The following is a 55,795-nucleotide window of genomic DNA, read 5'->3' on the forward strand; positions in this document are numbered from 1 at the left end:
CGCCGCGCTCGCCGCCGACCGGGCGCGCTGGCAGGAGCGGGCCGAGCGGGCGGACGCGGTGCTGGAAGAGCTCGAGGACCGTCTCGCGGCGGCCGAGGAGGAGCAGGCGGAGCTCGCCGAGGCGCCGGAGACCTTCGCCGAGGAGCATCGCCGGCTGCACGCCGCGACCGAGGCGGCGGCGCTCGCCCGCGCGAAGGCCGGCGGGCGCCTGGCGGCCGGCGAGACGACCCTGGCCGAGGCGGAGGCACGGGCGCGCCAGGCCCTCGACGCCTTCGCCACTGCCCGCGAGACCCGCGCCGCTGCGGCCGCCGCCCACGAGGCCCTGGAACGGCGCCTCGCCGAGGTCGTCCGGGCCATCGCCGATACCCTCGAGACCACGCCCGAAGGCCTCTACGCCCTTGCCGGCGCGACGCCCGGCGATCCCCTGCCGGAGGTGGCCGCGGTCGAGGCGAAGGCGGCAACGCTCAAGGCCGACCGCGACCGGCTCGGCGCCGTGAACCTGCGGGCCGAGGAGGAGCTGCGCGAGACGGAGGGCCGCCGCGACGAGCTGGGGCGCGAGCGCGACGAGCTGATCGAGGCGATCCGGCGCCTGCGCGGCGCGATCCTGAGCCTCAACCGCGAGGGGCGCGAGCGGCTGCTCGCCGCCTTCACGGCGGTGAACGGGCATTTCGAGCGGCTGTTCACGACATTGTTCGGCGGCGGCACCGCCGAGCTGACCCTCGTCGATTCGGACGACCCGCTGGAAGCGGGCCTCGACATCCTGGCCCGGCCGCCGGGCAAGAAGCCGCAGACGATGACGCTTCTGTCGGGCGGCGAGCAGGCCCTGACGGCGACCGCCCTGATCTTCGCGGTGTTCCTCACCAACCCGTCGCCGGTCTGCGTCCTCGACGAGGTCGACGCGCCCCTCGACGACGCCAATGTCGAGCGCTACTGCGACCTCCTGACGGCCATGGCGCGCGACACCGACACCCGGTTCATCGTCATCACCCACAACCCGATCACCATGGCCCGGATGGACCGGCTGTTCGGCGTGACCATGGCCGAGCGGGGGGTGTCGCAGCTCGTCTCGGTCGACCTCGCGACCGCCGAGCAACTGGCTGAGGCGGTTTGACGGCGGCCCCGCGGAAGTCGCGAAATTCGCCGAAAGTCCAATGACTTACTGCTGCTTCGCGGTGCCTTGACACCCAAGGTGGGCGAAACTATGGTGCGCCCGCTCGACGGGGGTAGCCGGACCGGATCTCCTCATCCTTCACGCGCGAGGTTTCGCCATGAACGGCAACGACCCGCGGGGGAAGGACGGCACCGGTGAGGGCTCCTCCCCCGACGACGACCTCTCCGCGAGGCTCAAGCGTCTCGAGATGCAGATCGACCGGAAGCGCCCCGCGGCGTCTCCCGATCCTTCGTCGCGTCAAGGGAGCGGCCAGCCCTCGTCCCTCGGCATCGCCATGCGGCTGTCCACGGAATTCGTGGCCGGCGTGCTGGCGGGCGGCCTTCTCGGCTGGGGCTGCGATCGTCTCCTGGGCACCAAGCCCTGGGGCCTGATCGTCCTGCTCGTCCTGGGCTTCGCGGCCGGAATTTACAACGTGATGCGCGTTTCTGGATTTTTTCCGAGCGTGGACACGAAGAAAGGCCCGCCAGGGCCTTGATCATCCGGTGGATGCCGTGCATCCGCCTGCACGGATTGGCAGCGCGGCGGGAGAAACCCGCGGCAGCGATACACGAGGGGGCGGGACCGGCATGGCCGTCAAGATGGATCCGATCCACCAGTTCGAGCTGAAGCCGCTGGTTTCGTTCGGGCATATCGGCCACCAGCACATCGCCTTCACCCAGTCGGCGCTGTACATGTTTCTGGCCGTGGGGCTCATCGCGCTCCTGACGATCTGGGCGACGAAGAGCCGCGCGGTGGTGCCGGGCCGGGCGCAGTCCCTGGCCGAGGTGTTCTACGAGTTCATCGGCCAGACGGTGCACCAGTCGGCCGGCCACGGCAGCGAGCGCTTCGTGCCGCTGGTCTTCTCCCTGTTCATGTTCATCCTGCTGCTGAACCTGTTCGGGATGATCCCCTACGCCTTCGCGGTGACCAGCCACATCATCGTCACCTTCATGCTGGCGCTGGTGGTGATCCTCACCGTGGTGATCTACGGCTTCATGGCCCACGGCACCCACTTCCTCGGCCTGTTCGTGCCCCCCGGCGTGCCCGGCTGGCTCAAGCCGCTGATCGTGGTGATCGAGGTCGTGTCGTTCATCTCGCGTCCGATCAGCCTCTCGGTCCGTCTCTTCGCCAACATGCTGGCGGGCCACATCGCGCTGAAGATCTTCGCGGGCTTCGTCCCGGCCCTGCTCGCCGCCGGCGTCTGGGGCATCCTCTCGCCCCTGCCCCTCGCCCTCTCGGTCGCCGTCACGGCGCTGGAGATGCTGGTCGCGGTGCTGCAGGCCTACGTCTTCGCGACGCTGACCTCGATCTACCTCAGCGACGCCCTGCATCCGGGTCACTAAGGGACCGGAGGGCCTCCCCGAGGCCCGGCCCCGCCCGCGATCAGCCAGAGCTTCCCACCCCGGTTCGCCGTGTCGCGGCCGGATACCACCCGCCAGACGACTAGACGACCTTAGGAGCATCAGATGGATCCCGTTGCTGCGAAGTACATCGGCGCCGGCCTCGCCTGCCTCGGCATGGCGGGCGCCGCCGTGGGCCTCGGCAACCTGTTCGGCCAGTTCTTCGCCGGCGCCCTGCGCAACCCCTCCGCGGCCGACAGCCAGCGCGCCAACCTGCTCCTCGGCTTCGCGCTGACCGAGGCGCTGGGCATCTTCTCGCTGCTCGTCGCGCTGCTGCTGCTGTTCGCCGTCTAATCCCGGCGAGGATTGCCACAAAGAGGTGGTCCACCCGCGCACCGGGCCTTCACACGAGGCTCCGGTGCGCGTGCCTTAGAGCGGGACCCCTCTCCCACTTCGTGCAGCCGCCGCCCCTGCTGAGGCGTGGCGGCGCGACGGCCGGCCCGGCCGAGCGCTCGGCGGGAGCGCTTCGTCTCCCCCACACCCGGACGACACCATGGCGCAGCCACATGCACCCGCTCCCAACACCGAGGGGATGATTCACGTGCCGGCCTCCGAGCATGGCGGCGGCTTCCCGCCGTTCGAGAGCAGCACCTTCGTCGCGCAGATCCTCTGGCTCGCGCTCGCCTTCGGCCTGCTCTACTACCTGATGTCGAAGATCGCGCTGCCGCAGATCGCCGGCATCCTGCACGACCGGCAGGCCCGCCTGTCCGGCGACCTCGACCAGGCCGCCAGCGCCAAGGCCGAGGCCGACAGCGCCCGCGACACCTACGAGCGCGCCCTGAAGGACGCCCAGAACAACGCCAAGGGCATCGCCCAGACCACTCGCGAGCAGCTCGCGGCCGAGGCCGAGACCCGTCGCAAGACCCTCGAGGCCGACCTGGCGACCAAGATGGCCGAGGCCGAGGCCCAGATCCGCACCCGCACCGCGACCGCGATGAGCAGCGTGCGCGAGGTGGCCACCGACGCCGCGACCGCGATCGTCGAGCGCCTCACCGGCCAGGCGCCGGAGCGCAGCGCCGTCGAGGCGGCCTACGACCGCGCGGCCGCAGGCGGCCGTACCAGCGTCGTCCACTGAGCCCGCAGGAGATCACCATCATGCTGTTCGATGCGGAGTTCTGGGTCGCGGTCGCCTTCGTGGTGTTCTGCGGCATCGCCTGGAAGATGGGTCTGTTCGACCAGATCATCGGCGGGCTCGACAAGCGCGGCGCGCGCGTGCGCAAGGAGCTGGACGAGGCCCGTCGCCTGCGCGAGGAGGCCCAGGCCGTCCTGGCGGATTACAAGCGCCGCCGCGCCGAGGCCGAGCGTGAGGCCGCCGAGATCGTCGCCAATGCCCGCGCCGAGGCCGAGGCCGCCGCGGCCGAGGGCCATGCCCGACTGAACGAGTTCGTCGCCCGCCGCACCAAGGCGGCGGAGACCAAGATCGCCCAGGCCGAGGCGCAGGCCGCCGCCGAGGTGCGGGCCGCCGCAGCGGAAGCCGCCGTGCGCGTCTCCGAGACGATCCTGCGGGAGAAGGTCAGCGGCGACGCCGCCCAGGATCTTGTCCGCCGCAGCCTCGGCGAGGTCAGGACCCGCCTGCGGGCCTGACGCATCCCACCACTTTCGTAGACCTTGAGAGCCGCCTTCGGGCGGCTTTCTTATTTGGCGTGAGCGAAACCGGAACTCGAAAACGACGCAAAGTTTTCGCGCGCGATCTCAGGAATTATTTCAAGTTCTAACTACATGCGGGCCATCGCGGCACCTGCAAAGATGCATGCGGTTTACTGGTTTAGCGAGACGAGGTTCGCCCTCGACCGGTTTCTGTGTCATAGATCATGGCGAATCACCGCCGGGCCCGTGATGACCGTCTACTATTTCCACTTCCAGTCGGGGCGCCGCCTGATCCTCGATCCCGAGGGGGTCGAATTGCCGAGTCCCGCCGACGCCCTGGAGGTGGCGGCGAAGCTGGCGGCCGGCCTGCTCGACGATCGTGAGGTCGCCTGCGACTGGACGCACAGCGCCTTCCGGGTCGAGGACCAGCACCAGCGCCGGGTCTTCCGCCTGCCGATCGCCTCGGTGCGGGCGCGGGACAACCGCAGCCGGGCGCTGCTGAACTAGGGCGGCGGGTCTTCGGGCCACGACGACTTCCGCGCCGCCCGGATCGAGACCACTGGAGCATGGGCCTCCCCCGCCGGGCGATGGGGGGACTGCCCGGCATCACGGCCAGATGCGGGAGACGGCTCCGGACGTCGCGACGATCATCCCGCGGCCGGCACGACGGTGACGAGCCCCAGGATCCTCGCACCGTCACGCGGGATCTTCGATCCCGAGGCCTTCTCCCACACCGAGGAGGGGCGAAGCGCCATGCCTCATCCCCGAGCGGCCAGAGGGCGGCCGCCTCAGGCCCTGTCCGTCCAGTTCGCCTTGAACCAGTCGTAGACCCCGCGGATGCCGTCCTCCAGCGGGATCCGCGGCGTCCAGCCCATACCCCGCAGCTTGTCGGCGCTCATCAGCTTGCGCGGCGTGCCGTCCGGCTTGGCGACGTCCCGGGCGATCCGCCCGCGGAAGCCGACCACCCCGGCGACCATCTCGGCGAGATCGTAGATCGCGATATCGCTGCCGGAGCCGACATTGACGTGGGCGTCGCCGGAATAGGTCTTGAGCAGGAACACCAGCGCGTCGGCGCAGTCGTCGACGTGGAGAAATTCCCGTCGCGGCGAGCCGGTGCCCCAGATCACCAGCGCGTCGTCGCCCCGCAGCTTGGCCTCGTGGGCCTTGCGGATCAGGGCCGGCAGGACGTGGCTGCCGGCGAGGTCGAAATTGTCTTCCGGCCCGTAGAGGTTGGTCGGCATCGCCGCGATGAAGTCGCAGCCGTGCTGGCGGCGATAGGCCTGGGCGAGCTTGATCCCGGCGATCTTGGCGACGGCGTACCACTCGTTCGTCGGCTCGAGCGGCCCGGTCAGCAGAGCGTCCTCGGCGATCGGCTGGGGCGCGAATTTCGGGTAGATGCAGCTCGATCCGAGGAAGAGCAGCTTCTCCACCCCGGTGCGGCGGGCCGCCTCGACGACGTTCGCCTCGATCATCAGGTTGTCGTACAGGAAATCGGCCGGGTAGGTGTCGTTGGCGAGGATCCCGCCGACCTTGGCGGCGGCCAGCACCACGGCGTCGGGCCGGGCCTGCGCCAGCCACGCCTCGGTCTCGGCCTGGCGCGTCAGGTCGACGGTGCGGCGGTCGGCGGTGACGACCTCGCATTCCTCACGCGCCAGCCGGCGCACGACCGCGCTCCCAACCATGCCGCGATGACCGGCGACCCAGACGCGCTTGCCCGCCAGCGGGTAGAGGACCTGGCTCGATAGCGTGTCACTCGGCATGCGCGCGCTGCTCCCGGGCGATCGTCGCGAGGTCGTGGCGCACCATCTCGGCGCAGAGCTCGCGCCACGTCGTCTCGTGGCTCCAGCCGAGCTTCTCCCGCGCCTTGGTCGGATCGCCGATCAGCAGGTCGACTTCGGTCGGCCGGAAGTAGCGCGGATCGACCTCGACCAGAACCCGGCCGGTCCGGGCGCACCGCGCCCGCTCCTCGACGCCGTGGCCCGACCAGTCGAGGGCGATGTCGGCCTCCGCGAAGGCGGCGGTGACGAAGTCGCGCACCAGGGTCGTCTCGCCGGTCGCCAGCACGTAATCGTCGGGGGTCTCCTGCTGCAGCATCATCCACATGCCGCGGGCGTATTCCCGGGCGTGGCCCCAGTCGCGGCGGGCATCGAGGTTGCCGAGATAGAGCGTGTCCTGGAGCCCGTGCCGGATCGCCGCCACCGCGCGGGTGATCTTGCGGGTCACGAAGGTCTCGCCGCGCAGCGGGCTCTCGTGGTTGAACAGGATGCCGTTGGAGGCGTGCATGCCGTAGGCCTCGCGGTAGTTCACCACGATCCAGTAGGCGTAGAGCTTGGCGGCGGCATAGGGGCTGCGGGGATAGAACGGCGTCGTCTCGCTCTGCGGCACCTGCTGGACGAGGCCGTAGAGCTCGGAGGTCGAGGCCTGGTAGAATCGCGTCTTCTGGCTCAGACCCAGGATGCGGATCGCCTCCAGGATCCGCAACGTGCCGAGGCCATCGGCATTGGCGGTGTATTCCGGGGTCTCGAAGCTGACCTGGACGTGGCTCTGCGCCGCGAGATTGTAGATCTCGTCCGGCTGGACCTGCTGGATCACGCGGATCAGGTTCGTCGAATCGGTCATGTCGCCGTAATGGAGCACGAAGCGCTGATCGAGGACGTGCGGGTCCTGGTACAGGTGCTCGATCCGCCCGGTGTTGAACGACGAGGACCGGCGCTTGATGCCGTGGACGACGTAGCCCTTCCGCAGCAGGATCTCCGACAGATAGGCTCCGTCCTGCCCTGTCACGCCGGTGATCAAGGCGACTTTCTTTGATCGATCGATTGTCATCGGCCGTCCGTGAGAATTACGTACGTATTTCCACAATTATACCGGACGAACGACTTCAGTGGCAATCCGATACGAGCGTAAATCACGTGCACGACGTCTCGATGCGCCGTCACCGTCAACGATCGGAAAAGTTCAAGCCCGCATTCTTTGGTATCGGTATTCTGTGCGAATGCGGCACCGGGCCGCGCCGTGGCGCCGCGCGAGCAGATCAACGCCTGCTCCGGCCTCTCCAGCCGCCGGGCCACCCGCGAAGTCTTCCTCCAAGCCGCCCCGGGCCCCGCCGCACGGCCCCGAGACGACGAGGGAGGGCGTCACCGATCGCGCGGAGCGAGCAGGATCCTCGCGGCCGGTCGCGGAGTGGGTCCGGAGGCGCCCGCATGCCGGGCGTTCCCGCCCTGCGCCCCCGACGTGAGCGGGCCCCATCCTCAGAGGCGGTAGCGGATCTGGTCGGTCCAGAAGCGCTCGAGGCGGGCGAGGGCCTGGTTGAGGCGGCCGAAATCGTCCTCGGAGATGCCGCCGATCGGCTGGATCGTCTTGGCGTGCTTCTCGTAGAGGCCGCGGACGATCTCGTGCACCTCGTGGCCCTTGTCGGTGAGGCTGATGCGGACCGAGCGGCGGTCGGTCTTCGAGCGGGCGTGGTGCAGGTAGCCGGTCTCGACCAGCTTCTTGACGTTGTACGAGACGTTCGAGCCGAGATAGTAGCCGCGGGTGCGCAGCTCGCTGGCGGTCAGCTCCTTGTCGCCGATGTTGTAGAGCAGCAGCGCCTGGACGCTGTTGACGTCCTCGCGGCCGCGGCGCTCGAACTCGTCCTTGATCACGTCGAGGAGCCGGCGGTGCAGGCGCTCGACCAGGTGGAGGGCCTCGAGGTAGTGGGGGCGCACCGCGGTCTCGGTCTCGGGAGCGGAGATCGTCTGCGCCACCTTCGTCGCCTGGGTCTTCATCGGAACGCTCTCACTCTGTACGGGGGTGCTCGGCGGTGTCTCCCGCTCCGCTTATGAGTTCAAATTAGGCGCGCCCCGTGAATGTGAGTTTAAACGACAGGATAAATTCTCGATTTACCTCTGTCGGTAAACCGAAGATGAACCAGATGATTCACTTTCGAGAAAGGTTGAGGATCAGCGTAGTTCGCGCGAGGCCAACCAGGAGACGGTGAAGTAGACCACGATGATCATGCCGTCGAAGGCAAGGCTCGGAATCGACATCGGCAGGAGCTGCGGGGTGAGCAGCGCGAGCACGATCGCCGAGGTGGCGGCGAGCAGCCAGACCACCCCGCCCCAGGCGGTGGCGAGCCACAGGCCCACCGCCGCCAACAGGTTGATGACGCCGAAATAGACGATCACCGCCTGCCGGCCGATCGGCGCGGTCTCGAACGGCGCGGCGTTGGGGCGGGCGCCCAGGATCTCGGCCCAGGCGCTCAGGCCCTTGACCATCCAGACCACGGCGACGACCCGCATCAGCCAGACCAGGACCACGTCCCAGCGCGTCTCCGGCCGCGGCGCCCGGCGCTCGATGCGGTCGGCCGTCTCGTCGGGGCCCGCCCGCCGGGGGCCGCCCCGGACCTTGCTCAAGCTGCGCATGGTCAGGTGAAGCTCGGCTCGCCGGCCATCGGGGCGAAGTGGGCCTCGATGGCCTCGGGCTTCACCGCCTCCAGGGTGGCGGGCTGCCAGTCCGGCTTGCCGTCGCGGTCGATCAGCACCGAGCGTACACCCTCGTAGAAGTCGTGCCCGCGCAGGATCCGGCACAGGATGCGGTATTCGAGCCGCATCGCCTCCGGGAAGGACAGGGCGGCACCGCGGCGCATCTGGGCCAGCGCCAGGACGAGGCTGGTGGGCGAGCGGGTGCGGATCGTCGCGGCGGTCTTCGTCGCGAAGTCGGAGCCGTCGGCATCGAGGCGCGCCAGCACCTCCGGCACGCTGTCGGCCGAGAAGCAGGCCTCGATCACCGCCCGCTCGGCGTGAAGCGGGCCGGGGGCCGCCTCGCCCGCACCGATCGCCGCGTCGACCGGTCCGCCCTCGGCGAGCGCGTCGCGGATCGCCGGGAAGCGCGACACGGGGGCCGCATGGGTGGCGAGGCCGAAGGCGAGGACGTCGCCCTGCCCCATCCGTTCGCCGGTGAGCGCCAGATAGGTGCCGGCGAAGCCCGGCAGCCGCGGCAGGGCGTAGGTGGCGCCGACATCGGGGAAGAAGCCGATGCCGGTCTCCGGCATGGCGAAGGTCGTGCGCTCCGCCACGACCCGGTGCGAGCCGTGCAGCGACACCCCGACGCCGCCGCCCATCACGATGCCGTCGATCAGCGCGATGTAGGGCTTGGGGTAGCGCTGGATCAGCGCGTTGAGCTCGTATTCCTCGCGGAAGAAGGTCTCGGCCTGCTCGTACAGCCCCGCCCTCCCCTCCTCGTGGATGCGGCGGATGTCGCCACCGGCGCAGAAGGCGCGCTCGCCGGCGCCCTGCACCACCACCCGGGTCACCGCCGGATCGGCCGCCCAGTCGTCGAGGGCCCGGCGGAGCGCCCGCACCATCTCGAGGTTGAGCGCGTTGAGCGCCTTCGGCCGGTTGAGGGTGACGAGCCCGGCCGCACCCCGCCGCTCGCACAGAACCGTGCCGTCCGCCGTCACGCTCGCGTCGCTCATGATGCCGCCTCCCGGTTAAGGGCGGTTAACCGGGCGCAACCCGTCGCGTCAACGGCGGGAGACCGGCGAGGGCCTCCATCCGACCGCGTCCGGGCTCCCCGCGACCCTGCCATGCACCTCTGCCCGGGTTCTGGCGCCGGCCGGAACGTGCTACCTGCGGACTGGACGAATTCGACGTGAACCAGGCCCGGCGCGGAGCGGGCCGCCAGGAGGCCCGACCCCGGATGTCGCAGATCCAGCCGATGCCCCGGCCCCTCGCCCGGGAAGCCGCCCGGGCCGAGCCGGCCTCCCTCGGCCTGACCCAGCGCCCGCGGCGCAACCGCAAGGCCGAGTGGTCGCGCCGGCTGGTGCGCGAGACGACGCTGACCGTCGACGACCTGATCTGGCCGATCTTCCTGATCGAGGGCGAGGGCCGGCGCGAGCCGGTCGCCTCGATGCCGGGCGTCGAGCGCCTGTCGATCGACGAGGCGGTGCGGGCGGCCGAGCGCGCGGCCTCGCTGCGGATCCCGGCCCTGTCGTTCTTCCCCTTCGTCGAGCCGTCCTTGCGGGACGCGACCGGCTCCGAGGCGCTCAACCGCAACAACCTGGTCTGCCGTGCCGTGCGGGCGGTGAAGAAGGCGGTGCCGGAGATCGGCGTCATCACCGACGTCGCCCTCGACCCCTATACCAGCCACGGCCATGACGGCCTCCTGGAGGACGGGGTCATCGTCAACGACGAGACGGTGGCGCTGCTCGTCGAGCAGAGCCTGATCCAGGCCGAGGCCGGCACCGACGTGATCGCGCCCTCCGACATGATGGACGGGCGGGTCGGCGCGATCCGGGCCGGGCTCGACCGGGCCGGGCACCGCGACGTGCAGATCATGACCTACGCGGCGAAGTATGCCAGCGCCTTCTACGGCCCGTTCCGCGACGCGATCGGCACCAACGCCACGCTGGTCGGCGACAAGCGCACCTACCAGATGGATGCCGGCAACACCGACGAGGCGCTGCGCGAGGTCGCCCTCGACCTCGACGAGGGCGCCGATTCGGTGATGGTGAAGCCCGGGATGCCGTATCTCGACGTGATCCGTCGGGTGAAGGAGACGTTTTCCGTCCCGACCTTCGCCTATCAGGTCTCGGGCGAGTACGCGATGATCGCGGCCGCGGCCCAGAACGGCTGGCTCGACGGCGAGCGCGCCATGCTGGAGAGCCTGGCCGCCTTCAAGCGCGCCGGCGCCGACGGCATCTTCACCTACTTCGCCCCGCGGGTCGCCGAGCGGCTGCGGCAGGGGTGACCCGGGGATCGAGGGTGAGGCGGGGAGCCGGGCCGGGCCTCGGGCTCGTGGCGCTGGCGGTTCTCGGCGCCTGCTCCGGCACTCCCGATCCCGAGCAGGCCCGCACCTGCCGCCGCGCCCTGCCGACCCTGGTGCCGGCGGGCGCCCGCATCACGGTCCTGCGCACCGCGCAGGGCCCCCAGGAGCGCAGCATCCGCATCGACTTCGCGCAGGACCGCGACGGCCGCACCGCGCTGCCACGCTACGCGGTCTGCGAGTTCTCAGGCCTCAGCCGCACCGACCTGTCGGGCCTGACGAGCGACCGCGGCGCGGTCGGCGGCGCGGCGCTCTACCTCCTCAAGCACTATTATCTCGACACGCCGGACGCGGCGCTCGCCGAGCCGGGAGCGGGCTGACGCAGGGCGTTGCAGGCGCGCAGCAGCGCCGCATGGTGAAACCTGCCTACATCATTGGTCTCGCATCATCCGCCGGCCCGGTGACCATTGCGGCGAATGATGCTGAGAGTGCCGCAAGCCCCGGAGGTCCCGCGCGTGAGCCAGCCCTACGCCATCACCCCGGACGACGTGGTCCGGGCCTCGCACACGATCCGCGGCCACGTGCTGCGCACGCCTCTGGTGCCGGCGCCGCGCCTGTCGGAGCTGACCGGGGCGCGGGTGCTGGTCAAGCACGAGAACATGCAGGCGACCGGCGCCTTCAAGGAGCGCGGCGCCGTCAACCGCCTGAACGCGCTCTCGGAGAGCGAGCGCCGCCGTGGCGTCGTCGCGATGTCGGCCGGCAACCACGCGCAAGCCGTGGCCTACCACGCCAAGCGCCTCGGCATCCCGGCCACCATCGTGATGCCGGCGACGACCCCGCTGGTGAAGGTCGAGAACACCCGGGCCCACGGCGCCACCGTGGTGCTGGAGGGCGAGACCCTGGTCGACTCGGCGGCCTGCGTCGACCGGCTGGTCGAGGCGCACGGCTTCGTGCTGGTCCACCCCTACGACGACCCCCTGGTGATGGCCGGCCAGGGCACCATCGCCCTCGAGATGCTGGAGGACGCCCCCGACCTCGATTGCCTGGTGGTGCCGATCGGCGGCGGCGGGCTGATGAGCGGCATCGCGGTGGGCGCGAGCCTGCGGCCGCGGGTCGAGCTCTACGGCGTCGAGGCCGCGCTCTACCCCGCCTTCCTCAACGCGATCGACGGGCAGGACAGGCCGATCGGCGGGCCGACCCTCGCCGAGGGCATCGCCGTCAAGACCATCGGCCGCTTGGCCCTGCCGATCATCCGCGACCTCGTGCGCGAGATCATCCTCGTCGACGAGCCGCAGATCGAGCGGGCGGTGCACGATTATGCCACGCTCCAGCGCAGCCTCGCCGAGGGGGCCGGCGCCGCCGGCCTCGCCGCGCTGCTCGCCCGGCCCGATCTCTTCGCCGGCCGCACGGTCGGCCTCGTGCTCTGCGGCGGCAACATCGACGCCCGGCTGCTCGCCTCGGTGATGGTGCGCGAATTGGAGCGCGAGGACCGCATCATCTCGTTCCGGATGACCGCGAGCGACCGGCCCGGCGTGCTCGGCCGGGTGGCCGGGCGCCTCGGCGAACTCGGGGCCAACATCCTGGAGGTGTCGCATGGCCGCCTGCACCTCGACGTGCCGGCGAAAAGCGTCTCGATCGACGTGACGATCGAGACCCGCGGCCCCGGCCACACCGCCGAGATCCTGAACACCCTGCGCGACGAGGGGCTGGAGCCGCGCCGCATCGGGCCGCACGGCAACGCGGCGACGGGGGGCTGACCCCGCCGCCGGACGCGGTCAGCGCGACTGCTCCCGCGTCACCAGGGTGCGGCCGGGCGCCGCCTCCTGCTTGTCCTGGTAGAGCGGGATCACGGCCCTGAGCCAGGCCCGGGTATCGAGGCCGCCGTAATTGCGTTCGATCACGTCGCGGGTGACGAAGGCCTGGAGGTTCACCGGGCCGAAATTGTACCCGACCAGCCCCCCGACCGCGACCTGCCCCTGCGAGCGGTAGCCGGCGACACCGGTCGGCAGATCCGTGGAGGCGAAGGCGACCGCGCCGACCTGCCACTTGCCGAACTTCTTCGTCGCGGTGAAGTCGAGGTTCATGTAGTCGGGATAGGTCGCGACACCCGGCGGCGGCCGGTCGCCGAGGAAGTGGCCGTAGAACAGGTGGCCGGTCACGTTCCAGTCGTTGCCGACGTAGCTCAGCGCGAAGCGGTGGGTCAGCGACGGGACTTGCGTCGTGAAGCCGGTCCGGCTCGGGAGATAGCCGCCGAGCAGGTAGCTGAAGCCGACATCGCCGCCGAGGTCCCAGGCAAGCTGGCCGGCGAGCAACGGCTGGCCGAACCCGCTCTGCCACTCCCTGTTCTGCGGGCCGACCGCCGAGTACGGAACACCGGCGAAGAGCTGCACCCGTGCGCCGAGCAGATCCCAGGGCGTCGACCAGGCCAGCGTCGCGGTGTTGACGTTGAGGGGCAGCACGCCGGCGGCGGTGTCGCGGACGCCGAAATTCGAGGCGGTGATGAGATAGAGGCCGTGCGGGATCTGCGCGCCGACCGGAAGGCCGACGGACTGCCCGGGCTGCGCGGCGGATCCCGCGCGGGCCGGGGAGGCGCCGGGAACAGATGCCGCTGCGGCGAGACAGGCCGCCGCGAGGCTGCGCCAACGGCCCTCGTAGCGGGCGCCGGCCCCGTGACGCGGTCCGGCAAGCACGACGCTCCGCCATGCCTGGCGACCCCGTCGCCGGGCCTTCCTGTGTGGCATCCCCATGCCATCCCCCCCGTTCTTGTTGGTGTCGTCTGGCGTGTTCGCCGCCGATCGTTGGTCGTCGGTACTGGGTTGTCTTTCGTGCTGGATTTTGATCGTCGTCACGGCTCCGTTCCCGCAAATGGATCCGGGCTCATGCCGAACCGTCGACGTTGATCTTTTTGCGCGGTACGGATGAAGATCGACGGTACGACTTAAGATGTGGCGCGATTCCGCCTGCTCCATCGCGCGTGGCAGAGCGCGATCCCTCTCGGGCGGGCCCAGGTGTTATGTACGGCGAGGACAGGCCAGGACCGGCGCCTGTCCGCTCGAGGGCGCGAAGACATCCGGGAGACGCGCGGAGACGGATTTTCCCTGCTCCCCGCGGGACATCGGGCTCGCCCGATCTCACCCGTCGCTTGCGGGTCCCAGACACGCCCGGACCGGGGCGCTCCCCGTCAGCGGCGGCCCGGCTGCGCCGCCCAGGTCGGTACGCCGGCCCCGCGCGGCAGAAGCCGCGTCGCCGGATCGGTCATCATCGGCGCACCGAGCAGTTGTCCCGAGCCGCGCCGCTGCGAGTGAGCCGAGCGCGGGTCGTGATACGGGTCGCTGACATAGCTGCTCATATGTCCGCCGCCGGCCGGCATGCGTCCCTCGCCGCCGCCATCGGCCCGGGCGGCGCCCGCCGCGAGCACGGGCAGCGCCAGGGCGGCGGCGGCGATCGAAGTCAGAGAGCGCGTCATCATGGGTTTGTCCTCGATCTGCGGCGGGGATCCCGTACGGCGGGCCCCGGCGATTTCCTTGGCGCGACCATGAGGAAGAGCAGATCATTTCGATGTGCGCTGCCGCACCCATAGTATATTACATTTTAATCCAAGGATATTCTCCGCAATGTGCGTTGGGGCACCGGGCGCATCGTAGTGTCGATGGATGCGGGATGACGCAGATGCGAGACGGCGACGCGCCGCGGCAACACTCCGCCCGACTGCCCGAGCGCCGATGCCGAGCGGCACGGTCACGCACCGCCTCACCACGAAAACCTCGTGTGCCCCCCGGCACCCTTGAGACGGCCGAGCCCCACGCCCACCTTATCGGCTGGGTGACGTGGCGGAGACGAGACGATGGCGAATTCCTGGCAAGGCGGGCCCTATGGCGGCTCCTATGGCGGTCCTCCGCCGGGCAATCCCTACCAGCAGGGCTTCGCGCCCGCGCCGGGCTGGGGCGGGCCGCCGGTGCTGGTGGCGCACGGCTCGCTGAGCCGGCGCTTCATCGCCTACCTGCTCGACATCGTGTTCATCTTCGGCTTCAGCTGCCTGCTGTGGCTGGCGATCTCGCTCCTGGGCGTCATCACCTTCGGGGTCGGCTGGGTTCTGTATGCGATCCTGCCGGCGAGCGGGATCCTCTACAGCGCGATCACGGTCGGCGGGCCGCGCCAGAGCACGATCGGGATGCGGATGCTGGGTCTGCGGGCGGTGCGGGCGACGACCGGCGGGCCGGTGGACTGGATTACCGCCGGCGTGCACGCGCTGCTGTTCTATCTCGCGCTCTCGACCTTCCTGCTCTGGCTCCTCGACATCGGCATCGGCGTGCTGCGATCCGACCGGCGGATGGGTCACGACCTCGTCATCGACCTTGCGGTGGTGCGCGACGCGTGAGGCTGCAACCTTCGGCGCCCTGCCGCGCTTAAAACGGCAGGAAATCGCACCGGCGCGGCGCTCCCCTGTTGAGGCGCGCCGCGCCGGTGCTATCCTGCCCTCACCGGCGCCTCGCGCCGGCCCTTTGCCTGCGAGCACGACGAAGCGTGACCAGCCATCCGCGGGATGCACCGCAGTTCTACCTCACGGCGCCCTCGCCCTGCCCCTACCTGCCGGGACAGCAGGAGCGGAAGGTCTTCACCCACCTCGTCGGCCGGCGCGCCCGCGACCTCAACGAGATCCTGACGCAGGGCGGTTTCCGGCGCTCGCAGACCATCGCCTACCGGCCGGCCTGCGAGACCTGCCGCGCCTGCATCTCGGTGCGGGTCGTGGTGGGCGATTTCGCGCCGAGCGACAGCCAGCGCCGGGTGCTGAAACGCAACCGCGACCTCGTCGGCCAGGCCCAGGCCAACCGCCCGGCCTCGGAGCAATACGCCCTGTTCCGCCGCTACCTCGACGCCCGCCACGGCGACGGCGGCATGGTCGACATGACGGTGCTCGACTACGCCATGATGGTCGAGGACAGCCACGTCGAGACCCATCTGGTGGTCTACCGGAGGCGCGGGCCCGACACCGCGATCAACGGCCGCGGCACCGGCGCCCCGGTCGCCGTCTGCCTCACCGACGTGCTCTCCGACGGGCTGTCGATGGTCTACTCGTTCTACGACCCGGCGGAGGCCGACCGGTCGCTCGGCACCTTCATGATCCTCGATCACATCGAGCGCGCCCGCAGCCTCGGCCTGCCCTACCTCTACCTTGGCTACTGGGTCGAGGGGTCGCGCAAGATGCAGTACAAGGCGAAGTTCACCCCCCAGGAACGTCTGATGCCGAACGGTTGGGCACGGGTGGAGGAGGACTGAGAGACCGCACGCGGCTGTCGCCGTCCGGCGACAGAGCCGGTCTCTCACCTTTTCGCGTCTGTCACGCAGACCCGCGAGCCTTGCCGGCGGCATCCGGCCCTGCCCGAAAAGCGGCCGCGCAACGCCGCCGGCGCGGGGGGAGACGCGGAGATGGCCAGGGATTTCAGGCGCCAGCTTCGGACGGGCGCGGCGGCACGATCCTGGCGGCCGCGCAGGGCGTGACGAGGCTCACGGTCTATCGGTGACGTCAGTTCGCCCCTGCTGCTCGGCCTGACCCAGAGGGTCGCGACCGTGCTGCGGTTCTGGCGATACCGGCATCGGCCGCCACGGTCTCCAGGTATATGGTGGCCGCGCCAGATCCCGAAGCCACTTCGATCGTCACGCATCGATCGAGGTGGCCGCGTCTGATCGTGAGCTATATGAATATCCTGAATGCCATCGCGAGCAGCATATACGCCGCCCAGACGATAAATTCGAAGATTTTTTGGCTCGGCACGGATTGGAAGAGCACTGGCCTTGCCGCGGATTGTTTTACCTCAATCAAAATGTCTTTGAGCACTTTCTCCAATGTCGCGCTCGGGTCCGAATAATCACGGAGTATTGCGGCTTCGGCCTCGCCTTGCAGTGAGGAACTCCTGATCGTATGGTACAGCAGCACAATCCAAAACATCCACGCCAGCAGAATGAACGTCGAGAACACTCCGACGACGTGGGACGGATCGATGGACCATATGACGACCGAATACACCAAAGCGATGACCGCCATGCCCGCAGACGATGCGTAATTGAGCGCGGTCCATGCCCGTCCATAATTGTCAATTCTATCTAGGATGATTTTTTCGACAGTCGATGCGGAGTATATTTTATCGTAACCGCCCTCCGATAATTGATCTTGATCTAATTTTTGTCTAATAGGGTCATCATTGCTAGTCATTGATCGCACCCCCTTGGCTAAGGCATTGAAACATGAATTCCAAGGCGAGCAGATGCTCGGAATCTTCGCCGGACGGAAGTTTTTTCCCTTTCAAAAGCGCCGTGCGAAATACATCAATGTTTGTTTCACCAACACCCAGTTTCGGATGGAGCGCAACAAAGTAAGGCAGTATACTATTTTTAAAGTATTTGACCTTTGATTCCATGGTCGCGGCATCGATTTTATCGCATTTGTTGAGCAGTATCGCAACACCGCAGAGCTTGCTTTTTGCAGTGGAGGCGTGAGGTATTATTTCTTCGATTCTCACGCCCAGCATGCGCGACCATCGCGCGGTATCCCCATATTTATCCAAGGCGTTTTCGTCGAACAGTCCCGCAGAGATCTGGGGCTCTTCGACAATTCGCCTGATATCGAAGACGAAATACAGAAAGGCGGGCTTCTGATCCTTGATATCCTTGGCGATCGGTTTTGCGTCAAAAAACCCGCGGCTATCTCTGATCCAAAATGTTATATTGCTAAACAGCTTGGTGCCGTTATGAAAAGAAATACTGGCCAGCCTGCTGCTGAAATCCTGCGTTTCCTCCATCTGCCTGGCGTGGGGCGGCAGCAAGCCCGTCAAAAGGTAATCGCGAAAGGAGGTCTTGCCGGACGAGTTTTGGCCCGCAATCAATATCGTGTGCGAAAAATATCTTTTTATCCATCTGATGCCGAACGATATCGACGTCGACGTTATCTTCATTGCCTCCCCTACGCCCGATTTCATCAAGGTTGCACTCAAGGCATCAGCCATCGCAGACACACACCTTTGCTTGCTATCTCCCGCAACTTAGGAGATGTCGTTACTTGATATGTTTCTACATTGATATATTTTTAAGACAAGATTCAAAAATGGAAATCTATTTTCCAACCCAGCCCCGTCAGGATTGATGGCGACCGCGGGCGTCGAGAGATAAGTTTTATCTCAGCAAGACTATGGCCGGAAAACCATATCATCGTGAGGCCGATGAGTGTGGGCTGCGCTCCGGCTCTCCCCAGTCGTTGCAGGAGACCCGGCGGCTGTCATTCGCCTCTGCTCCCTTCCTTGCCTTCTGGCCCCGCATCCCATAGCCGTCGCGGCATCCCAACCCCGCCCACCGCTCAGGAGCCCCGACGATGATCCCCCGCTACAGCCGGCCCGAGATGACGGCGATCTGGTCGCCGGAAGCGCGTTTCCGGATCTGGTTCGAGATCGAGGCCCATGCCACGACCGCGCTCGCCGAGCTCGGCGTGGTGCCGAAGGAGGCCGCCGCCAAGGTGTGGGAGAAGGGCCGCGACGCGGTGTTCGACGTCGCACGCATCGACGAGATCGAGCGCGTCACCAAGCACGACGTGATCGCGTTCCTGACCCACCTCGCCGAGATCGTCGGGCCCGAGGCGCGCTTCGTCCACCAGGGCATGACCTCGTCGGACGTGCTCGACACCTGCCTCAACGTGCAGCTCGCCCGCGCCGCCGACCTGCTCATCGCCGACATCGACGGGCTGCTCGCCGCGCTCAAGCGCCGGGCCTTCGAGCACAAGCTCACCCCGACCATCGGCCGCTCGCACGGCATCCATGCCGAGCCGGTCACCTTCGGGCTCAAGCTCGCCCAGGCCTATGCCGAGTTCGAGCGCAATCGCGCCCGCCTCGTCGCCGCCAAGGCCGAGATCGCGACCTGCGCCATCTCGGGGGCGGTCGGCACCTTCGCCAACATCGACCCGCGGGTCGAGGAATACGTCGCCGCGCAGATGGGCCTGACCCCGGAGCCGGTCTCGACCCAGGTCATCCCGCGCGACCGCCACGCGATGTTCTTCGCGGTGCTCGGCGTCGTCGCCTCGTCGATCGAGCGGCTGGCGATCGAGGTACGCCACCTGCAGCGCACCGAGGTGCTGGAGGCGGAGGAATACTTCTCCGAGGGCCAGAAGGGCTCCTCGGCGATGCCGCACAAGCGCAACCCGGTGCTGACCGAGAACCTGACGGGCCTCGCCCGCATGGTCCGCGCCTACGCGCTGCCGGCGATGGAGAACGTGGCGCTCTGGCACGAGCGCGACATCTCGCATTCCTCGGTCGAGCGGATGATCGGGCCGGACGCGACCGTCACCCTCGACTTCGCGCTCGCCCGCCTCACCGGCGTGATCGACAAGCTGCTGGTCTACCCCGAGCAGATGCAGCGCAACCTCGACCGGCTCGGCGGCCTCGTCCACTCGCAGCGGGTGCTGCTGGCGCTGACCCAGGCCGGCGTGTCGCGCGAGGACGCCTATCGGCTGGTCCAGCGCAACGCGATGCCGGTCTGGCGCGGCGAGGGCGATTTCCTCACCCTGCTCCAGGCCGACACGGAGGTCACCGCGGCGCTCAAGCCCGAGGCGATCGCCGAGTGCTTCGACCTCGGCTACCACCTGAAGCACGTCGACACGATCTTCCGGCGGGTGTTCGGCGCCGCCGAGTGAGCAGGAGACCCGGGCGCCGCGCGGCGCCCGGGATGACAGGAAGGATTAGAGGCCCGTCCCTCAGGCCCGGCCGCCGCGCGACATCACACCCGCGCCCGCGGATCGTGCCGGCCCAGGCGCTCCAGCAGGAAGTCCACCTCGGCCTTCGCCGTCGCCGACAAGCCGGCCCCGGGTTTGCGCTTCGCGTCCGACGCCAGGATGCCGAGCACGGTGAGGCCGGTCGCGCCGATCTCGCCGTAGAAATCGGTCATCCGGTCGACCGATGCCTCGTCGATGCGGCCGTCCGGGTGGAACGGGGTCGGGGCGATGGGGAAGACGCCCTTCGCGTCGGGGGTGAGCCGCATGTCGTGCCCTCTCGCGGGCCGCCGGACGATAGGGCGTGAAACGTGCAGAGCCTAACCGCCGCGGGCGCCGGGTCCCTGCGGGACACGTGCATGATTCGGTGCAGGGCGGGGCATCCGGAATCGCGCTTGCGGCCGGGCTGCGGCTGGTGCTTCAAGGGCGACGTGTTCGTGACCGGCCGCCGCGCGGCCCCGCGAGAGGAAGACCCGCATGTCCCGCATCGTCTACGTCAACGGCCGCTTCGTGCCCTTCGAGGAGGCGACGATCCCGATCATGGACCGCGGGTTCCTGTTCGCCGACGGCATCTACGAGGTGAGCGCGGTGCTGGACGGGCGGCTCGTCGACAACGAGGCCCATCTCGCCCGCCTCGACCGCTCGCTCGGAGAGATCGGCATCCGCAATCCCCACACCATCGCCGAGTGGACGCGGCTCGAGGAGGAGCTGGTCACCCGCAACAACCTCCGGGAGGGCCTCGTCTACATGGAGGTGACCCGCGGCGTCGCCGAGCGCGACTTCGCGTTCCCGCCCGAGGGCACGCCGCCGACCGTGGTGATGTTCACCCAGGCCAAGACCGTCTCGGCGAACCCGCTCGCCGAGCGCGGCGCCAAGGTCATCTCCGTCGAGGACCTGCGCTGGAAGCGCCGGGACATCAAGTCGGTGGCGCTGCTGGCCCAGGTGCTGGCCAAGCAGCAGGCCGCCGCCGCTGGCGTCGCGGAAGCGTGGATGCACGAGGACGGCTTCGTCACCGAGGGCGGCTCCTCGACCGCCTTCATCATCACCGAGGACGGCCGCATCGTCACCCGCCCGCTCTCGACGGCGTTGCTCCCCGGCATCACCCGCCGGGCGGTGATGCGGCTTGCCGAGGAGAACGGCCTGACGGTCGAGGAGCGCGCCTTCACGATCGAGGAGGCGCTGGCCGCCGCCGAGGCGTTCTTCACCTCGGCCTCGGCCTTCGTGATGCCGGTGGTCGAGATCGACGGCAACCGGGTCGGCGGCGGCCAGCCCGGCCCGATGACCCGGCGCCTGCGCGACCTCTACCTCGACATGGCGAAGGCCGGCTGAGCCGATCTCGCAAAGGCGGTGACGGCTTTTGCGACAGAGATCGGCGGCCAGCCGAGATCCGGAACGGACGACGCGTTGGCCTGCCGGCGCGGGCCTGCCGAGAGCGGCGCCCGATCGCGTTGCCACCGGACGCTGATCTGGAGCTTGGTCCGACGATGCGGGATGCCGCTTCGTCGGACGAGGCGCCGGCATCGGAGCATCGGACGCCCGCCCCGGCCTCGACCTGCGTTCCGCCCGCCGGGTCTTCTACGTCGCGACGCCGCGAAAATGCAAAATCGATGGAATATGACGATAATAACATTATAATAATAGCCGTAGATCGTATTTGATTTGATTGGCGCGGCGGGCCATGGAATATTTCGTCGTGCGTGTGCCTGGTCGGCCAGGAGAGTCTCGCACCGGGCACGGCGACGTCATCGAGCCGGATCAGCCCGGCTCGAAAGATCATGGTCATCGACAGGGCCGGCCTTCGTCCGGGGGTCGGATCTGGCGACGGCACGACGTTCGACGGAGGCATGATCCGTCGTCACGCCTCGTGCGGGCATTTTGGGCGGGCGAGGCCCGGGCGATCGATCGGCAGAGCCACGCCCTGCGCGCCGAGGCAGGCCGCTGCTCGTCTCCGCCTCCCGCGGCGAGATCCAGGCCGTCGGCGAGCGCGCGTCCCTGTTCCGGCGCATCGCGGCCGGCGGGCGGGTCGCCCATGTGAGGGGCCTGCTCTCCCGCGGATGACGCCTCGGCCGCGCGCCGCCTGCGGTCGCGCGCGTCGAACCAAGACCTCCCACGGCATGCCTTCACCGGACAAGACGTCAGCGGACAAGACTTCGGGGTTCTCGCGGCCATGATCCATCCGAGACGGCGCATCGTGGCTGTGGCGACGCTCGTCGCGGCCCTGTCGGGTCCCGCCACGGCCGGGGACCGACGGGTGGCCGCCCTCTATCCGCAGGATGGCCGCCGGGCGATGAGCGGTGCGGATTACGCCCGGTATCCCGGTGCGGGGATCCTGTTCTGCCGCGACGCCTCGGGCGTGCCGAAGCGGGCCGCCGCCGCCTGGCTGATCGCCGGGCCGCGGACCGTCATGCTCAACGCCCACAATTTCCGCAGCAAGCGGCTCGCCGTCACCCGCGCGGTCGCGGACTGCTTCTTCCAGATCGCCGGCCGCAACTACGATTTCGAGCCGGAGAGCCTGCAGCTCGGCGTCCGGCCCGGCGCGGAGGCGCTGCACATCACCGACGACTGGGCGCTGCTCCACCTCACGGAGCCCGTCACGGCAGCGGCGGCCCAGCCGGCCCCCGAGGCGCCGCTGGGGCTTCCCACCGGAAGCGAGGCCGTCGCGGTGACGATGGTCTCGCCGGCCGGCCACGAGAATTTCGGCAGCGCGACCAGCCTCGAAGCCTGCACCATCCGGCAGATCGACCCGCCGGGCGAGGACGGCATCCGGCAGGCCCGGCACGATTGCAACAACGGCTATGGCGGATCGGGCTCCGGGCTGTTCGATGCCGCAGGCCGCCTGATCGCGATGCAGAGCGCGTCCCTGTCGATGAATTCCCGCCGCCCCTACGACGGCGAGTTCCATTACGGCTCGGCCCTGCTGCTCGAGGGCGCCCTTGCCGAGGCCCTGCGCGCGGCGGTCCGCCGGCCCCGGTGACCTTTCAGCCGATCGGTCGGCGAGGATCGGTCGGCCGAGACCGGTCAGCCCGGCCCGATCAGGCCGGGCACCACCGTTCCGCCCGGGCCGAAGCGCTCCTGCGCCCGGCGGCAGCTCGCCTCCGGGTCCTTCTGGTAGGCCTGGGTGTAGGCGGCCGAGCGGATCAGCGCCTCGCCGTGGGACAGGGCCGCGAGATCGGTGCCGAGCCGTTCCACGACCTCGCGGAGCCGGGCGTAATCCGGCTTGGTGCCGGGACAGGATTCGGCCACGAACCGGACCAGGCCGGCGAGCTTGACGGCATCGTTGCTGATGGCGGCCGTGTCGACCGGGCCGGGAGCCTCGGCGGCCCCGGCCGCGGTGAGCGTGAGGGCGAGGAGCGGCAGGACGTGACGGATCAAAGACAGGCTCCTTCTCTGCATCATTCGCCGAAGCGGTCACCGGTTCGGCGGCGAAATCGAAGCAACACCGGAAAGCTCCGCGGCATCACCCGTGCGCCTCCGCTCAGGGGAGGGCGGTCGCGGCGTCGTCGCCCTGCGCGCCGTAGCGCTCCCGGAGACGGTCGAGGGCGGCGCGATGGTCGGCTCCGCCGGCCCGCAGGGTGACGTAGTGCTGGCACAGGCTGCCGTAGAGCTGCCGGCGCCCGGTCGGCGCCGCGACCGCGATCAGCCCGGAGATCAGCGCCTCGGGGACCGGCGCGTCGGCCATCATGCCGGCCACCTGCGCGGTACGGTTGGCGATCATGCGCGGATCCTCGATGAACAGCGGCCGGGCCCGCGCCAACGCCGCCCGCAAGGTCGTCACGGCGGCCTCGTCCGCCGCCACCGGCCGTCCGGCGGCGCGGGCGGCGAGCCAGCGGGCGGGATCGGTGCGGTCGTCCGGCGTCAGCCAGCCGGACCGGGCGCCGTCGTCGCGGCGGGCGACGATGGCGGCAGGGGCCTCGTCCCGGACCTCGCCCCGGGCCTCCTCGCGGGCCGGGCCGTCGCCGCAGGCGACGAGCAGCGCGAGGACCAGGGGGGCGGCCGGTCCCGGCCTCACCGGAGGGAGGCCGCGAGGCCGCGGGGGCCGTCGGCCAGGGGCAGCCGCGCCAGTTCCCGGCGCGACCGGGGGTCGACGAGGGAGAGATCGCCGGAGAACCAGTTGGCGACGGCCACCCGGCCATCCTCCAGCGCCAGCACGCCCTCGGGATAGCGGCCGACCGGGATCTCGCCGTCCGGTGCCAGGCGCTCGGCCGACAGCAGGGCGACGCTGCCGGCATGCTGGCGGCTCACCACGACCGTGCGCCCGTCCGCCGTCACGGCGACGCCGTAGGGCATCGCCCCTACCGGCACGGTGGCGACCGGGGCGAGCGTCCGGGCATCGATCACCGTGAGGTCGTTGCTGCGCACGTTCGCCACGTAGAGCCGGCCCCCGTCGGGGCCGAGCGCCAGGGCGAAGGGGCCGTCGCCGGTCGGCGCGGTGCCGGTCACCCGCATCCCGGCGGTGTCGATCGCGACGATCCGGCGATGCTCGCGGTCGGCGACGTAGAGGCGCGCGCCCGTCCGGTCCAGGGCGAGGCCCGCGGGTTCGGGGACCGGCACGGCCGGGCCGCTGGCCTCGCCGGTGCGGGGATCGCGCCGCACCACCTCGCCCCGGCGCCAATCGCCGACATAGAGCGCCGACCCGTCGGGCGCGGCGGCGATGCCGAAGGGCGAGCCCGGATGGTCCAGGCGGGCGATCACCCGTCCGGCGGGCCCGTCGATCACCGAGATCGCCCTGTGGTCGGGATGGGTGACGTAGATCCGTCCCCCCGGCCCCGTCGCGAGCCCCGCCGGGCCGGGCCCGACCGGGATGGCGGCGATCACCCGGGGGGACGCAGGATCGATGCGCGACACCACCCCGCCATCCTGGCTCGCGACGTAGATCTCGGCCGCGACTGCAGCGGGGGCCCAGGCCGGGGCGGCGACCAGGGCGGCAAGGAGCGCCCGCCTCACCGGCCGCCCTCGACCTTGGCCCTCAGCCCGGCGAGACCCGCCTCGATATACGCCTTCATGGCGGCCCGGCCGGCCTCGTCGCTCAAGTCCTCCGGCGGCTCGTTGCCGGTATCGCCGCGGTAGAACCGCCCGAACCAGGCGACCTTGCTGCCCGTTCCCTCCGGCGTCACCGTGAGGGTGGCCGAGTAGGACGAGACCGGCAGAGCCTTCAGGTCGGGATCGTCGAGGCGGTACGAGTAGCTGCGCCGGGCCGCGTCGTACTCGTCGAGGCTCTCGTGCAGGACGCCGCCGTTCCGGAGCGTCAGGGTCCGGGTGTCGCCGTTCCTGGTGCCGTCGCCTTTGCCCGTGCCGCGCGCGACGAGCGGGTGCCAACCGGCGATGTCCGCGAAATGGCCGGCGACGGCCCAGACCTTGTCGGGCGGGGCCGCGAGGGTGACGGTAGCCTCGATCTTCTGCGGGGTCGGCCCGTGGGCGAGGACGGTCGTTGCGACGCCGAGCGCCGCCGCGCCGACGAGGCCGCCGAACAGGGAATCGTGGAACCGGCGCATGCTTACGCTCCGTGACGAAGGCGGGAGACGGTCTCGCGCAGGCGGATGTGCCAGGGCAGGAGACCGAACAGGACGAGGAGGGCGGCGAGCGCCGCGGCGCCGAGGACCGGGCGCAGGTCGAGCCGGACCGGGCGCGACCGCGTCGTCGCCGCCGCCGTGAGGGCCTCCGCGAGGCCGCCCGGCGCATCGAGGGGCGCGTAGGCGAGGCCGGTCTCGGCCGCGAGCCCGCGCAGGTAGGCGTCGCGCACCGAGGACAGGTGCTCCTGGCCGGGCGCGGCATGGGACCCGAAGGGGGCGTTGCGCGGGTTGTAGCCCTCGCGGTGCTCGGCCTCCGGTGGCGGCGGGCCGAAGCGGTTCTCGTGCGGCACGTCCTCCGCCCCATAGAAGCCGATCTCGCGGCCGCGATCGTCGTAGCGGGGGATCGGCACCGGGCTGTGCCCGCCGGCTCCGACGATCAGCCCGCGCACCGCCCCCGGCTTGCCCTCGAAGGCGGGACCGCCGCGGGCCGGCAGGGGCGGCGCCTCGTGGCCGTCGGTGACGAAGACGAGGTCGCTGCCGAGATCCCCCGCCAGCGCGATCGCCCGGAACAGGCCCGCGGCGATCCGGCTGTCCCCCTCCCAGCCCATGCGCCAGTCGAGGCCCGCGAGGGCGCCGTCGAGGGCGCCGAAATCGGCGCAGGTCTCGATCGGCTCGAACAGCAGGAAGGCGCGCCGCTCCGCGAACAGCCCGAGGCCGAGGCGCGAGCCGCAGGGCAAGGCCGCCGCGAGGCCCCGCAAGGTCGCCTTGGCCTTGTCGAGCCGGCTCGCCGGCTTGCCGTCGAGGCGCTCGTCGCGGGTGTTCATGCTGCCGGTGATGTCGATCACCACCACGGCCTCGACGCGCGGCCCGGTGACGGGCAGGGACGGCACCAGACCTGTGAGCGCCGTGAGGGCGAGCGCGCCGGCCAGCAGCTGCCCGCGTGCGTGGCCGAGGAGCCGCGCGAGAGGTGGCGGGCTCACGGCAGCCCCCGCGGCTGGCCCGGAATGTCGGTCCAGATCGTCTTCGGATCGGCTTGCATCTCCTCGCCCTGCTCGCGCCCGCGCTCGGGGAAGTCGCGCACGAGGCGCGAAGCGACGTCGAGGTTGAACTTGGCGTCCCAGGCCTCCGGCCGGAGCGTCAGGGCGCGGCGATAGGCTTGGCGGGCGAGCCCGACGAGCGGCGTGGCCCGCTCGAGGTCGCCCGCCTCCAGCCTGGCGAAGGCCTGCCGCAGCCGTGCATTGCCGAGGGCGATCTGCGCCAGCGCGCGCAGGGCCGGCGCGCCGCCGCCGTCGAGGGCGGCGGTCAGGGGCTCGGCCTCGTCGAGCCTGTCGCGGGCGGCGAGGAAGCGGATGCGGGCGAGCAGCAGTTCCGGGACGGCGTCGGCGGCCACCGGGCGGTCCTGGCCGGCCTCGAGCGCCGCGATGGCGCGGTTGGCGTTCCCGTCGCGCCAGGCGAGGCCGGCGCAGGCGAGCGCCTCCGCGGCAGCGGCGAGCGGCAGGCCGACGAGCAGGACCGGCCGCACGGGCCCCCAGGCCCGGCGCAGGACGCGCGCGAGGGTGAATCGGGTCGTGGTCATGCGGCGCGCCTGGTCTCGCGGGATGCCGCCGGGCGGGAAGCGGGGCGGCGGGTCGCCAGGTCGGTCTCGATGAGCGTGCCGGCGAGGAGCAGGCCCATCGCCAGGGCGGCGAGGCCGTAGGCGAGCCCGGTGAGATCGCGCTGCGGACGCCGCTCGGCGTAGGAGATCGGCTTGCGTTCCTGGCGGTCGATCTCGCGGATCGCCGCTTCCACCGCCTGGGCGCTCTCGGCCTCGAAGGCGCGGTAGGGCACGCCGAGGCTCTTGAAGAACAGGTCGAGGTGGCGCTCGGGCGCCGCCTGCGGCGTGTCCTCGCCCGCCGGGCGGTCGGCGAGGCCCGGGGAACCGGCGGTGCGCAGGAACAGCCAGTACAGGGTCGGGCGGATCTTGGCGAAGTCCTCCCGCAGGGTGGGCTGGACGCGCCGGTCGATGACCGCGGCGCCGTCCGAGACCAGGAGCAGCACGCGCGAGGCCTGCGGCGCGCCGGTGCCGAACTGCGCCAGCGCCAGGCCGAGGCCGCGGGCGACGTTGGTCGCCTCGAGGCCGGGCCGGTCGATCGCCCGGATCGCCGCCCGTACGGCGTCGTGGCGGTCGGTCATCGGCAGCACCGCCATCGGCGAGGTCGAGAAGGCCGAGACCGCGACGAGATCGTGCGCCCGGCGGCCGACGAACCCGTCGAGGATCCGCCGCGAGGCAGCGGCCTTCGATTCCTCCGCGCCCGAGGGCTGCCTGCCGGCGAAGGTCTCGTTCATGCTGCCGCTGCGGTCGACGAGGAGCGAGATCTGGGCCCCCTCCCCCGTGCGCGCCAGGCTCTCGCCGGCCAGGTGCGGTCCGGAGAGGGCGATGACCAGGAACCCGATCCCCGCCATGCCGGCCAGCGTCAGCACCGCATCGACGAGCCGCGACAGCCCGTCGGCCGGCACCATCGCCAGCGATGGGATCGGGACGCGCCGCTGGGCCGAGGCGGCGAGCGGCAGGAGCGCCAGCGGCAGCAGCCACAGCCAGGCCGGCGCCGTCACCCCGAAGCGGGCGAGGACGGTCATGCCGCACCTCCCCCCCTCGCCGCCCGCTCCGCCGCGGCGAGGCGGCGGGCGGTCGCAACGAGGTCGGGAAACGGGCAGGTCCGCTGCGCCGCCGACGGATCGCGTCCGAAGAAGGCGTCTCGCGAGGCCGCGAAGAACCGGTCGAGCGGCTGCGCCAGGGCCCCGTAGGCGGGATGGCGGGCCAGGAATCCCGCCAGGTCCTCGCCCATCACCCGCCGTCCGTCGGTGCGGTCGAGGCCGCGATGGAGCGCCAGCAGCGCCTCGCGATAGGCGGCCTCGGCGTCGCGGCGGGCCGCGAGGCGGCGCACCTGCCGCCAGGCCGCCGCGAAGGCCCGGGCCGGCCGGTGCCGGAACGGCCACCACGCCCGGTCACGGGCAAGCAGCGCGAGCCCGGCGAGGGCCGAAGCCGCGAAGCCCCCGGCGAGGGTGCGCGGCACGGCCGGATCCCGGCGCGGGCTCGCGCCCTCGGGGCGCATGTACTCGACCGGGTCGGCGACCGGCGGCGGCTGGATCTCGCGCAGGGGCGAGACGCTGATCGGCCAGCCCGGCACCTCGGCGACGGCGCTCGTCGTCGCCCGCGGCGCCTCGCTGGCGAAGGTCACGGCGAAGGCCGGCACGTCGAGGCGGCGCACGTCGAGGGCGGCGTAGAACGTCTGGTAGGTGAGCGACAGCCGCCAGAGCCGGTTCCCGTCCCGCACCGGCCCGGGCGCGACCGCGACCCGGGTGAGGTCGAGCCAGGCGGTCAGCGGTCCCGGCTTCGGCAGCGAGGCGGCCTGCGGCGCGAACCCCTCCGCGGCCTCGATCTCGACCGTGGCGGCGAAGCGGTCGCCGACGAAGAGCCCGAACGGCCGCGGACTGCGCACCACCACCGTCCCGATCTGCGCCTCGGCCGGCGACGGCAGGCCTGCCGACAGGAGAGCGGCGAGCCAGAGGGCCCGGAGCGGGCGCCGGTGCCGCGGCGTCGTGATCGCACGCCCGCTCATGCGGCGGTCCCGAGCAGGTGGCGCGAGAAGTCGTCGCCGTCGAAGCGGTCGGCGAGGCGGTAGGGCGGCCGGCCGTGCCGGAGGGCGAGGCGGCGGAGGAAGTCCCGCCGCTCGGCCTCGCGGGCGAGCCAGCGCGCGCGGAGCGAGGGACGCATCAGCACCCGCCGGCGCCCGCCGCCTTCCAGGTCCTCCAGCTCGATCAGCCCGAAGGCCGGCAGGCCCTCGCCAAGGGCGCCGTCCTCGATCGCGACCGGCACGACGTCGTGGCCCTGGAGCCGCTCGAACACCGCACCGGTCAGCGCCTCCGGCAGGCGGAAATCCGAGACCACCACCACGAGCTTGCGCCGTCCGGCGAGGGAGGTGGCCGCCGCAAGGAGCCCGTCGGCGCTCGCCCCCCCGGGCGCCATTGCCCGGAGCCTGGCCGCCACCGCGTCGGCGGTGCCGCGGCGGCGCGAGGCCGGCAGCACCAGCTCGGGCCCGGCCCCGCAGCCGATCAGCCCGAAGGCGTCGCCGATCCGGGTCGCCGAGCGGGCGAGCGCGATGCAGAGCTCGGTCACCAGGTCCCAGGTCGCGCCCGCGCCGCGAAAGCGCATCGAGGCCGAGAGGTCGACGAGCGCCCAGACTTCGAGGGCCCGGCTCTGCTCGAACCGGCGCACCACCGTTCCCTCGAACGGGTCGCGCAGGGTCGCCCGGAGATCGATGCGGCGGGCGTCGGGGTGGCGCCAGAACGGCACGTGATCGCGGAACACGCCGATCCCGCCGGTGTCGCGCGACCGGTGGGCGCCGGCGCCCGAGCCGGCGGCGGGACCGCGCAGGCGGTAGAGGATGTCCCCGGTCACGGCGCCGGCACCGTGTCCAGCACCGCCCGGCACAGGGCCGGCACGATCCGCTCCCGCCGCATCTCGTAGACCGGTTCCAGGAAGATCCGGTGCGCCATCGTCTCGGCGAAGACGGCGCGCAGGTCCTCCGGCAGCAGCATGTCGCGGCCCTCCAGCCAGGCCCGGACCCGGGCGGCGCGGATCAGGAAGGCGACGCCGCGCGGGCTCGCGCCGCCCTGGACCAGGGCCTCCATGGCGACGTCCGGCAGGGCGATGCCGGCCTGCGCCGGCTCCCGGATCGCCGCCCACAGCCGGACGACGTACTCCTCCAGCGCCGGGCTCGCATGGATGCCGTGCTGGAGCGCCGCCGCGATGCCGGCGACCGAGGCCTGGTCGATCACGTCCGGGGCGATCCCGGCGACCAGCGCGTCGGTGTCGTGGAACAGCGGGTCGAAGGCGAGGCGCCGGCGCAACCCCGGATCGGTCGGCGCCTCCAGGCCGATCTCCATCAGGAACCGGTCGCGGGCCGCCGCCGGCAATTCGAAGGTCTCCTCGCGCTCGACGCGGTTGCGGTCGGCGAAGACCTGGAGATGGGGGAACCGGTACTCGCGGTTGAAGGCCTGCACGCTGCGCTCGGCCATCAGCCGCAGCATCAGGGAATGGACCTGGGGCCGCGCCCGGTTGATCTCGTTGAAGAAGAACACCGAGAGATCCTCGGAGCGGCGCAGGACCGGGCCGGGCTCGATCCGCGGCCTGCCGTCCTCGGCGAGGTAGGTGTGGGTGATCAGGTCGGAGGGCATCATGTCGACCGTGCCCTCGACCCGCTCGTAGGCGCCGCCGAGCGCCCGGGCCACCGCCCGCAGCAGGGTGGTCTTGCCGACCCCGACATCGCCTTCGAGCAGCACATGGCCGCGGGCGAAGATCGCGATGGTGACGAGCCGGATCGCCCGCTCCTGGCCGATCACCGCCTTGGCGATCTCCGCCTCGAAGCGCAGGGCGGCCTGGCGCCAGTCGGTCAGGGCCGTGTCGGTCGGCCGGATCTGGTTCATGCGGATCGACGACTCCCGGACATGTCGCAGGGCGAGGACGGTGCGCGGCGCGGGACGGCGCCGCGCGAAGGACATCTACTGCGCCGCGATCTTGTTGACGTCGTATTCCCACTTGCCGGTCTTCTTGAAGGCCTCGACGCGCTTCCGGTTGCGCTCCTCCATCGCCTTGATCGACTCGGATTGCTTGTTCAGCTCCTTGGGGTCGTGCTTGGGATCGTACTTGGTCCCGGCGATCCTGTCGGGGAAGCCGGGCTTGGGCTCCCAGCAATCGCCGGCCGCCTTGCACTTGGTGCCGTCATAGGCGAGCGCGGGAAGGGCCGAGCCGGCGACGAGGGCGAGGGTCGCGGCGGCGAGGGTCAGGCGCATGGTGTTCCTCCTGTCGTGGTCGTGGTCGAGGCCGGGCCGGGGCGCGGGTCCGGCGGTGGCATCCCGGGCCGCGCGTCGGCCCGGGATCGGTCGCCGTCAGGACTTGCCGCTCTTGGCGCACATCCCGGGCGGATCATCGGGGAAGGTCTCGCCGAGCTTGTAGGGCGTGTATGTCTTCTTCTGCCCGTCGTTCAGCCACTCGGCGTCACCGACCGGCCCGGTATAGAGGTGGCGGACCCAGGCGGTGACCTGGAGCATGTCGTCGAGGGTCAGGCTCTGGTTGTGCGGCCCCATCTGGCCGTTGGCGCCGCCGAAGATCGTCGAGAACAGTCCGACATCGGTCGTGTTCTGCGGGTAGGTCCAGTAGTTGTCGTTGAGGCCGGGGCCGATCTTGCCCTCGCCGATATGGCCGTGGCAGCCGGAGCAGGCGGCGAGGAAGGTCTGCTCGCCCTGCTTCAGGCAGCTCGCATCGGTGATGTAGGGGTTGTGCCCGGTGGAGAGGAACTGCTTCACCCCGGGCGTGTCCTTGCCCTCCGGCAGCACGTCGCCGAGGTCGAGCGTCTCGCCGGTGACGACGTTGCGCAGGTCGACGGCGCTGCTCTGTGCCGTGGTGGCGCGCGGCAGGGCGCCGAGGCCGGCCACGAGGATGACGAGCCCGAGGCTGGCGCCGAGGGCGGTCCTACGGTGGATCATGAACGCTCGCTTCAGGTCGAGGGACCGCGCCCGGCGGTCCGGGAAGGAGGAGGGCGGGGCAAGGGGGGATCGGGGACGGGGTCAGGAGCCGGTCGGCACCGTCGGCACGCCCTCGTCCTCCAGGATCGCCTCGATCGCCGGGCGGGCCTTGACGAGGGCCCGGTCGAGGGCGGAGATCAACGCCTCGTCGCCGCGGCGCACGCCCATCGACTGGTCGAAGCGCATCGCCACCTTCTGGCCGTCGCCGCGGGCGGCGTCGTCCGCCACCAGGGTCATGCGCAGCGGCACGCTCGAGGCCTTGACGAAGCGGGCGACGTCCGGCGCGAAGGGTGCGGCGACGTCGGCCTTGCCGCTCGCCACCTCGCCGACGAGGCGGGCCGGATCGATCTGGGTGTACTGGTTGCGCGGCGAGCGGAAGTTCACCAGCGAGTAGAGGTAGGCCATGTCCTCCTCGTAGCGCCCGATGGTCTTCAGCATCGCCTCGCTCGGCGAGCCGAACGGCACCGCGACGTGGTTCACGTGCCGGAGGCGCGGGTCGGACCAGGATGCGAGGTCGAGCCCGTCCTGCACCCGGGTCACGAAGACGTAGCCGCTGCGGTAATAGGGCTTCGTCGTCAGAACCCGCGGGTCGCCGGTATCGAGCCCGGCGACGACGTCGCAGAGGCGTCTGTCGAGGAAGTCGCGCACGAGGTAGATCGCCGGCTTGTCCGACCAGACGAACTGGACCTTGCGCCCCATCGCCTCGGCGACCGCACCGGCGATGCGGTTCTCGAGGCCGGTGCCGTCCTTGAGCGACAGCGGCGGCTGGGACGCGGCGGCGCAGACCCGCAGGACGGTGTCGTCGGGGCGCGCCGGAGCCGGGGCGGGCGTGGCCGGGGCGGGCGGGGACTGGGCGATGGTCTGCGCGGGGGCGGGGGCGGCCAGGCCGGCCAGGCCGGCTAGGCCGAGCGTCGCGCCGAGGAGCGGCCAGCGCAGGTGTCCGAGCGATCTCACCATGATCGGATCCGTTGTCACGAGAGGCGGCGGGGGGCTCCTCCCCGGAGGCGGGGAGGAGCGGATGTCGGCGGATCAGTTCGCCGCGTACTCGCCGACATTCGGGTCGTCGTAGGGGCCTTTGCCGTCGAGGGAGAACACCGTCACCCCGCCGCCCATCTGGGTGTAGTTGGCGAGCTTCTTGAAGGCGCCGACCGCACCGAGGCCGGCGGTCGGGTCCTGGAGGTCGAAGACCAGGCCGACGCCCGGCCAGCCGCCGACGCCGTAATAGATCGCCACGTATTGCGTGCCCTTGTGGCTGTAGGTCACCGGATAGCCGATGGCGCCCGACGGCAGCTTCGACTTCCAGAGCAGCTCACCGGTGTCGGAGTTGCGTGCCTTGATGTAGCCGTCCAGCGTTCCGTAGAAGACCAGGTTGCCGGCGGTCGCCATGGTGCCGCCCCAGACGGCGAAGCGCTCCATCTTCTCCCATTTGAACTTGCCGGTGATGGCGTCGTAGGCCTTGATCTGGCCCAGGCCCTCGGCGTTCTGCCGGTCGCCCTTCGGCCCCGGATACATGTTCAGCGTCGCACCGACGAAGAACTGGCCGGCCCGGTAGGGCAGCATGAAGGGCTCCCAATCCATGCAGATGTGGTTGATGCCCATGAAGAAGAGCTTGCGGTTCGGATCGTAGGAATCGTGGCCCTGGTTGTGGTAGCCCATCGCCGAGGGGCAGATGTCCTTGGCGAGGTGGTCCATCCGGGTGCCGTATTCCGGATCGCGCACCGGCAGGCCGGACTTCAGGTCGACGGTCTTGAAGACGTTGACGGTGTCGTCGATCTTGTGCGCCGAGACGAGGTCGCCGTTGGTGCGGTCGAGCGTGTAGACGATGCCGTTGCGGTCCGGATGGGTCAGGAGCTTGCGCTCCTTGCCGGCGAGGTCCTTCTGGGTCGACAGCATCATCACGTTGACGCCGGCATAGTCCCACTCGTCGTGCGGCGTCTTCTGGTAGCCGAACTTGGCCTCGCCGGTATCGGCGTCGCGGCCGAAGATCGTCATCGTCCACTTGTTGTCGCCCGGCCGCATCGTCTCGTTCCACGGCGCCGGGTTGCCGGTGCCGAAGTAGATCAGGTTGGTGCCGGGGTCGTAGGCGTACCAGCCCCAGTTGGTGCCGCCGCCGATCTTCCAGGCGTCGCCCTCCCAGGTCGCGGTGCCGAGGCCCTTCTGGCCGTAATGGGCATTGTGGATGTTGAAGTCCTTGGCCAGCAGCAGGTCGGAATCCGGGCCCGTCGCGTAGGCGCGCCACTTCTGCTCGCCGGTCTTGACGTCGTAGGCGGTGAGGTAGCCGCGCACGCCGAGTTCGGCGCCGGACGAGCCGATGATCACCTTGTCCTTGACGACGTAGGGAGCGATCGTGAGCGTCGATCCCATCTTGATGTCGGAATTCTCGATCTTCCACACCGTCTCACCGGTCTGGGCGTTGAGCGCCGCGACGTGGCCGTCGAGCAGCGTCTTGAGGATCAGGGGCGGGGTCTTGCCGTCGCCCGGCCAGTAGGCGAGGCCGCGGTTGACGAGGTCGCAGCACGCCACCGAGCGCGCGGCCGGGTTCTGCTTCGGCTTGTCCTGCCACAGGATCTTGCCCGGATCGTCGAGCCCGAGCGCGAAGGTGTTGTTCGGGAACGAGGTGTGGACGAACATCTTGCCGTCGACGACGAGCGGCGCGCCCTCGTGCCCGTTGAGCAGGCCGGTCGAGAACTGCCAGGACACCTTCAGGTTCTTGACGTTCTTGTCGTTGATCTGCGTCAGCTTGCTGTAGTTGTCCGAGTCGTAGTTCTTGCCCGGCATCACCCAGTTCTCGTCGCTCTTCGACAGCGCGTCGAGCGTCTCGTTGGCGAGCGCGGCGTGAGGCAGCGCGAGCGGCGCCAGCGCCAGCAGCGCGGCGACCGAAACGGGATTCACGAATTTGGCCATGTGAAGAGTGGCCGTGCCTAAGGTGCCCATGCTCTGCGTCTCCGGTCAGCGTTGCACGTCCCGGCGGCGATCGCGCCGCGAGGCCGAACGTGTTCGCGCGATGAGGAACGTTAAGCCGGTGAATGCTCAGCCAAGAATGGCCGAATTTATCTTATAAATTTCTCACGCGGCCTTCTTATAATCTACTTATTACGCTCTCTCATCGCCATCATATTAGCACCGTCAGATATAGATGTCTTCCATATCCTTCAGCATTACCATAGGATGATGTGGCAATACGATTGGATGTCATGCCCATCGAGGAGCCCTTGCATCCGGGAATGATTTCGGGTTATAAATCCCTTATTAGTTGGTCAAGCCATTGCAGATCCAAAGAATTTCGGAGGCAGAGCCAGGTTTTCGCGGCATCGCGCGAGGCACGGTGCCGGCATCCCGACGGCGATCGTCGTATGGTCGAGCCCGCGCAGACTTGAAGGCTATTGACACCTGCCGCAAACGGTGGAGTTCTGGACGGTCGCGAACGGCCCAACGCAGTCCAGGATCTCGGAATCCTGGACCGCGGGACCGCCGGGGATGAGCGGCCCGCGGCCCCGCCGTCACACCATCTGCGGCCCGAGGATCGCGGCGACGTCGCGCAGGACGGGCAGGACGCTCTCCAGCATGCGCTCCACCGTGACCCGGTCGACATTCGCCCCGGCATTGAGGGCGCAGACGATCCGCCCGTCGTAGCGTCTCACCGGCACCGCGAGGGAGCGGTAGCCGACCTCGGCCTCCTGATCGACGAGCGAGTACCCGCGCTCCCGGTCGCGGCGGATGGCCCCCGCGAGTGCGGCGCGGTCGACCAGGGTGTGCGGCGTCAGCGGCTCGGGCCGGATGCGCGCCAGGAACGACACGAGGTCCCCGTCGTCGAGAGCGCCGAGAAGCACCCGTCCCATCGAACTGCAATAGGCCGGGATCCGATAGCCGACATCCACGCCGACGCCGAGCAGGCGCGTCGGCCCGGCACGGGCGATGAACACGATGTCGTCCCCGTCGAGGATCGCGGCGGAGCAGGCCTCGTTGAGCTGCGCGGCGACCCGCTCGACGGCCTGCTGAAGCGTCGCCGACAGGCTGTTCGACGCCAGATACGCGGTCGCGAGGGACAGGACCTTGGGCGTGAGCTGGAACATCCGCCCGTCCGACCGCACGTAGCCGAGGCGATCGAGGGTGTAGAGCGCCCGCCGGACCGTGGCCCGCGGCAGGTCCACCGCCCGGGCGACGTCGGCCAGGGTCATCGCGCGGCGTTCGGCGCCGAAGGCCGCGATCACCCGCATTCCCCGCGCCAGGGCCTCGGAGAAGTCCGGACCGTGCTCGTCGACAAGGCGCTGATCGGTCTCGGAACGTCTGACGCGCGGCATGGGAGATCTCTGGCGGCGCCCGGAAGGCGGCGAGGCGACCCCGTGTGCGCGGCCCCGTACGGCCTGGCAAGATCCGCGTCCACCTGCCGGCGAACGACACCGCGATGGGCAGAGCGTGCTCACCGATCGTGCTTGCGCCACCTCCGGGCTGGCTTACAATCGAACATATGTTCGTTGAACGAACAAGTCGATGGGCCCGGGTTGCGGGCAGACACTCGACGGGGGATCGCCGCCATGATGAGCCGGGAGCAGAACGACCACATCACCCGCAGCGGCCCGGGAACGCCGCTGGGCATCCTGATGCGCCGGTACTGGCAGCCGGCTGCCCTCGTCGACGAACTCCAGGGCGAGCGCCCGGTGGTGCCGGTGCGGCTGCTCGGCGAGAACTTCGTGCTGTTCCGCGACGAGGCCGGGCGTTACGGGCTCCTCGACCGCGACTGCCCGCATCGCGGCGCCGACCTCGCCTTCGGCCGGCTCGAGCATGGCGGCTTGCGCTGCGCCTTCCACGGCTGGCTGTTCGACGTCGAGGGGCGCTGCCTCGAGACGCCCGCCGAGCCGGTGGGCAGCAAGCTCTGCCAGAACATCCGGCAGCGCGCCTACCCGGTCGTCGCGCGCAACGGCATCCTGTTCGCCTATCTCGGCGAGGGCGAGCCGCCGGCCTTCCCCGAGATCGACTGCTTCCTGGCGCCGGACGCCTATACCTTCGCCTTCAAGGGCCTGTTCGAGTGCAACTGGCTGCAGGCGCTCGAGGTCGGGATCGACCCGGCCCATGCCTCGTTCCTGCACCGCTTCTTCGAGGACGAGGACACCGCCGCCTCCTACGGCAAGCAGTTCCGCGCCGCCTCGGCCGGCAGCGACCTGCCGATGACGAAGATCCTGCGCGAGTACGACCGGCCGATCATCAACGTCGAGCGCACCGAATACGGCATGCGGCTGATCGCACTGCGCGAGATCGACGAGGAGCGCACCCATGTGCGCGTGACGAACCAAGTCTTCCCGCACGCCTTCGTCATCCCGATGTCGGCCGACATGACGATCACGCAGTGGCATGTGCCCGTCGATGACGAGCATTGCTACTGGTACGCGATCTTCACGAGCTACGGCGCGCCGGTCGACAAGAAGAGGATGCGCGACCAGCGTCTGGAGCTCTACGCGCTGCCGGAGTACCGCTCGCGGAAGAACAGGACCAACGATTACGGCTTCGACCCGCACGAGCAGGCCCATTCCACCTATACGGGGATGGGACTCGACATCAACGTCCACGACCAGTGGGCGGTCGAATCGATGGGGGCGATCCAGGACCGGACGCGCGAGCATCTCGGCCAGTCGGACAAGGCCATCATCCTCTACCGCCGGATCCTGCGCGAGCAGATCGACAAGGCCGCGACCGGCGACGCCCCGCTGATGGTGCTCGACGCGCGGCACGCGCGAAGCATCCAGGGCCCGGCGACGATGGACGGGATCGGCCCGTCGAAGGGATGGGAGACCTACTGGATGGACGTGGACGTGCGCCGCCGCCGCGGCGCCCCGTGGATGCCCGCCCTTCCCTCCGACGTCGCCCCAGAGGTCGCCCCGGAGGTCGCCCCCGAGGCGGGCCGCCGGGACGCGGCCGAGTAGAGCCGCGCCTCGATCGCACGCTGAGCCGGAGACCCACGGCGGTGACATTCGTACAGGACCACGGATTGTGGAGCGCCGCGCAGGACGACGCGGCGCGCGAGGTGCGCGAGCGCTGCGGCCCGGAGCGGATCGACACCGTCCGCCTGTCCTTCCCGGACCAGCACGGGATCCTGCGCGGCAAGACCCTGGTCGCCGCCGAGGCGGTCAAGGCGCTCGACGCCGGGTGCCCGATCACCACGACGATGCTCGCCAAGGACACCTCCCACCGCACCGTCTTCCCGGTCTTCAGCGCCGGCGGCGGCTTCGGGATGCGGGAGATGGAGGGCGCCGCCGACGTGGTGATGGTGCCGGACCCGACGACGTTCCGCGTGCTGCCCTGGGCGCCGCGGACCGGGTGGCTGCTCTGCGACCTCCACTTCCGGGACGGACGGCCCGTCCCCTTCGCCACGCGGGGCCTCTACCGCTCGGTGCTGGAAACGCTGTCCGCGCGGTCGCTCGACTACGTCGCGGGGCTCGAGGTCGAGTTCCACGTCTTCAAGCTCGACGATCCCCGCATGGCGCCCACCGACGCCGGGCAGCCTGGGACGCCGCCCGCCGTGAGCCTGATCTCGCACGGCTACCAGTACCTGACGGAGCAGCGCTACGACCAGGTCGAGCCGGTCCTGGAGATCCTGCGCCGGGACATCGTCGCCCTCGGCCTGCCGCTGCGCTCGATCGAGGTCGAGTACGGGCCGAGCCAGTGCGAGTTCACCTTCCAGCCCACCGTCGGGACGGTGCCGGCCGACCTGATGGTGCTGTTTCGCAGCGCCGTGAAGCAGATCTGCCGGCGCCACGGCTACCACGCCACCTTCATGTGCCGGCCGCGCATCCCGAACGTGGTCTCGTCGGGCTGGCACCTGCACCAGTCCTTGCGCGACGCGCGGACGGGGACGAACGCCTTCGTTCCGACGGACGGAGCCGGGCCGCTCTCGGCCCTCGGCACGGGGTTCCTCGGCGGGCTGCTCGCCCATGCGCGGGCTTCGAGCGTGTTCACCACGCCGACCATCAACGGCTACAAGCGCTACCGCTCCTACTCGCTCGCGCCCGACCGCGCGGTCTGGGGGTGCGACAACCGCGGGGTGATGATCCGGGTGCTCGGCGGGCCGGGGGATCCGGCGACGCGGCTGGAGAACCGGGTCGGCGAGCCGGCGGCGAACCCCTACCTGTACATGGCGTCGCAGATCCTCGCCGGCCTCGACGGCGCCGACCGCGGCCTCGATCCCGGCCCGAGCGCCGACACGCCCTACGAGACCGAGGCGCCGCTGCTGCCGACGTCGCTGCGGGAGGCGGTCTCGGTCTTGCATGAGGATCCGTTCTTTCGCGGCGCCCTCGGCGAGGCGTTCATCGACTACTACGCGCGCATCAAGACCGCCGAGATCGATCGCTTCCAGGCGGAGGTCACCGAATGGGAGCAGCGCGAGTACTTCGAGATCTTCTGACTCAGCTTGGCGCGGAGCCGCACGAGATGAAACCTGGTCGCCGTTTCCGGTTCGCCGTTTCCCTGGCGCTCGCCTGCGCCGGACTGCCCGATCCGGGCCGGGCGCTCGATCAGCCGGTCCGCATCGGGGTCCTGAGCGATATGAGCGGGCCGTTCTCCGACCAGGTCGGCGCCGGCTCCGTCGCCGCCGCGCGCCTGGCGCTCGAGGATTTCGCGCGCGAGAGCGGCGGCATGAAGGTCGAGCTTCTCTCCGCCGACCACCAGAACAAGCCGGATATCGGCCTCGGCATCGCCCGGCGCTGGCTCGACCAGGAGAACGTTTCGGCGATCGTCGACCTGCCGAATTCCGGCGTCGCCCTCGCGGTCGCCAACCTCCTGCGCGAGCGCAACCGCGTGGCGCTGGCCTCGAGCGCGATGACCTCCGACCTGACCGGGAAGTTCTGCGCGCCCACGACGGTGCAGTGGGTGTCGGATACCTGGGCGCAGGGCTCGGCCACCGCGCGGGCGCTGGCCGAGCGCGGCGCCAAGCAATGGTACTTCCTCACGGTCGACTACGCCCTCGGCCACGCCCTCGAACGCGACGCCACGCGGGCGCTCGGCGAGACCGGCGGCCGGTCGACCGGCGGGTCGCGGCTGCCCCTCGGCACCGGCGATTTCTCCTCGGCTCTGCTCACGGCGCAAAGCTCGGGCGCGCAGGTCCTGGCGCTGGCCAATACCGGCGCCGACATGATCAACGCGATCAAGCAGGCCGGCGAGTTCGGGCTGACGCCGAAGATGAAGGTCGCCGCGCTGTTCATCCAGCTCTCCGACACCCATTCCCTCGGCCTCGCCACCGCGCAGGGCCTGCAACTGGTCTCTGCCTTCTACTGGGACCGCGACGCGCGCACGCGGGCCTTCGGCGAGCGCTTCGCGGCCGTGATGAACGGCCGGCGGCCGACGGAGGACCATGCCGGGGTGTACTCGGCGACGCTCGCCTACTTGCGCGCCGTACGCGCCGCCGGCACGGTCGAGGGCGACCGGGTCGTGGCGACGATGCGCAAGGCTCCGATCGAGGATCCCCTGTTCGGCACGGTGACGATCCGCCCGGACGGCCGCGCCGTCCACGACATGTACCTCTACGAGGTGAAGGCGCCCGCGGAGAGCCAGCGCCCCTACGACTATTACAGGCACGTGACGACCATCGCCGGCGATCAGGCCTTTCGCCCGATGAAGGACGGCGACTGCCCGATGAAGGATCAGGCCAAGTAGGGTCTTCCCGAGGCGTCGCTCGCCGTCGCCGACCGGGGGGCGCCCTGCCCGAGCGCCCCCGCCCCGGCCCCCTGTCCGGCAGGCTGCGGCGGCCCGGTCGGGCGCACGGAGACGATATTCCTCCGCCGCCGCCCCCTCTTGGCATGGCGGTTGCTGACACGCCGGGCAAGGGACGAGAGCCCGGCCCGACGAAGCCGGCCGGACGGAGGGACGCGCGAACGGGGTCCGTCGCAGCGCCGGCCGAGGTCACCGCATGAAGAAGCGCGAATTTCTCAAGCTCGGCGCCGCCGCCGGCCTCTCGCTCGGCCTCGGTCCGGTCGGCGAGGCGCGTGCCCAGGCACGGCCCGGGCTCTTGCGGGTCGCGATGACGGCCGGCGACATCCCGCTCACCACCGGCCAGCCGAACCAGGGGGCCGAGGGCGTCCGCTTCATGGGCATCACGCTCTATGACGGCCTGACCCGCTGGGACCTGTCCCGCAGCGACCGCGCCGCCTCCATCGTGCCGGGCCTCGCCGAGAGCTGGAGCGTCGATCCCCAGGACAAGCGGGTCTGGACGTTCAAGCTCCGCCCCGGCGTGCGCTTCCACGACGGCTCCGCCTTCACCGCCGACGCGGTGGTGTGGAACCTCGAGAAGCTCCTCGACCGGTCGGCCCCGCAATTCGACCTGACGCAGGCACAGCAGGGCAGCCTCTATGCCGGTGGCATCGCGCGCTGGCGCAAGATCGACGAGGGCACCGTCGAGATCACCACCAAGGTCGTCGACGCCGTCCTGCCCTATTCGCTGGCGAGCGTGTTCATGTCGAGCCCGGCGCGCTGGGAGGAGATGGGCCGCGACTGGAACAAGGTGGCGCAGAGGCCCTCCGGCACCGGGCCGTGGCGGCTCGACAGCGTCCGGGCACGGGAGCGGGCCGAGCTCGTGCGCAATCCCGACCACTGGGACAGGACCCGGATCCCGAAATCCGAGCGCCTGGTGCTGATCCCGATGCCCGACGTCAATGCACGCGTCGCGGCCCTCCTGTCGGGCCAGGTCGACTTCGTCGAGGCGCCGCCGCCCGACGCGATCCCGCGGCTGCGCCAGTCGAAGATGACAATCGTCACCAACGTCTACCCGCATATCTGGCCCTACATGCTCAGCTTCGAGGAGGGCTCGCCCTTCCTGGACGTTCGGGTGCGCCGGGCGGCCAACATGGCGATCGACCGCGACGGGCTGGTGAGCCTGCTCGGCGGGCTCGCGGCGCCGGCCCGCGGCATGATCGATCCGGGCCATCCCTGGTTCGGCAAGCCGGCCTTGGACCTCAGCTACAATCCGGACCGCGCCAGGGCGCTGCTGGCCGAGGCGGGGTTCGGCAAGGACAAGCCGGTCAAGGCGCGGATCATCATCTCGCCGTCCGGGTCGGGGCAGATGCAGCCGCTGCCGATGAACGAGTTCATCAAGGAGAACCTGCAGGATGTCGGCATCGCCGTCGAGTTCGAGGTGATGGATTGGGAGACCCTGCGCACCCGCCGCCGCCTCGGTGCCGGCGCCCCCGAGAACAAGGGCCGTCACGGCATCAACAACTCCTTCGCCTATTGGGACCCGGATATCGGCCTGATCGGACCGGCGAGCCGGTTCATGAAGGATTCGGGCTTCAACTGGGGCGGCTATTACAGCCCCAGGGCCGAGGAGCTGGCCAAGGCGGCCAAGCAGGAATTCGATCCCGTGGCGCAGAACGCGCTCTTGGGCCAGCTCCACGAGGTGGTGGTGGAGGACGCGATGTGGATCTTCGTCGTCCACGACCTCAATCCGCGGGCGCTGGCGCCGAACGTCACGGGCTTCGTCCAGGCCCAGAGCTGGCTCCAGGACCTGACGCCCGTGGTGGTCGCGTGAGCGGCCCCCTCCCCTCCTCCCGGCAGGCCGCATCATGACCGACGAGACCCTGTGGCGCCTCACCGTCGCCGAGGCCTCGCGGCGCATCGGCCTCGGCGCGCTCTCGCCGGTCGACCTCGTCGAGGCCTTCCTCGCCCGGATCGCGGCGGTCGACGCGCGGATGCCGAGCTACGTCCACGTCGATGCCGAGGGCGCCCGCGCAGCGGCCCGGATCGCGGCCGCGGAGCTGGCGGCGGGGCGACGGCGCGGGCCGCTGCACGGCCTGCCCTTCGCCGTGAAGGACAATTACGACGTCGCCGGCCTGCCGACGATCGTCAATTCGCGCCTGCGCCTCGGCCACGTCGCGACCCGCGACGCCACCCTGGTGGCGCGGCTGAAGGCGGCCGGCGCGATCTGCCTCGGCAAGCTCTCGACCTGGGAATACGGCACCGGCAATGGCGGCGAGTACGGCGACACCGTCTTCCCCACCACCCGCAACCCCTGGGACCTGACGCGCTTCGCCGGCGGGTCCTCGACGGGCGTGGGGGCGGCGATCGCCGCCGGGACCGCGATGTTCGCCCTCGGCTCGGACACGACCGGCTCGGTGCGCCTGCCGGCGGCGGCCTGCGGGGTCGTCGGCGTCAAGGCGACGCCGGGGCGGGTCAGCCGCCACGGCCTCCTGCCGAATTGCTGGTCGCTCGACATCCCCGGCCCGTTCACCTGGACTGTGGAGGATGCCGCGATCGTGCTCGGCGCGATCGCCGGCTACGACCCGGCCGACCCGGTGACCGAGGACGTGGCCGTGCCGGACTATCCCCGCCACCTCGCCGGCGGCGTCGCCGGGCTGCGCATCGCCGCCGTGACCGATTCCGGCCCCGGCTTCCCGCCGCCGGACGATGCGATGGCGGCGGCGTTGCGGGCCGGCCTCGACACGCTGCGGTCCTTGGGCGCGACGATCGTCGCGACGCGGCTGCCGGTGCCGGCGGAGGATTGCTTTGCGCTCTCGCGCTTCATCGGCCCGCCGGAATCGGCCTCGATCCACGAGGCCGAGTACCGCACTGATGCCGCCCTGATGGGCACGGCCCTGCGCGACAAGATGCATGGCGGCACGCTGCAGCGGGCGGCGGACTACATCGCCGCCCAGCGCCGGCGCCGGGCCGTGGCGGAGGGGATCGACGGTCTTCTCTCCGGCTTCGACGCGCTGGTGACCTTCGGCACCTTTCGGGTCGCGCCGCGGCTCGACCGGCAGGACGAGATGGTCGCCTTCACGGTCGAGACCGCGATGACGCCGTTCAACCTCTCGGGCCATCCGAGCCTCGTCCAGTGCACCGGCTTCACCCCCGCCGGCCTGCCGCTGTCCTGGCAGGTGGTCGGGCATCGGTTCGACGAGGCGACGATCCTGCGGGTCGCCGCCGCCTACGAGGCGGCGACGCCGTGGCGCGAGAACAGGGCACCGGTCCGATGAGCGAACTCCACACCCTCTCGGTCGCCGAGGCCGGGCGGCTGATCGGCGCCCGCAGGCTCTCGCCGGTCGCGCTCGTCGCCGCGATGCTCGACCGGATCGAGGCCGTCGACGGCCGCCTCCACAGCTATATCGCGGTCCTGGCCGACCGCGCCCGGGCGGCGGCGCGGGACGCCGAGGCCGAGATCATGGCCGGCGGCTGGCGCGGGCCGCTGCACGGCATCCCGTTCGGCATCAAGGACAATTACCACGTCGCCGGCCTGCCGACGACCGGCGGCTCGCGCCTGATGCAGGCTGCGCCGCCCGAACCGGAGACCGCCACGGTCGTGGCGCGGCTCGAATGGGCGGGCGCCATCCTGCTGGGGAAGCTCAACACCTGGGAGTACGGCACCGGCGACGGGCAGGTCTATCACGACCTGCCCGACCCGGTGGCGCGCAACCCCTGGGACCTCGCACGCTTCACCGGCGGCTCCTCGACCGGGGCCGGCGCCGCCGTGGCCGCCGGCACGGCGTTGTTCGCGCTCGGCTCCGATACCGGTGGGTCGATCCGGCTTCCGGCCGCCGCCTGCGGGTTGCAGGGGCTGAAACCGACCTTCGGGCGCACCAGCCGCGCGGCCTGCCTGCCGAATTGCTGGTCGCTCGATCATACCGGCGCCCTGACCTGGACGGTGGAGGACCAGGCGATCGTGCTCGGGGCCATGGCCGGGTACGATGCCCGCGACCCGTCGAGCGCGACCGCCCCCGTCCCCGACTACCGGCAGGGCCTGCATGCCGGCGTGCGCGGCCTGGTGATCGGGATCGTGCGCGACCTCGGCGACGGGGTCGACCCGGCGAACCGCGACGCGATCGAGGACGCCGCCGCGCGGCTGACCGCGTCCGGGGCGATCCTGCGCGAGGTCTCCCTGCCGGCCGGCCTCTCGACCTACCAGGCGGTCGCCCGGATCATCAACTGGGCCGAGTCGTTCTCGATCCACGAGGAGGATTTCGTCGCCCGGCGCCACCTCATGGGCCGGGCCCTGCGGACCAAGATGAGTGCCGGCTTCTGCGTCCGGGCGGTCGACTACCTCGCGGCCCTGCGCGAGCGGCGGCGGCTCGCGCGCGCCACCGACGCGCTGATGCGCACGGTCGACGCCCTGATCCTGCCCGGCGCCTTCCACGTCGCACCGAGCCTGCGCGAGCCCGAGACCGTGCCGGCCTTCACCCACGACACCGCCTGTTCGGTGTTCAACGTCACCGGCCACCCGGCCCTCTCGCTCTGCACCGGCTTCGACGCGGGCGGCCTGCCGCTCAACGCCCAGATCGCCGGCCGCTACTTCGACGAGGCGACGGTGCTCCGCGTGGCGCAGGCCTACGAGGCGGCGACGCCCTGGCGCGCCCGCAAGGCCGACCCCGCCCCGCACGCCCCGGAGCCGATCATGCCCGACACGACACCCAACCAAGTCCCGCCCGAGCGGCTCGCCGAGGCGGAACGCTACGCGACGCGCTACGGCCTCACGGCCCTCGCGCCGGCGGAGGTGGCGGAACTCGCCCTCCTCCTCGACCGGACGGCGGCGGCCGGCCTCGCGATCCCGCGCCAGCCGTCGAAGGAGGACGAGCCGGCGCACGTCTTCCGCGTGCCCCTACGATGAGCCAGACCCCGCGTCCTCGTGGGCACGGCCGCGGCCCGCGCGGGTCGCGCCATGGGATCCGCCACCATGGCCACGCCGTGCCGGAGCAACCTCGGCGTGCCGCCAGGCCGGGTTTCGCCGTCGGGGGGTGAAGCCCCGCGTCGGGCCACGGGCACCGGATCCTCAGCCAAGCGCGGCCGGAACCCTCGGGTGCCGGCCCGGTTTCCCTCGGGAGACCCCTTCTGGGAGATACCCGATGTCCAAGCTGATGCGCGGCGGGCTCGCGATGCTGGCGATCGTCGCCGGCGCCACCACCGCCCTCGCCCAGTCGCCCGAGGTGCCCTTGCAGGGCCGCACCCGCGACCCGAACCTGCCACCCCTGAACCAGACCATCCCCGAGAAGGTCCGGCCCGGCGACGCGACCTCGAACGCCGACAAGTCCGACACCACCGGCTCGACGCTGAGCGACAAGCTCCAGCAATCGGACGGCGTGATCAAGCCGCCGGCCACCGGCGCCCCGGACATGGCGGTGCGGCCGCCGGACCCGACCCCGAACTCGACCCCGGTGATCAAGCCGGGCGAGCTGCCGGGCCAGGGCCCGAACACCCAGGCCAAATAGCCGCCGCGCGGCGTATCCACCGACCGTCGCTTGATTTCCCGGCCGGGATCGCCGAAGAGCGCACACGCGTGACACCATCCGCAGCCGATCAGCCCCGCGCCTTCCTCGCGCCGGGGCTTTTCGCGCGGCGGCCAGGGACGGGTATGTGGATATGGCGAACGTCGTCGTGGTGGGCGCCCAGTGGGGCGACGAGGGCAAGGGCAAGATCGTCGACTGGCTCTCCGAGCAGGCCGACGTCGTGGTGCGCTTCCAGGGCGGGCACAATGCCGGCCACACCCTCGTCATCGACGGCGTGACCTACAAGCTGTCGCTGCTGCCCTCCGGCGTGGTGCGCGGCGGCACGCTCTCGGTCATCGGCAACGGCGTGGTGGTCGATCCCTGGCACCTCATCGAGGAGATCGCCAAGATCGGCCAGCAGGGCGTGGCGATCACGCCGGAGAACCTGCGCATCGCCGACAACGCGACGCTGATCCTGCCGCTGCACCGCGAGCTCGACCATTTCCGCGAGACCTCGAACGCGGTGCTCAAGATCGGCACCACCAAGCGCGGCATCGGCCCGGCCTACGAGGACAAGGTCGGCCGCCGGGCGATCCGCGTGGTCGACCTCGCCGATGCCGAGATGCTCGACGCCAAGATCGGCCGGCTGCTCGCCCACCACAACGCCCTGCGCCGGGGCCTCGGCATCGACGAGATCGACGGCGCGGCGCTGAAGGCCGAGCTTCTCGCCATCGCGCCGAAGATCCTGCCCTTCGCCGACACGGTGTGGTCGCTGCTCGACGATGCCCGCCGCTCCGGCAAGCGCATCCTGTTCGAGGGCGCGCAGGGCGCCCTCCTCGATGTCGACCACGGCACCTATCCCTACGTGACGTCCTCGAACATCGTCGCGGCGCAGGCGGCGACCGGCTCGGGCCTCGGCCCGGGGGCGATCGGCTACGTGCTCGGGATCGTCAAGGCCTACACCACCCGGGTCGGCGAGGGACCGTTCCCGACGGAACTCACCGACGCGATCGGCGAGCGGATCGGCGAGCGCGGCCGCGAGTTCGGCGTCGTCACCGGCCGCAAGCGCCGCTGCGGCTGGTTCGACGCCGCCCTGGTGCGCCAGACCGTGCGGACCTCCGGCATCCACGGCATCGCGCTGACCAAGCTCGACATCCTGGACGGCTTCGACACGATCCAGATCTGCACCGGCTACCGCCTCGACGGTCGCGAGATCGACCACCTGCCGGCGAGCCAGGCCGACCAGGCCCGGGTCGAGCCGATCTACGAGGCCTTCGAGGGCTGGAGCGAGACCACCGCGGGCGGCCGCTCCTGGGCCGACCTGCCGGCCCAGGCGATCAAGTACGTGCGCCGGATCGAGGAGCTGATCGGCGCGCCGGTCGCGCTGCTCTCGACCTCGCCGGAGCGCGACGACACCATCCTGGTCCACAACCCCTTCGAGGATTGAGCGGAATCCAGCGCGTACGAAGGCGGGCGAAGCTTGACGCCCGCCGCCCCGCACGACAAGGCATGCGGCGACCATGGCCGATTATTATCCCCTGCTCGCCCGCGCCCTCGAGGCCCTGCCCGAACGTTCGCCCGATCTGCGGCACACGGTCTACGAGCGCGCCCGCGCGGCGCTGATCGGCCAGCTCCGCTCCCTCGACCCGCCGCTGTCGGAGGCCGACATCGAGGCGGAGCGCGTCTCCCTCGACCGGGCGATCGCCCGGCTCGAGATCGAGCATGGCGGCCTGCCCGAGCCGGAGCCCGCCCCCCTCGAGCCGCCCCGCGCGGCGGAGCCGCCGCCGGAACCCGCAAGGCCGCTGGAGCCGGCACCGCCGGTGGGTCTGCCCCGCGCGGTCGCTCCCGCGCCTGAGATCAAGTCCCCTCCCGACCAGCCACCTCCCGCCGGACCGTCCCCCGCCGAGCTGCCGGCGCCGCACCACACCGACGCCCTGCCGGAGGCCGGTCCCCCGGTCGAGCTGAAGCTGCCGCCGGCGCGGCCGCGCAACCCGGAGCCGGCCGAGGAGCCGGCGGGCCCGGATGCCGGCCTCGCCGCGCCGCAGCGCCCCCGTCTCGACGTGGTGGCGCCGAAGCGCGACCGCTCGCGCCTGGTGCGCAACGGGATCGTGGCGGCGGTGCTGGCGGGGGTAGTCGGCGCCATCGCGGTCACCGCCTGGTCGCTGCGCGACAACCCCGCCGCCCTGCCGACGGGCTTCGCCGAGAACGGGCCCAACCGTCCGGCCGAGAGCCAGGATTCGAAGTTCGCCGACCGGGTCGGCGGCGAGCGGGCACCCCAGGCCCCTGCCCCCGCACCGGCTCCCGCCCCCGCGAGCCAGGGCAGCGCCCCGCGGCCGTCGCCGACGCCCGACATCGCGGTGGCGCAGCGCGGCACCCTCTACGAGGAGAACGGCCCGCAGGGCTCGGCCCCGAAGGCGACGCAGGCCCGGGTGGTCTGGCGCCTGGACGCCGTCAATGCCGGCCAGGGCCAACCGCTCCAGACCGTGGTGCGCGCCACGATCGACGTGCCCGATGCAGGCCTGAGCCTCGCCATGGTCCTGCGCCGCAACACCGACGCGACCTTGCCGGCCTCGCACATCGTCGAGCTGACCTTCACCGCGACCGACCCGAGCCGCACGGTGCGCGACGTCGGCCTGATCCAGTTCAAGGACGAGGAATCCGGCCGCGGCTCACCGGTCTCCGGCCTGCCGGTGCCGGTGCGCGACAACCTGTTCCTGATCGGCCTCTCGAACCTCAAGGCCGATATCGATCGCAACACCGACCTGCTGCTCAAGCGCAACTGGATCGACCTGCCGATCCGCTACGCCAACGGCAACCGCGCGATCCTGACCTTCGAGAAGGGCAATGCCGGCGAGAAGGTGCTGCGGGAGGCGTTCGAGCAGTGGCAGCCGTGATCGTCTGATCGCGATCCCCGGACCGACGGCCGGCCAGAGATCGCGCGAAGCCGCTACCGCTCACGCCGCCCGGACGGTCGCGAGGAACCTGACGACCTCGGCCGAGAGATGCTCGGACTGACGCGACAGCTCGGACGCGGAAGCCAGGACCTGATGCGCGGCCGCGCCGGTCTGCTCGGAGGCGCGCGCGACGCTGGCGACGTTGCCGGTCACCTCGGACGTGCCGCTCGCGGCCTGCGCCACGTTGCGGACGATCTCCTGCGTCGCCGCGCCCTGCTGCTCCACCGCGGAGGCGATGGAGGCCGCGACGCCATTGATCTCCTGGATCCGCCCCGCGATGCCCCCGATCGCGCCGACGGCCTGTCCGGTCACACCCTGGACCTGGCCGATGCGCTGGCCGATCTCGTCGGTCGCCCGGGCCGTCTGCGTGGCGAGCTCCTTCACCTCGGCCGCCACGACGGCGAAGCCGCGGCCCGCCGTGCCGGCCCGCGCGGCCTCGATCGTCGCGTTGAGGGCGAGCAGGTTGGTCTGGCCGGCGATGGTGGAGATCATCCCGACCATCGCCCCGATCTGCTCGGCGGCGTGGCTGAGCTCCTGCACGAGGCGCAAGGTCTGGTCGGCCTCGGCGACGGCGGCCTGGGCCATCCCGGCCGAGCCGGCGACCTGCCGGCCGATCTCCTGCACGGTGGTCCCCAGCTCCTCGGCGGCGGCGGCCACCGTGCTGACATGGGCGGCCGCCTCCTCCGCCGCGGCCGCGACCGTGATCGATTGCGACGCGGTCCCGGCCGCCGTCGCGGTCATCTGCTCGGCCGTCGCCTGCAGTTCGGTGGCGGACGACGAGACGATGCCGACGATGCCGCCGACCGCCCGCTCGAACCCGTCGGCGAGCTCCATCATCGTGCGCTTGCGCTCCCGCGCGGCAGCCGCGTCGGCGACGCGCCGGATTTCGGCCTCCTCGGCGGCCTTGCGCGCCACCATCGCCTTGATGCCCTCGACCGCGCGGGCGACGACGCCGACCTCGTCGCCGCGCGCCGCCTCCCTAATCTCCGCCTCGGTCTCACCGGCGGCCATGCGCTGCAGCACCGCGACGAGGCGGCCGAGCGGGCGCGTGATGCCGAAGACTGCGATCAGGAAGACCGCGGCCAGCCCGGCCAGCATGCCGGCGGCACTGGCGCCGATCAGGGCATGGCGGATGGCGTTGGTCTGGTCGGTCAGGTCGTCCGAGCCCTTCTCCATGTAGGTGCGGATATCGTCGGCGAGCTTGTTTCCGTCGTCGACCAGGACCTTGAAGACCGGGTCGATGCGGTAGTGCACGACGGCGAGAGCCTCGGCATTGTGATTGGAGATGCCGAAACGGCGGGCATCGCTGGCCGCCCGAACGAAGCGGTTGATGCGGGCCGATTGCTCATCGATGCGGGTCGTGAAGGTCGGGGCTTCGTCGCGCAGCTCAGCGAGCGTCTGCTTGAGTTCGGGCACGCCCGCTTCGAACGCCGCATCGGCCGCCTGCACCTGCTCCGGCTCGGTCTCGGCGATGATGCGGTAGATGTAGTAGTTGAGTTCGACGAGGTGGCGAGTCACGCGCCGTGCCGTCGAGACGGCGCGGGCCTCCCGCACAATGAAGAGGCTGTAGGCGTCATCGATCGTCGTCATGCGCGCCTGCGCGTAGCAGATGCAGCCGCCGACGATCAGGCCGATCAGCGCGATGATGCTGGAGATCTTGTGCAGGATCTTGATGTCGGACAATCGTGGCATATCTTCATTCCCTTATTTGCCGCAGCGTACAATTCGGGACCTAACAGCCATTTAATCGATGGAATCAAATCCAATACGGTGCTTTTTTGAACAACGATGCTTCAAAATTCGACACGATCTCTCAGGAATCATCCACGGCACCGGCGCAAATTTGCCACGAATACAACGATACGTTACAAACTGGCGAGACCATGCCTACCCTGCCCTGCACGCGCCGCAACGGACCCAGCAGAATGCCGTCCGCGAGCCGTGCCGGCGCCCCCGAGACCTCGGGGTCACGGCGTCGCATCCGGACCGCCGTGACGAGAAGGCCCCGGGAATTCCCCTGGCCCCCCCGACGCGGGCTCCGCATGCATGGCCGACCGCCTCAGGAGAGAGTGGGAGCGCCCGCCCCGGCGCGCTAAGCTGAACCGTCGCATCGGTCCCGTGATCCGGTCGCCGATGCCACTTCGCCTCCGAAGGCCCTCCCACCGAAGGCAACCCCGCCTTGGCCCATACCCCATGACCGGCGCCGTCCTGCTGGCCCTTTTGCCGGTCGTGATCCTGACGGCCCTCGGGCTGACCTTGCGCCGACTCCGGTTCCTGGCCGAATCCTTCTGGCCGCAGGCCGAGCGGCTCGGCTACTTCGTGCTGCTGCCGAGCCTGTTCTTCCACAGCCTCGCCACCGCGCGGATCGAGGGGGTGCCCGTGGGGGCGCTCGCCCTGACGCTGATCCTCTCGACCCTCATCGTGGCAGGCCTCGCCCTCGCGGTGCGGCCATGGCTCCGGGTCGACGGGCCGGCCTTCACCTCGGTGTTCCAGGGCAGCGTGCGGTTCAACAACTATGTCGGGGTGACGCTGGCCGCCGGGCTGTTCGGCGCGCAAGGGGTCGCGCTCGCGGCGATCTGCAACGCGGCGATCGTGCCGACGGTCAACATCCTGTGCGTGCTGGTCTTCGCCCGTCACGGCGCGGCGCGGCTGACGGCGCGCGGGGTGGTGCGCCAGCTCGTCACCAATCCGCTGATCGTGTCGTCGCTGGCCGGGATGGCGGTCCAGCTCCTCGGCTGGGGCCTGCCCCCGGGACTGGAGCCGGCCCTGCGGACGCTGGGGGCCGCCTCGCTGCCGATCGGCCTGCTCTGCGTCGGCGCAGCGCTCGAATTCGGCGGTGCGCGGGCGTGGCTGCGGCCGGTGGCGTCGGCCTCGGCGATGAAGTTCGGGGCGATGCCAGCGGCGACCCTTCTGGTCGCCTCGTGCCTCGGCCTGCACGGGCCGGCGCTCACCACGGCCCTGCTGTTCCAGGTCCTGCCGACCGCCTCCTCGGCCTACATCCTGGCGCGCCAGCTCGGCGGCGATGCGCCGCTGATGGCCGGCATCAGGGCGGTGCAGACCGTGCTCGCGCTGGTGGCGATGCCGGTGGTGCTGATCGGCCTGTCGGCCCTGGTGGCGATGGGGTGAGAGGGCCGGCTTAAGCCGGCACCCCCGCCCGCGGCGCCTCGCGGGTGGCAAGGTTGCGCTTGACCGCGTCCTGCACCTTCTCGAAGGCCCGCACCTCGATCTGCCGCACCCGCTCACGGGAGACGCCGAACTCGCTCGAGAGGTCCTCCAGCGTGATCGGGTCGTCGGCGAGGCGGCGGGCCTCGAAGATCCGGCGCTCGCGCGGGTTGAGCACGCCGAGCGCGTCCTTGAGGGCAGCGAGGCGATTCTGCCCCTCCTCCTCGCGGGCGAGCACGGTCTCCTGGGTCGGGCTGTCGTCGACGAGCCAGTCCTGCCACTCGCCCTCGCCCTCCTCGCGCAAGGGCGCGTTGAGCGACGCGTCGCCGCCGAGGCGGCGGTTCATGTCGATCACGTCCTGCTCGGGCACGCCGAGGCGGGTGGCGATCTGCTTGACCTGATCGGGGCGCAGATCGCCCTCGTCGAGAGCGGAGATACGGCCCTTCGCCTTGCGCAGGTTGAAGAACAGCTTCTTCTGGTTCGCGGTGGTGCCCATCTTCACGAGCGACCACGAGCGCAGGATGTATTCTTGAATCGCTGCCTTGATCCACCACATGGCATAGGTGGCGAGGCGGAAGCCCTTGTCGGGGTCGAAGCGCTTGACGGCCTGCATCAGGCCGACATTGCCCTCGGACACCACCTCGCCGATCGGCAAGCCGTAGCCGCGATAGCCCATGGCGATCTTGGCCACGAGCCGCAGGTGGGAGGTCACGAGCTTGTGGGCGGCGTCGCGGTCGCCATGTTCACGCCAGCTCTTGGCGAGCATGTATTCCTCCGTCGGCTCCAGCATCGGGAACCGGCGAATCTCGTCGAGGTAGCGCGACAGGCCCCCTTCGTTGGCGAGCACAGGAAGTGCAGCAGCCATTCCAACCTCCTCAAAGCTCCCCGCAAGACTGGGCGAGCGCGAACGACCTCCCGTTGGCCGGCCGTTCGATCTGCCACCATAGCAGAGAGCGGTCCGGCCGGGTAGCGACGGGTGTCGCGACTAACGCGTGAGGCGCCATTTGGTGCTGCCGTGGCCGTTTGCCGCGTGCGGTGCCGCACTGACGCAAGGAGAGCCCGAGTCGCCTCTTTCGTCAATGAGACGTGCGAGGGAGGTCGTTTCGTCCCGGTCAGGGCGTCAGCGCGGCGATCAGCCGGGCCATGTCGGGCGGCGGCGGGCTCTCGAAGCGCATCGACGCGCCGCTGCGCGGGTGCCGGAAGCCGAGGAGCGCCGCATGCAGGGCCTGCCGGCCAAGGGCGTCGAGCGCCTGGCGCGCCTCCGGCTCGAGGCGATTCGCCTTGGTGCGGAACGCCGCGCCGTAGACCGCATCCCCCAGGAGCGGGTGGCCGCGATGCGCCAGGTGCACGCGGATCTGGTGGGTACGCCCGGTCTCGAGGCGGCAACGCACCAACCCGACCGGCTCCTGGCGCCCGAGCACGTCCTCGGTGCGGTAATGGGTGATGGCGTGGCGGCCGCGGCCCTCGCGCACCACCGCGATCTTCTCGCGGTTGCGCTCCGAGCGGGCGAGCGCCGCGTCGATCGTGCCGGCAGCCGGATCCGGCACGCCCCAGACGAGGGCCAGGTAGGCGCGCTCCAGCGGTCCGGTGCGGCCGTGATCGGCGAATTGCGCCGAGAGGTCCTGGTGGGCGAGGTCGGTCTTGGCCACCACCATCAGGCCGGTCGTGTCCTTGTCGAGGCGGTGGACGATGCCGGGGCGGGCGACGCCGCCGATGCCCGACAGGCTCGCCCCGCAATGGGCGAGCAGCGCGTTGACCAGCGTGCCGCTGTCGTTGCCCGCCCCCGGATGCACCACCAGCCCCGCCGGCTTGTCGATCACGATCAGGTCGTCGTCCTCGTAGACCACGGCGAGGTCGCGCTCCTCCGGCTCCGGCTCGGCCGGGCGCGGCGCCGGCACCGTCACGGCGACGCGCTGGCCGCCGACGACCTTGGCGGAGGGATCGCCCGCGGGGGCTCCGTCCAGGGTCACCTGGCCCTCGCGCATCAGCGCCTGCAGGCGGCTGCGCGACAGGTCCGGCCACAGCCGCGCCAGCGCCCGGTCCAGCCGCTCGCTCCCCTCCCCCGGCGGGATCGCTCCCTCCCGCACCTCAGCCTCGCTCAACCCGTCTCTCCCGCGCCATCGCCCGAAAACGCAGCCGGGATACGATTTCGGGCTTGTGCCCGTCCAGGCCCCTGGCTATACAGCCGCCATCCCGCCGGGCCAGCTCCCATCGTCTAGCGGTCTAGGACGTCGCCCTCTCACGGCGAAAACAGGGGTTCGAGTCCCCTTGGGAGCGCCACCGGCCGGAGATCTCATCGAAGCTTGGTTCTGTACGTACCGTTTGCCTCCGGCACGTGGTGTCTTGCTTCGATCGACTGTCTCTGCGTCTTGCGATTGCTCCACCTTGGTCGATCGGCGCCGCCTCAGGCGCCCGGCTCGGGGCGACGCCCATAGGTGAGCGCCCGCCACAGCCCTTCCAGCGGACCGAAGCGGTGATGCGCGAGCCACCACCGGCTCGCGACGGCCTGTGCGCCGTAGACCGCCAGAACGAGGGCGAGCCCGGTCGCGAGGTCGAGCCGGCCGAACAACCCGAGTCCGTAACCGTAGAAAATGAAGCCGAGCACGAGCGACTGCACGATGTAGTTGGTGAAGGCCATGCGCCCGACCGGCTCCGCCCAGGCGAGCCCGCGCCGCCCCGCCCTCGTGGTCCCGACCGCCAGGATGGCGAGGGCGTAGCCCAGGGCGAGGACGATCGTGCCGAGCGGCGCGGCGACGATCTCCGCCCGCCCGAGCGACGGCCAGCCGGAATAATGCCGCGTCGCCGTGGCGAGCGTCAGCGCCGTACCGGTGCCCATCGCGAGGCACGCCGCCCACCCTAGCGCCCACGCATGGTGCCCGGCCCGCCAGACCAGGCCGCTCCGCCACGCCACCACGCCGAGCAGGAACAGCCCCAGCGTGCGCGGCAGGACGAAAGCGTGCAGGGGCAGGAATCCGGCGATCTCCTCGATCCGGAACCGCAGGATCTCCGGGAAGCTCCCTGTGGCGTAGACCCGGTCGGCCGCCGCCACCTGATGCAGCAGCCAGGCCCGGCTCGGGAACGCGACGAGCGGTGGCAGGAGAGGCTGGACGAGGGACAATCCCAGGAACACGGCGCTTCCGAGAGCCGGCAGCCAGGTCGGCCCGAACAGGAACGGCAGCACGATCAGGCCGGCGAGGGCGTATTCCGTCAGGATGTCGCCGTTCCAGATCAGCACGAGATGGATCAGCCCGAAGCCGAGGAGGACGAGCAGGCGCCGCATCAGGAGCATAGCCCGTCGGGCCGGCGCCATGCGCTCGAACTGGATCGCGAGGCCGACCCCGAACAGCAGCGAGAACAGTGCGAAGGCCTTCATGTCGACGAAGGTCGACAGGATTGCGTCGATCCCGCGGTCGATCGCCCGCTCCGGCGGCCCCGACACGAATTGCCGGAAGATCGAGACCCGGAACTCGAATTCCAGGTTGATGGCGAGGACGCCGAGGAGCGCCAGCCCGCGCAGGGCGTCGAGGATCCCGAGGCGGGCAGTGGGTTCGACCGGGGCGGCAGGGCTTCCAGGTGCGGAAGCGCGGTCGGCGGCGAGCATGGGGCACCCGTTCGGGCCTGTGCCCGCTTTCGGCCCCGGTCGTCAGGATCGATGGATCCGACTGGCGGCCTGGAACTGCGCATCTTCCCCTTGCGCCTGTCCCACGGTCAAGCCGGCCGGTCCGTGACAGGACGCTCGCCGATGTGGCATCGGCCGATGGGCGGCCTGCGATTTGCGCCCCGCCCGTGATCGGGACCGCT

General features: G+C 70.7%; 53 protein-coding genes, 1 tRNA gene and 1 pseudogene. 26 read left to right on the forward strand and 29 right to left on the reverse strand.

Annotated features, from left to right (window positions below):
• The 7 genes from FF100_RS07350 to FF100_RS07380 all read left to right on the forward strand — a co-directional run.
• Positions 1-1,111, forward strand: a 1,111-nt coding sequence (locus tag FF100_RS07350; RefSeq protein ID WP_484205685.1) for a coiled-coil domain-containing protein, incomplete at its 5' end; no start/stop codon positions are given.
• A 157-nt stretch (positions 1,112-1,268) separates the two neighbouring features.
• Positions 1,269-1,646 (forward strand): AtpZ/AtpI family protein, encoded by a 378-nt coding sequence (locus tag FF100_RS07355; RefSeq protein WP_139034925.1) that lies wholly within the window; start codon positions 1,269-1,271, stop codon positions 1,644-1,646.
• Between the two features lie 91 nt (positions 1,647-1,737).
• Positions 1,738-2,493, forward strand: a complete 756-nt coding sequence (locus FF100_RS07360; RefSeq protein WP_048448032.1) for a F0F1 ATP synthase subunit A — start codon at positions 1,738-1,740, stop codon at positions 2,491-2,493.
• A 123-nt stretch (positions 2,494-2,616) separates the two neighbouring features.
• The gene (locus tag FF100_RS07365; RefSeq protein ID WP_012336551.1) at positions 2,617-2,844 is read left to right on the forward strand and encodes a F0F1 ATP synthase subunit C; all 228 of its coding nucleotides are present in this window, start codon (positions 2,617-2,619) and stop codon (positions 2,842-2,844) included.
• Between the two features lie 199 nt (positions 2,845-3,043).
• Positions 3,044-3,625, forward strand: coding sequence for a F0F1 ATP synthase subunit B family protein (locus tag FF100_RS07370; protein WP_139034926.1), 582 nt, complete (start codon positions 3,044-3,046; stop codon positions 3,623-3,625).
• A gap of 23 nt (positions 3,626-3,648) precedes the next feature.
• Positions 3,649-4,134: a F0F1 ATP synthase subunit B family protein gene (locus FF100_RS07375; protein ID WP_139035606.1), complete on the forward strand. Its 486-nt coding sequence runs from the start codon at positions 3,649-3,651 to the stop codon at positions 4,132-4,134.
• Positions 4,135-4,386: 252 nt separating this feature from the next.
• Positions 4,387-4,644: a DUF6894 family protein gene (locus FF100_RS07380; protein ID WP_139034927.1), complete on the forward strand. Its 258-nt coding sequence runs from the start codon at positions 4,387-4,389 to the stop codon at positions 4,642-4,644.
• Between the two features lie 281 nt (positions 4,645-4,925).
• On the opposite strand, the gene fcl is transcribed toward FF100_RS07380, so the two are convergent.
• The 5 genes from fcl to FF100_RS07405 all read right to left on the reverse strand — a co-directional run bounded on the left by fcl (position 4,926) and on the right by FF100_RS07405 (position 9,592).
• Positions 4,926-5,897: a GDP-L-fucose synthase gene (gene fcl, locus FF100_RS07385; protein ID WP_139034928.1), complete on the reverse strand. Its 972-nt coding sequence runs from the start codon at positions 5,895-5,897 to the stop codon at positions 4,926-4,928.
• A complete protein-coding gene (gene gmd, locus FF100_RS07390; RefSeq protein ID WP_139034929.1) occupies positions 5,887-6,963 on the reverse strand; it encodes a GDP-mannose 4,6-dehydratase in 1,077 nt (358 codons plus the stop codon). Before gmd ends, fcl begins: the two co-directional genes overlap by 11 nt.
• Positions 6,964-7,388: 425 nt before the next feature.
• Positions 7,389-7,904 (reverse strand): transcriptional regulator LdtR, encoded by a 516-nt coding sequence (gene ldtR, locus FF100_RS07395; RefSeq protein WP_109959011.1) that lies wholly within the window; start codon positions 7,902-7,904, stop codon positions 7,389-7,391.
• A gap of 174 nt (positions 7,905-8,078) precedes the next feature.
• The gene (locus tag FF100_RS07400; RefSeq protein ID WP_139034930.1) at positions 8,079-8,540 is read right to left on the reverse strand and encodes a DUF6163 family protein; all 462 of its coding nucleotides are present in this window, start codon (positions 8,538-8,540) and stop codon (positions 8,079-8,081) included.
• 2 nt (positions 8,541-8,542) lie between these two features.
• Positions 8,543-9,592: an enoyl-CoA hydratase/isomerase family protein gene (locus tag FF100_RS07405; RefSeq protein ID WP_139034931.1), complete on the reverse strand. Its 1,050-nt coding sequence runs from the start codon at positions 9,590-9,592 to the stop codon at positions 8,543-8,545.
• A 224-nt stretch (positions 9,593-9,816) separates the two neighbouring features.
• On the opposite strand from FF100_RS07405, the gene hemB reads away from it, so the two are divergent.
• From hemB to FF100_RS07420, 3 genes are all read left to right on the forward strand, one after another.
• On the forward strand, positions 9,817-10,866 hold the full coding sequence (gene hemB, locus FF100_RS07410; protein WP_139034932.1) for a porphobilinogen synthase: 1,050 nt from the start codon (positions 9,817-9,819) through the stop codon (positions 10,864-10,866).
• A 14-nt stretch (positions 10,867-10,880) separates the two neighbouring features.
• Complete coding sequence (locus FF100_RS07415) at positions 10,881-11,261, forward strand: hypothetical protein (RefSeq protein WP_139034933.1); 381 nt, start codon at positions 10,881-10,883, stop codon at positions 11,259-11,261.
• A 135-nt stretch (positions 11,262-11,396) separates the two neighbouring features.
• Positions 11,397-12,638 (forward strand): threonine ammonia-lyase, encoded by a 1,242-nt coding sequence (locus tag FF100_RS07420; protein WP_139034934.1) that lies wholly within the window; start codon positions 11,397-11,399, stop codon positions 12,636-12,638.
• 18 nt (positions 12,639-12,656) lie between these two features.
• Here the strand turns inward: FF100_RS07420 and FF100_RS07425 are convergent, their stop codons facing one another.
• Both FF100_RS07425 and FF100_RS07430 read right to left on the reverse strand, forming a co-directional pair.
• Complete coding sequence (locus FF100_RS07425; RefSeq protein WP_246101960.1) at positions 12,657-13,571, reverse strand: transporter; 915 nt, start codon at positions 13,569-13,571, stop codon at positions 12,657-12,659.
• A gap of 491 nt (positions 13,572-14,062) precedes the next feature.
• Positions 14,063-14,347: a hypothetical protein gene (locus tag FF100_RS07430; protein ID WP_246102003.1), complete on the reverse strand. Its 285-nt coding sequence runs from the start codon at positions 14,345-14,347 to the stop codon at positions 14,063-14,065.
• 378 nt (positions 14,348-14,725) lie between these two features.
• On the opposite strand from FF100_RS07430, the gene FF100_RS07435 reads away from it, so the two are divergent.
• A complete protein-coding gene (locus FF100_RS07435) occupies positions 14,726-15,259 on the forward strand; it encodes an RDD family protein (protein ID WP_139034936.1) in 534 nt (177 codons plus the stop codon).
• A 146-nt stretch (positions 15,260-15,405) separates the two neighbouring features.
• Positions 15,406-16,158 carry an arginyltransferase gene (locus FF100_RS07440; protein WP_139034937.1) on the forward strand — a complete coding sequence of 251 codons (753 nt, stop codon included), beginning with the start codon at positions 15,406-15,408 and terminating at the stop codon, positions 16,156-16,158.
• 415 nt (positions 16,159-16,573) lie between these two features.
• On the opposite strand, the gene FF100_RS07445 is transcribed toward FF100_RS07440, so the two are convergent.
• Together FF100_RS07445 and FF100_RS07450 are read right to left on the reverse strand one after the other, a co-directional pair.
• Positions 16,574-17,092 carry a hypothetical protein gene (locus FF100_RS07445; protein ID WP_139034938.1) on the reverse strand — a complete coding sequence of 173 codons (519 nt, stop codon included), beginning with the start codon at positions 17,090-17,092 and terminating at the stop codon, positions 16,574-16,576.
• On the reverse strand, positions 17,085-17,882 hold the full coding sequence (locus tag FF100_RS07450; protein ID WP_139034939.1) for a hypothetical protein: 798 nt from the start codon (positions 17,880-17,882) through the stop codon (positions 17,085-17,087). Before FF100_RS07450 ends, FF100_RS07445 begins: the two co-directional genes overlap by 8 nt.
• 362 nt (positions 17,883-18,244) lie before the next feature.
• Here FF100_RS07450 and purB point away from each other — a divergent pair, with 362 nt between their 5' ends.
• On the forward strand, positions 18,245-19,555 hold the full coding sequence (gene purB, locus FF100_RS07455) for an adenylosuccinate lyase (RefSeq protein ID WP_139034940.1): 1,311 nt from the start codon (positions 18,245-18,247) through the stop codon (positions 19,553-19,555).
• Positions 19,556-19,734: 179 nt separating this feature from the next.
• Here the strand turns inward: purB and FF100_RS07460 are convergent.
• Positions 19,735-19,899: pseudogene (locus tag FF100_RS07460) on the reverse strand (dihydrodipicolinate synthase family protein); the annotation flags it as partial.
• Positions 19,900-20,107: 208 nt separating this feature from the next.
• Between FF100_RS07460 and FF100_RS07465 the strand changes: the two are divergent.
• Both FF100_RS07465 and FF100_RS07470 read left to right on the forward strand, forming a co-directional pair.
• Positions 20,108-20,959 (forward strand): D-amino-acid transaminase, encoded by an 852-nt coding sequence (locus FF100_RS07465; protein ID WP_139034941.1) that lies wholly within the window; start codon positions 20,108-20,110, stop codon positions 20,957-20,959.
• Positions 20,960-21,797: 838 nt separating this feature from the next.
• Positions 21,798-22,604 (forward strand): trypsin-like peptidase domain-containing protein, encoded by an 807-nt coding sequence (locus FF100_RS07470; RefSeq protein WP_139034942.1) that lies wholly within the window; start codon positions 21,798-21,800, stop codon positions 22,602-22,604.
• Between the two features lie 44 nt (positions 22,605-22,648).
• On the opposite strand, the gene FF100_RS07475 is transcribed toward FF100_RS07470, so the two are convergent.
• From FF100_RS07475 to FF100_RS07545, 15 genes are all read right to left on the reverse strand, one after another.
• The gene (locus FF100_RS07475) at positions 22,649-23,002 is read right to left on the reverse strand and encodes a hypothetical protein (protein ID WP_246101961.1); all 354 of its coding nucleotides are present in this window, start codon (positions 23,000-23,002) and stop codon (positions 22,649-22,651) included.
• 103 nt (positions 23,003-23,105) lie between these two features.
• Positions 23,106-23,639, reverse strand: coding sequence for a hypothetical protein (locus FF100_RS07480; RefSeq protein WP_139034943.1), 534 nt, complete (start codon positions 23,637-23,639; stop codon positions 23,106-23,108).
• Entirely contained in the window at positions 23,636-24,574 is a 939-nt protein-coding gene (locus tag FF100_RS07485; protein ID WP_139034944.1) for a YncE family protein, read from the reverse strand. Before FF100_RS07485 ends, FF100_RS07480 begins: the two co-directional genes overlap by 4 nt.
• The gene (locus tag FF100_RS07490) at positions 24,571-25,122 is read right to left on the reverse strand and encodes an SRPBCC family protein (protein ID WP_139034945.1); all 552 of its coding nucleotides are present in this window, start codon (positions 25,120-25,122) and stop codon (positions 24,571-24,573) included. The genes FF100_RS07485 and FF100_RS07490 overlap by 4 nt, the downstream gene beginning before the upstream one ends.
• A 2-nt stretch (positions 25,123-25,124) precedes the next feature.
• The gene (locus FF100_RS07495) at positions 25,125-26,120 is read right to left on the reverse strand and encodes a vWA domain-containing protein (RefSeq protein ID WP_139034946.1); all 996 of its coding nucleotides are present in this window, start codon (positions 26,118-26,120) and stop codon (positions 25,125-25,127) included.
• Positions 26,117-26,716, reverse strand: a complete 600-nt coding sequence (locus FF100_RS07500) for an MxaK protein (protein WP_139034947.1) — start codon at positions 26,714-26,716, stop codon at positions 26,117-26,119. Before FF100_RS07500 ends, FF100_RS07495 begins: the two co-directional genes overlap by 4 nt.
• Positions 26,713-27,756 (reverse strand): vWA domain-containing protein, encoded by a 1,044-nt coding sequence (locus FF100_RS07505; RefSeq protein WP_139034948.1) that lies wholly within the window; start codon positions 27,754-27,756, stop codon positions 26,713-26,715. The genes FF100_RS07500 and FF100_RS07505 overlap by 4 nt, the downstream gene beginning before the upstream one ends.
• On the reverse strand, positions 27,753-28,739 hold the full coding sequence (locus tag FF100_RS07510; protein WP_139034949.1) for a nonribosomal peptide synthetase MxaA: 987 nt from the start codon (positions 28,737-28,739) through the stop codon (positions 27,753-27,755). The genes FF100_RS07505 and FF100_RS07510 overlap by 4 nt, the downstream gene beginning before the upstream one ends.
• Entirely contained in the window at positions 28,736-29,578 is an 843-nt protein-coding gene (locus tag FF100_RS07515) for a DUF58 domain-containing protein (RefSeq protein WP_139034950.1), read from the reverse strand. Before FF100_RS07515 ends, FF100_RS07510 begins: the two co-directional genes overlap by 4 nt.
• Positions 29,575-30,606: an AAA family ATPase gene (locus FF100_RS07520; RefSeq protein ID WP_139034951.1), complete on the reverse strand. Its 1,032-nt coding sequence runs from the start codon at positions 30,604-30,606 to the stop codon at positions 29,575-29,577. The genes FF100_RS07515 and FF100_RS07520 overlap by 4 nt, the downstream gene beginning before the upstream one ends.
• Positions 30,607-30,681: 75 nt before the next feature.
• Positions 30,682-30,972: a methanol dehydrogenase [cytochrome c] subunit gene (locus tag FF100_RS07525; protein ID WP_139034952.1), complete on the reverse strand. Its 291-nt coding sequence runs from the start codon at positions 30,970-30,972 to the stop codon at positions 30,682-30,684.
• Positions 30,973-31,068: 96 nt separating this feature from the next.
• Positions 31,069-31,665, reverse strand: a complete 597-nt coding sequence (gene moxG, locus FF100_RS07530; protein WP_139034953.1) for a cytochrome c(L), periplasmic — start codon at positions 31,663-31,665, stop codon at positions 31,069-31,071.
• Between the two features lie 81 nt (positions 31,666-31,746).
• A complete protein-coding gene (gene moxJ / locus FF100_RS07535; protein ID WP_139034954.1) occupies positions 31,747-32,661 on the reverse strand; it encodes a methanol oxidation system protein MoxJ in 915 nt (304 codons plus the stop codon).
• A gap of 72 nt (positions 32,662-32,733) precedes the next feature.
• Entirely contained in the window at positions 32,734-34,608 is a 1,875-nt protein-coding gene (locus FF100_RS07540) for a methanol/ethanol family PQQ-dependent dehydrogenase (RefSeq protein WP_139034955.1), read from the reverse strand.
• Between the two features lie 596 nt (positions 34,609-35,204).
• Positions 35,205-36,005, reverse strand: a complete 801-nt coding sequence (locus tag FF100_RS07545) for an IclR family transcriptional regulator domain-containing protein (RefSeq protein WP_139034956.1) — start codon at positions 36,003-36,005, stop codon at positions 35,205-35,207.
• A gap of 234 nt (positions 36,006-36,239) precedes the next feature.
• Between FF100_RS07545 and FF100_RS07550 the strand changes: the two genes are divergently transcribed.
• The 9 genes from FF100_RS07550 (at position 36,240) to FF100_RS07590 (ending at position 48,772) form a co-directional block, all read left to right on the forward strand.
• Positions 36,240-37,622: an aromatic ring-hydroxylating dioxygenase subunit alpha gene (locus FF100_RS07550; RefSeq protein WP_139034957.1), complete on the forward strand. Its 1,383-nt coding sequence runs from the start codon at positions 36,240-36,242 to the stop codon at positions 37,620-37,622.
• A gap of 41 nt (positions 37,623-37,663) precedes the next feature.
• Positions 37,664-39,100, forward strand: a complete 1,437-nt coding sequence (locus FF100_RS07555) for a glutamine synthetase family protein (RefSeq protein ID WP_139034958.1) — start codon at positions 37,664-37,666, stop codon at positions 39,098-39,100.
• Between the two features lie 26 nt (positions 39,101-39,126).
• A complete protein-coding gene (locus FF100_RS07560; RefSeq protein ID WP_139034959.1) occupies positions 39,127-40,347 on the forward strand; it encodes an ABC transporter substrate-binding protein in 1,221 nt (406 codons plus the stop codon).
• Positions 40,348-40,600: 253 nt separating this feature from the next.
• Positions 40,601-42,214, forward strand: coding sequence for an ABC transporter substrate-binding protein (locus FF100_RS07565; protein WP_139034960.1), 1,614 nt, complete (start codon positions 40,601-40,603; stop codon positions 42,212-42,214).
• Positions 42,215-42,248: 34 nt separating this feature from the next.
• The gene (locus FF100_RS07570; RefSeq protein WP_139034961.1) at positions 42,249-43,658 is read left to right on the forward strand and encodes an amidase; all 1,410 of its coding nucleotides are present in this window, start codon (positions 42,249-42,251) and stop codon (positions 43,656-43,658) included.
• On the forward strand, positions 43,655-45,283 hold the full coding sequence (locus FF100_RS07575) for an amidase (protein ID WP_139034962.1): 1,629 nt from the start codon (positions 43,655-43,657) through the stop codon (positions 45,281-45,283). Before FF100_RS07570 ends, FF100_RS07575 begins: the two co-directional genes overlap by 4 nt.
• Positions 45,284-45,518: 235 nt before the next feature.
• Complete coding sequence (locus FF100_RS07580; protein ID WP_139034963.1) at positions 45,519-45,881, forward strand: hypothetical protein; 363 nt, start codon at positions 45,519-45,521, stop codon at positions 45,879-45,881.
• Positions 45,882-46,032: 151 nt separating this feature from the next.
• Positions 46,033-47,325 carry an adenylosuccinate synthase gene (locus FF100_RS07585; RefSeq protein WP_139034964.1) on the forward strand — a complete coding sequence of 431 codons (1,293 nt, stop codon included), beginning with the start codon at positions 46,033-46,035 and terminating at the stop codon, positions 47,323-47,325.
• Between the two features lie 73 nt (positions 47,326-47,398).
• Positions 47,399-48,772, forward strand: coding sequence for a histidine kinase (locus FF100_RS07590; protein ID WP_139034965.1), 1,374 nt, complete (start codon positions 47,399-47,401; stop codon positions 48,770-48,772).
• Between the two features lie 60 nt (positions 48,773-48,832).
• Here the strand turns inward: FF100_RS07590 and FF100_RS07595 are convergent, their stop codons facing one another.
• Positions 48,833-50,524, reverse strand: coding sequence for a methyl-accepting chemotaxis protein (locus FF100_RS07595; protein ID WP_139034966.1), 1,692 nt, complete (start codon positions 50,522-50,524; stop codon positions 48,833-48,835).
• A 501-nt stretch (positions 50,525-51,025) separates the two neighbouring features.
• Here FF100_RS07595 and FF100_RS07600 point away from each other — a divergent pair.
• Positions 51,026-51,958: an AEC family transporter gene (locus FF100_RS07600; RefSeq protein WP_139034967.1), complete on the forward strand. Its 933-nt coding sequence runs from the start codon at positions 51,026-51,028 to the stop codon at positions 51,956-51,958.
• Positions 51,959-51,968: 10 nt separating this feature from the next.
• Here FF100_RS07600 and rpoH read toward each other — a convergent pair whose 3' ends face one another.
• Both rpoH and FF100_RS07610 read right to left on the reverse strand, forming a co-directional pair.
• Positions 51,969-52,859, reverse strand: a complete 891-nt coding sequence (rpoH, locus tag FF100_RS07605) for an RNA polymerase sigma factor RpoH (RefSeq protein WP_048447606.1) — start codon at positions 52,857-52,859, stop codon at positions 51,969-51,971.
• 247 nt (positions 52,860-53,106) lie between these two features.
• Positions 53,107-54,096 (reverse strand): RluA family pseudouridine synthase, encoded by a 990-nt coding sequence (locus tag FF100_RS07610; RefSeq protein ID WP_171070086.1) that lies wholly within the window; start codon positions 54,094-54,096, stop codon positions 53,107-53,109.
• A 102-nt stretch (positions 54,097-54,198) separates the two neighbouring features.
• On the opposite strand from FF100_RS07610, the gene FF100_RS07615 reads away from it, so the two are divergent.
• Positions 54,199-54,274, forward strand: a tRNA-Glu gene (locus FF100_RS07615).
• A 124-nt stretch (positions 54,275-54,398) separates the two neighbouring features.
• Here FF100_RS07615 and FF100_RS07620 read toward each other — a convergent pair.
• Positions 54,399-55,595 carry a DUF418 domain-containing protein gene (locus FF100_RS07620; protein WP_139034968.1) on the reverse strand — a complete coding sequence of 399 codons (1,197 nt, stop codon included), beginning with the start codon at positions 55,593-55,595 and terminating at the stop codon, positions 54,399-54,401.
• Between the last annotated feature and the right edge of the window lie 200 nt (positions 55,596-55,795).

Source organism: Methylobacterium terricola (assembly GCF_006151805.1).
Classification (GTDB): domain Bacteria; phylum Pseudomonadota; class Alphaproteobacteria; order Rhizobiales; family Beijerinckiaceae; genus Methylobacterium; species Methylobacterium terricola.

Coding starts and splice junctions, on each gene's coding strand:
- FF100_RS07355 (WP_139034925.1), top strand. CDS start 1,269: ATGAACGGCAACGACCCGCGGGGGAAGGACGGCACCGGTGAGGGCTCC.
- FF100_RS07360 (WP_048448032.1), top strand. CDS start 1,738: ATGGCCGTCAAGATGGATCCGATCCACCAGTTCGAGCTGAAGCCGCTG.
- FF100_RS07365 (WP_012336551.1), top strand. CDS start 2,617: ATGGATCCCGTTGCTGCGAAGTACATCGGCGCCGGCCTCGCCTGCCTC.
- FF100_RS07370 (WP_139034926.1), top strand. CDS start 3,044: ATGGCGCAGCCACATGCACCCGCTCCCAACACCGAGGGGATGATTCAC.
- FF100_RS07380 (WP_139034927.1), top strand. CDS start 4,387: ATGACCGTCTACTATTTCCACTTCCAGTCGGGGCGCCGCCTGATCCTC.
- fcl (WP_139034928.1), bottom strand. CDS start 5,897: ATGCCGAGTGACACGCTATCGAGCCAGGTCCTCTACCCGCTGGCGGGC.
- gmd (WP_139034929.1), bottom strand. CDS start 6,963: ATGACAATCGATCGATCAAAGAAAGTCGCCTTGATCACCGGCGTGACA.
- ldtR (WP_109959011.1), bottom strand. CDS start 7,904: ATGAAGACCCAGGCGACGAAGGTGGCGCAGACGATCTCCGCTCCCGAG.
- FF100_RS07400 (WP_139034930.1), bottom strand. CDS start 8,540: ATGCGCAGCTTGAGCAAGGTCCGGGGCGGCCCCCGGCGGGCGGGCCCC.
- FF100_RS07405 (WP_139034931.1), bottom strand. CDS start 9,592: ATGAGCGACGCGAGCGTGACGGCGGACGGCACGGTTCTGTGCGAGCGG.
- hemB (WP_139034932.1), top strand. CDS start 9,817: ATGTCGCAGATCCAGCCGATGCCCCGGCCCCTCGCCCGGGAAGCCGCC.
- FF100_RS07430 (WP_246102003.1), bottom strand. CDS start 14,347: ATGACGCGCTCTCTGACTTCGATCGCCGCCGCCGCCCTGGCGCTGCCC.
- FF100_RS07435 (WP_139034936.1), top strand. CDS start 14,726: ATGGCGAATTCCTGGCAAGGCGGGCCCTATGGCGGCTCCTATGGCGGT.
- FF100_RS07445 (WP_139034938.1), bottom strand. CDS start 17,092: ATGACTAGCAATGATGACCCTATTAGACAAAAATTAGATCAAGATCAA.
- FF100_RS07450 (WP_139034939.1), bottom strand. CDS start 17,882: ATGGCTGATGCCTTGAGTGCAACCTTGATGAAATCGGGCGTAGGGGAG.
- purB (WP_139034940.1), top strand. CDS start 18,245: ATGATCCCCCGCTACAGCCGGCCCGAGATGACGGCGATCTGGTCGCCG.
- FF100_RS07465 (WP_139034941.1), top strand. CDS start 20,108: ATGTCCCGCATCGTCTACGTCAACGGCCGCTTCGTGCCCTTCGAGGAG.
- FF100_RS07470 (WP_139034942.1), top strand. CDS start 21,798: ATGATCCATCCGAGACGGCGCATCGTGGCTGTGGCGACGCTCGTCGCG.
- FF100_RS07490 (WP_139034945.1), bottom strand. CDS start 25,122: ATGCGCCGGTTCCACGATTCCCTGTTCGGCGGCCTCGTCGGCGCGGCG.
- FF100_RS07500 (WP_139034947.1), bottom strand. CDS start 26,716: ATGACCACGACCCGATTCACCCTCGCGCGCGTCCTGCGCCGGGCCTGG.
- FF100_RS07505 (WP_139034948.1), bottom strand. CDS start 27,756: ATGACCGTCCTCGCCCGCTTCGGGGTGACGGCGCCGGCCTGGCTGTGG.
- FF100_RS07510 (WP_139034949.1), bottom strand. CDS start 28,739: ATGAGCGGGCGTGCGATCACGACGCCGCGGCACCGGCGCCCGCTCCGG.
- FF100_RS07520 (WP_139034951.1), bottom strand. CDS start 30,606: ATGAACCAGATCCGGCCGACCGACACGGCCCTGACCGACTGGCGCCAG.
- FF100_RS07525 (WP_139034952.1), bottom strand. CDS start 30,972: ATGCGCCTGACCCTCGCCGCCGCGACCCTCGCCCTCGTCGCCGGCTCG.
- moxG (WP_139034953.1), bottom strand. CDS start 31,665: ATGATCCACCGTAGGACCGCCCTCGGCGCCAGCCTCGGGCTCGTCATC.
- moxJ (WP_139034954.1), bottom strand. CDS start 32,661: ATGGTGAGATCGCTCGGACACCTGCGCTGGCCGCTCCTCGGCGCGACG.
- FF100_RS07540 (WP_139034955.1), bottom strand. CDS start 34,608: ATGGCCAAATTCGTGAATCCCGTTTCGGTCGCCGCGCTGCTGGCGCTG.
- FF100_RS07545 (WP_139034956.1), bottom strand. CDS start 36,005: ATGCCGCGCGTCAGACGTTCCGAGACCGATCAGCGCCTTGTCGACGAG.
- FF100_RS07550 (WP_139034957.1), top strand. CDS start 36,240: ATGATGAGCCGGGAGCAGAACGACCACATCACCCGCAGCGGCCCGGGA.
- FF100_RS07560 (WP_139034959.1), top strand. CDS start 39,127: ATGAAACCTGGTCGCCGTTTCCGGTTCGCCGTTTCCCTGGCGCTCGCC.
- FF100_RS07565 (WP_139034960.1), top strand. CDS start 40,601: ATGAAGAAGCGCGAATTTCTCAAGCTCGGCGCCGCCGCCGGCCTCTCG.
- FF100_RS07570 (WP_139034961.1), top strand. CDS start 42,249: ATGACCGACGAGACCCTGTGGCGCCTCACCGTCGCCGAGGCCTCGCGG.
- FF100_RS07575 (WP_139034962.1), top strand. CDS start 43,655: ATGAGCGAACTCCACACCCTCTCGGTCGCCGAGGCCGGGCGGCTGATC.
- FF100_RS07580 (WP_139034963.1), top strand. CDS start 45,519: ATGTCCAAGCTGATGCGCGGCGGGCTCGCGATGCTGGCGATCGTCGCC.
- FF100_RS07585 (WP_139034964.1), top strand. CDS start 46,033: ATGGCGAACGTCGTCGTGGTGGGCGCCCAGTGGGGCGACGAGGGCAAG.
- FF100_RS07590 (WP_139034965.1), top strand. CDS start 47,399: ATGGCCGATTATTATCCCCTGCTCGCCCGCGCCCTCGAGGCCCTGCCC.
- FF100_RS07595 (WP_139034966.1), bottom strand. CDS start 50,524: ATGCCACGATTGTCCGACATCAAGATCCTGCACAAGATCTCCAGCATC.
- FF100_RS07600 (WP_139034967.1), top strand. CDS start 51,026: ATGACCGGCGCCGTCCTGCTGGCCCTTTTGCCGGTCGTGATCCTGACG.
- rpoH (WP_048447606.1), bottom strand. CDS start 52,859: ATGGCTGCTGCACTTCCTGTGCTCGCCAACGAAGGGGGCCTGTCGCGC.
- FF100_RS07620 (WP_139034968.1), bottom strand. CDS start 55,595: ATGCTCGCCGCCGACCGCGCTTCCGCACCTGGAAGCCCTGCCGCCCCG.